56 protein-coding genes and 1 other RNA gene (2 of these 57 only partly in view) are annotated in these 56,899 nt (G+C 54.1%); 16 read left to right on the top strand and 41 right to left on the bottom strand.

Going from position 1 to position 56,899, the window contains the following annotated elements; genetic code table 11:
• Positions 1–1,125: the 5' portion of a phosphoenolpyruvate--protein phosphotransferase gene (gene ptsP / locus AC0T7J_RS13075; protein WP_473794731.1), read on the bottom strand. It extends 1,122 nt beyond the left edge of the window; 1,125 of the gene's 2,247 nt are visible here — the first part of the coding sequence; its start codon is at positions 1,123–1,125; its stop codon lies off the left edge, out of view.
• 12 nt (positions 1,126–1,137) lie between these two features.
• Entirely contained in the window at positions 1,138–1,665 is a 528-nt protein-coding gene (rppH, locus tag AC0T7J_RS13080) for an RNA pyrophosphohydrolase (RefSeq protein WP_031593707.1), read from the bottom strand.
• Positions 1,666–2,349: 684 nt separating this feature from the next.
• On the opposite strand from rppH, the gene mutH reads away from it, so the two are divergent.
• From mutH to AC0T7J_RS13100, 4 genes are all read left to right on the top strand, one after another.
• Complete coding sequence (gene mutH / locus AC0T7J_RS13085) at positions 2,350–3,027, top strand: DNA mismatch repair endonuclease MutH (RefSeq protein ID WP_473794733.1); 678 nt, start codon at positions 2,350–2,352, stop codon at positions 3,025–3,027.
• A 99-nt stretch (positions 3,028–3,126) separates the two neighbouring features.
• Positions 3,127–3,837, top strand: coding sequence for a TerC family protein (locus AC0T7J_RS13090; protein ID WP_473794735.1), 711 nt, complete (start codon positions 3,127–3,129; stop codon positions 3,835–3,837).
• A 118-nt stretch (positions 3,838–3,955) separates the two neighbouring features.
• Entirely contained in the window at positions 3,956–4,174 is a 219-nt protein-coding gene (locus AC0T7J_RS13095) for a YgdI/YgdR family lipoprotein (protein WP_003853956.1), read from the top strand.
• A 140-nt stretch (positions 4,175–4,314) separates the two neighbouring features.
• Entirely contained in the window at positions 4,315–5,355 is a 1,041-nt protein-coding gene (locus AC0T7J_RS13100) for an NADP(H)-dependent aldo-keto reductase (RefSeq protein WP_473794738.1), read from the top strand.
• A 40-nt stretch (positions 5,356–5,395) separates the two neighbouring features.
• Here AC0T7J_RS13100 and AC0T7J_RS13105 read toward each other — a convergent pair whose 3' ends face one another.
• The 5 genes from AC0T7J_RS13105 to AC0T7J_RS13125 all read right to left on the bottom strand — a co-directional run bounded on the left by AC0T7J_RS13105 (position 5,396) and on the right by AC0T7J_RS13125 (position 9,821).
• Positions 5,396–5,848 (bottom strand): GNAT family N-acetyltransferase, encoded by a 453-nt coding sequence (locus AC0T7J_RS13105; RefSeq protein WP_473794739.1) that lies wholly within the window; start codon positions 5,846–5,848, stop codon positions 5,396–5,398.
• The gene (locus tag AC0T7J_RS13110) at positions 5,845–6,618 is read right to left on the bottom strand and encodes an FCD domain-containing protein (protein WP_010248663.1); all 774 of its coding nucleotides are present in this window, start codon (positions 6,616–6,618) and stop codon (positions 5,845–5,847) included. Before AC0T7J_RS13110 ends, AC0T7J_RS13105 begins: the two co-directional genes overlap by 4 nt.
• Before the next feature lie 96 nt (positions 6,619–6,714).
• Positions 6,715–7,032 (bottom strand): PTS sugar transporter subunit IIB, encoded by a 318-nt coding sequence (locus AC0T7J_RS13115; RefSeq protein ID WP_473794741.1) that lies wholly within the window; start codon positions 7,030–7,032, stop codon positions 6,715–6,717.
• A gap of 15 nt (positions 7,033–7,047) precedes the next feature.
• Positions 7,048–8,475, bottom strand: a complete 1,428-nt coding sequence (locus tag AC0T7J_RS13120) for a glycoside hydrolase family 1 protein (protein ID WP_473794743.1) — start codon at positions 8,473–8,475, stop codon at positions 7,048–7,050.
• The gene (locus tag AC0T7J_RS13125; protein WP_473794745.1) at positions 8,472–9,821 is read right to left on the bottom strand and encodes a PTS sugar transporter subunit IIC; all 1,350 of its coding nucleotides are present in this window, start codon (positions 9,819–9,821) and stop codon (positions 8,472–8,474) included. Before AC0T7J_RS13125 ends, AC0T7J_RS13120 begins: the two co-directional genes overlap by 4 nt.
• Positions 9,822–9,999: 178 nt before the next feature.
• Here AC0T7J_RS13125 and AC0T7J_RS13130 point away from each other — a divergent pair, with 178 nt between their 5' ends.
• Positions 10,000–10,308 carry a PTS lactose/cellobiose transporter subunit IIA gene (locus AC0T7J_RS13130; protein WP_031592523.1) on the top strand — a complete coding sequence of 103 codons (309 nt, stop codon included), beginning with the start codon at positions 10,000–10,002 and terminating at the stop codon, positions 10,306–10,308.
• 32 nt (positions 10,309–10,340) lie between these two features.
• Here the strand turns inward: AC0T7J_RS13130 and lysA are convergent, their stop codons facing one another.
• A complete protein-coding gene (lysA, locus tag AC0T7J_RS13135) occupies positions 10,341–11,597 on the bottom strand; it encodes a diaminopimelate decarboxylase (protein WP_473794747.1) in 1,257 nt (418 codons plus the stop codon).
• A 102-nt stretch (positions 11,598–11,699) separates the two neighbouring features.
• On the opposite strand from lysA, the gene AC0T7J_RS13140 reads away from it, so the two are divergent.
• Positions 11,700–12,620: a LysR family transcriptional regulator gene (locus tag AC0T7J_RS13140; protein WP_473794749.1), complete on the top strand. Its 921-nt coding sequence runs from the start codon at positions 11,700–11,702 to the stop codon at positions 12,618–12,620.
• Here AC0T7J_RS13140 and AC0T7J_RS13145 read toward each other — a convergent pair.
• Positions 12,617–13,780 carry an MFS transporter gene (locus AC0T7J_RS13145; protein WP_473794751.1) on the bottom strand — a complete coding sequence of 388 codons (1,164 nt, stop codon included), beginning with the start codon at positions 13,778–13,780 and terminating at the stop codon, positions 12,617–12,619. The genes AC0T7J_RS13140 and AC0T7J_RS13145 overlap by 4 nt on opposite strands.
• 361 nt (positions 13,781–14,141) lie before the next feature.
• On the opposite strand from AC0T7J_RS13145, the gene AC0T7J_RS13150 reads away from it, so the two are divergent.
• Positions 14,142–14,768, top strand: a complete 627-nt coding sequence (locus AC0T7J_RS13150; protein ID WP_473794753.1) for a serine protease family protein — start codon at positions 14,142–14,144, stop codon at positions 14,766–14,768.
• A 51-nt stretch (positions 14,769–14,819) separates the two neighbouring features.
• On the opposite strand, the gene AC0T7J_RS13155 is transcribed toward AC0T7J_RS13150, so the two are convergent.
• From AC0T7J_RS13155 to xerD, 15 genes are all read right to left on the bottom strand, one after another.
• A complete protein-coding gene (locus tag AC0T7J_RS13155) occupies positions 14,820–15,767 on the bottom strand; it encodes a fimbrial protein (protein WP_473794755.1) in 948 nt (315 codons plus the stop codon).
• A 120-nt stretch (positions 15,768–15,887) separates the two neighbouring features.
• The gene (locus AC0T7J_RS13160) at positions 15,888–16,451 is read right to left on the bottom strand and encodes a fimbrial protein (protein WP_473794757.1); all 564 of its coding nucleotides are present in this window, start codon (positions 16,449–16,451) and stop codon (positions 15,888–15,890) included.
• Positions 16,448–16,960 (bottom strand): fimbrial protein, encoded by a 513-nt coding sequence (locus AC0T7J_RS13165; RefSeq protein ID WP_473794759.1) that lies wholly within the window; start codon positions 16,958–16,960, stop codon positions 16,448–16,450. The genes AC0T7J_RS13160 and AC0T7J_RS13165 overlap by 4 nt, the downstream gene beginning before the upstream one ends.
• Positions 16,961–16,972: 12 nt before the next feature.
• Entirely contained in the window at positions 16,973–17,512 is a 540-nt protein-coding gene (locus AC0T7J_RS13170) for a fimbrial protein (RefSeq protein ID WP_473794761.1), read from the bottom strand.
• Between the two features lie 10 nt (positions 17,513–17,522).
• Positions 17,523–18,161 (bottom strand): fimbrial protein, encoded by a 639-nt coding sequence (locus tag AC0T7J_RS13175; RefSeq protein ID WP_473794763.1) that lies wholly within the window; start codon positions 18,159–18,161, stop codon positions 17,523–17,525.
• 45 nt (positions 18,162–18,206) lie between these two features.
• Entirely contained in the window at positions 18,207–18,953 is a 747-nt protein-coding gene (locus AC0T7J_RS13180; protein ID WP_473794764.1) for a fimbria/pilus periplasmic chaperone, read from the bottom strand.
• A gap of 31 nt (positions 18,954–18,984) precedes the next feature.
• Positions 18,985–21,528, bottom strand: coding sequence for an outer membrane usher protein (locus AC0T7J_RS13185; protein ID WP_473794766.1), 2,544 nt, complete (start codon positions 21,526–21,528; stop codon positions 18,985–18,987).
• Positions 21,528–22,076 carry a fimbrial protein gene (locus AC0T7J_RS13190; RefSeq protein ID WP_473794768.1) on the bottom strand — a complete coding sequence of 183 codons (549 nt, stop codon included), beginning with the start codon at positions 22,074–22,076 and terminating at the stop codon, positions 21,528–21,530. The genes AC0T7J_RS13185 and AC0T7J_RS13190 overlap by 1 nt, the downstream gene beginning before the upstream one ends.
• An 83-nt stretch (positions 22,077–22,159) precedes the next feature.
• Positions 22,160–22,705, bottom strand: a complete 546-nt coding sequence (locus tag AC0T7J_RS13195) for a fimbrial protein (RefSeq protein ID WP_473794770.1) — start codon at positions 22,703–22,705, stop codon at positions 22,160–22,162.
• A gap of 1,271 nt (positions 22,706–23,976) precedes the next feature.
• Positions 23,977–24,522 (bottom strand): helix-turn-helix transcriptional regulator, encoded by a 546-nt coding sequence (locus tag AC0T7J_RS13200; RefSeq protein WP_473794771.1) that lies wholly within the window; start codon positions 24,520–24,522, stop codon positions 23,977–23,979.
• 774 nt (positions 24,523–25,296) lie between these two features.
• A complete protein-coding gene (gene lysS, locus AC0T7J_RS13205; protein WP_277972016.1) occupies positions 25,297–26,817 on the bottom strand; it encodes a lysine--tRNA ligase in 1,521 nt (506 codons plus the stop codon).
• Between the two features lie 9 nt (positions 26,818–26,826).
• Positions 26,827–27,925 (bottom strand): peptide chain release factor 2 gene (gene prfB / locus AC0T7J_RS13210; protein ID WP_099257461.1). Its coding sequence is split into 2 segments (ribosomal slippage): positions 26,827–27,849 and positions 27,851–27,925, totalling 1,098 coding nucleotides; the frame shifts between segments, so codons are not numbered across the junction.
• Positions 27,926–28,156: 231 nt separating this feature from the next.
• Positions 28,157–29,893 carry a single-stranded-DNA-specific exonuclease RecJ gene (gene recJ, locus AC0T7J_RS13215; RefSeq protein WP_473794773.1) on the bottom strand — a complete coding sequence of 579 codons (1,737 nt, stop codon included), beginning with the start codon at positions 29,891–29,893 and terminating at the stop codon, positions 28,157–28,159.
• 3 nt (positions 29,894–29,896) lie between these two features.
• Complete coding sequence (gene dsbC / locus AC0T7J_RS13220) at positions 29,897–30,610, bottom strand: bifunctional protein-disulfide isomerase/oxidoreductase DsbC (protein WP_010671049.1); 714 nt, start codon at positions 30,608–30,610, stop codon at positions 29,897–29,899.
• 21 nt (positions 30,611–30,631) lie between these two features.
• Complete coding sequence (gene xerD, locus AC0T7J_RS13225) at positions 30,632–31,525, bottom strand: site-specific tyrosine recombinase XerD (protein ID WP_473794776.1); 894 nt, start codon at positions 31,523–31,525, stop codon at positions 30,632–30,634.
• Positions 31,526–31,627: 102 nt separating this feature from the next.
• On the opposite strand from xerD, the gene fldB reads away from it, so the two are divergent.
• Positions 31,628–32,146: a flavodoxin FldB gene (gene fldB, locus AC0T7J_RS13230; RefSeq protein WP_010248777.1), complete on the top strand. Its 519-nt coding sequence runs from the start codon at positions 31,628–31,630 to the stop codon at positions 32,144–32,146.
• 127 nt (positions 32,147–32,273) lie between these two features.
• Here fldB and AC0T7J_RS13235 read toward each other — a convergent pair whose 3' ends face one another.
• Complete coding sequence (locus tag AC0T7J_RS13235; RefSeq protein WP_473794778.1) at positions 32,274–32,684, bottom strand: protein YgfX; 411 nt, start codon at positions 32,682–32,684, stop codon at positions 32,274–32,276.
• On the bottom strand, positions 32,659–32,925 hold the full coding sequence (gene sdhE, locus AC0T7J_RS13240; protein WP_143991089.1) for an FAD assembly factor SdhE: 267 nt from the start codon (positions 32,923–32,925) through the stop codon (positions 32,659–32,661). The genes AC0T7J_RS13235 and sdhE overlap by 26 nt, the downstream gene beginning before the upstream one ends.
• 226 nt (positions 32,926–33,151) lie before the next feature.
• On the opposite strand from sdhE, the gene ygfZ reads away from it, so the two are divergent.
• The gene (ygfZ, locus tag AC0T7J_RS13245) at positions 33,152–34,138 is read left to right on the top strand and encodes a tRNA-modifying protein YgfZ (protein WP_473794780.1); all 987 of its coding nucleotides are present in this window, start codon (positions 33,152–33,154) and stop codon (positions 34,136–34,138) included.
• Positions 34,139–34,182: 44 nt separating this feature from the next.
• On the opposite strand, the gene AC0T7J_RS13250 is transcribed toward ygfZ, so the two are convergent.
• From AC0T7J_RS13250 to AC0T7J_RS13275, 6 genes are all read right to left on the bottom strand, one after another.
• Positions 34,183–35,157: a sugar-binding transcriptional regulator gene (locus AC0T7J_RS13250; protein WP_473794782.1), complete on the bottom strand. Its 975-nt coding sequence runs from the start codon at positions 35,155–35,157 to the stop codon at positions 34,183–34,185.
• 122 nt (positions 35,158–35,279) lie between these two features.
• The gene (locus AC0T7J_RS13255; RefSeq protein WP_182687753.1) at positions 35,280–36,137 is read right to left on the bottom strand and encodes a phosphogluconate dehydrogenase C-terminal domain-containing protein; all 858 of its coding nucleotides are present in this window, start codon (positions 36,135–36,137) and stop codon (positions 35,280–35,282) included.
• Positions 36,137–36,946, bottom strand: coding sequence for a sugar phosphate isomerase/epimerase family protein (locus tag AC0T7J_RS13260; protein WP_182687712.1), 810 nt, complete (start codon positions 36,944–36,946; stop codon positions 36,137–36,139). The genes AC0T7J_RS13255 and AC0T7J_RS13260 overlap by 1 nt, the downstream gene beginning before the upstream one ends.
• Positions 36,943–37,722, bottom strand: coding sequence for a triose-phosphate isomerase family protein (locus tag AC0T7J_RS13265; RefSeq protein ID WP_182687710.1), 780 nt, complete (start codon positions 37,720–37,722; stop codon positions 36,943–36,945). Before AC0T7J_RS13265 ends, AC0T7J_RS13260 begins: the two co-directional genes overlap by 4 nt.
• Before the next feature lie 2 nt (positions 37,723–37,724).
• Positions 37,725–39,470 (bottom strand): dihydroxyacetone kinase family protein, encoded by a 1,746-nt coding sequence (locus tag AC0T7J_RS13270; RefSeq protein WP_473794784.1) that lies wholly within the window; start codon positions 39,468–39,470, stop codon positions 37,725–37,727.
• Positions 39,467–40,804, bottom strand: coding sequence for an MFS transporter (locus tag AC0T7J_RS13275; protein ID WP_473794786.1), 1,338 nt, complete (start codon positions 40,802–40,804; stop codon positions 39,467–39,469). Before AC0T7J_RS13275 ends, AC0T7J_RS13270 begins: the two co-directional genes overlap by 4 nt.
• 435 nt (positions 40,805–41,239) lie before the next feature.
• Between AC0T7J_RS13275 and rpiB the strand changes: the two genes are divergently transcribed.
• Both rpiB and tal read left to right on the top strand, forming a co-directional pair.
• A complete protein-coding gene (gene rpiB / locus AC0T7J_RS13280) occupies positions 41,240–41,698 on the top strand; it encodes a ribose 5-phosphate isomerase B (protein ID WP_064703550.1) in 459 nt (152 codons plus the stop codon).
• Between the two features lie 141 nt (positions 41,699–41,839).
• The gene (tal, locus tag AC0T7J_RS13285) at positions 41,840–42,790 is read left to right on the top strand and encodes a transaldolase (protein ID WP_473794788.1); all 951 of its coding nucleotides are present in this window, start codon (positions 41,840–41,842) and stop codon (positions 42,788–42,790) included.
• 31 nt (positions 42,791–42,821) lie between these two features.
• On the opposite strand, the gene trhA is transcribed toward tal, so the two are convergent.
• Positions 42,822–43,487: a PAQR family membrane homeostasis protein TrhA gene (gene trhA / locus AC0T7J_RS13290; protein ID WP_473794790.1), complete on the bottom strand. Its 666-nt coding sequence runs from the start codon at positions 43,485–43,487 to the stop codon at positions 42,822–42,824.
• A gap of 168 nt (positions 43,488–43,655) precedes the next feature.
• On the opposite strand from trhA, the gene AC0T7J_RS13295 reads away from it, so the two are divergent.
• Positions 43,656–44,375, top strand: coding sequence for a MurR/RpiR family transcriptional regulator (locus AC0T7J_RS13295; protein WP_473794792.1), 720 nt, complete (start codon positions 43,656–43,658; stop codon positions 44,373–44,375).
• A 115-nt stretch (positions 44,376–44,490) separates the two neighbouring features.
• Complete coding sequence (locus AC0T7J_RS13300; protein WP_473794794.1) at positions 44,491–45,930, top strand: 6-phospho-beta-glucosidase; 1,440 nt, start codon at positions 44,491–44,493, stop codon at positions 45,928–45,930.
• A gap of 30 nt (positions 45,931–45,960) precedes the next feature.
• Here the strand turns inward: AC0T7J_RS13300 and AC0T7J_RS13305 are convergent, their stop codons facing one another.
• The 8 genes from AC0T7J_RS13305 to AC0T7J_RS13340 form a co-directional block, all read right to left on the bottom strand.
• Positions 45,961–46,704, bottom strand: coding sequence for an SDR family oxidoreductase (locus AC0T7J_RS13305; RefSeq protein ID WP_473794796.1), 744 nt, complete (start codon positions 46,702–46,704; stop codon positions 45,961–45,963).
• A gap of 66 nt (positions 46,705–46,770) precedes the next feature.
• Complete coding sequence (gene gcvP, locus AC0T7J_RS13310; RefSeq protein WP_473794798.1) at positions 46,771–49,644, bottom strand: aminomethyl-transferring glycine dehydrogenase; 2,874 nt, start codon at positions 49,642–49,644, stop codon at positions 46,771–46,773.
• Positions 49,645–49,724: 80 nt separating this feature from the next.
• The gene (gene gcvH / locus AC0T7J_RS13315) at positions 49,725–50,111 is read right to left on the bottom strand and encodes a glycine cleavage system protein GcvH (protein WP_473794800.1); all 387 of its coding nucleotides are present in this window, start codon (positions 50,109–50,111) and stop codon (positions 49,725–49,727) included.
• A 23-nt stretch (positions 50,112–50,134) separates the two neighbouring features.
• On the bottom strand, positions 50,135–51,232 hold the full coding sequence (gene gcvT / locus AC0T7J_RS13320; protein ID WP_473794802.1) for a glycine cleavage system aminomethyltransferase GcvT: 1,098 nt from the start codon (positions 51,230–51,232) through the stop codon (positions 50,135–50,137).
• A gap of 432 nt (positions 51,233–51,664) precedes the next feature.
• Positions 51,665–52,867 carry an FAD-dependent 2-octaprenylphenol hydroxylase gene (ubiI, locus tag AC0T7J_RS13325; RefSeq protein ID WP_124890311.1) on the bottom strand — a complete coding sequence of 401 codons (1,203 nt, stop codon included), beginning with the start codon at positions 52,865–52,867 and terminating at the stop codon, positions 51,665–51,667.
• 13 nt (positions 52,868–52,880) lie between these two features.
• Positions 52,881–54,059 carry a 2-octaprenyl-6-methoxyphenyl hydroxylase gene (gene ubiH, locus AC0T7J_RS13330; protein WP_473794804.1) on the bottom strand — a complete coding sequence of 393 codons (1,179 nt, stop codon included), beginning with the start codon at positions 54,057–54,059 and terminating at the stop codon, positions 52,881–52,883.
• Positions 54,056–55,378, bottom strand: a complete 1,323-nt coding sequence (pepP, locus tag AC0T7J_RS13335; RefSeq protein WP_473794806.1) for a Xaa-Pro aminopeptidase — start codon at positions 55,376–55,378, stop codon at positions 54,056–54,058. Before pepP ends, ubiH begins: the two co-directional genes overlap by 4 nt.
• A gap of 46 nt (positions 55,379–55,424) precedes the next feature.
• Entirely contained in the window at positions 55,425–56,003 is a 579-nt protein-coding gene (locus AC0T7J_RS13340) for a YecA/YgfB family protein (RefSeq protein WP_473794808.1), read from the bottom strand.
• 170 nt (positions 56,004–56,173) lie between these two features.
• On the opposite strand from AC0T7J_RS13340, the gene zapA reads away from it, so the two are divergent.
• The 3 genes from zapA to AC0T7J_RS13355 form a co-directional block, all read left to right on the top strand.
• Positions 56,174–56,503, top strand: coding sequence for a cell division protein ZapA (gene zapA / locus AC0T7J_RS13345; protein WP_008925677.1), 330 nt, complete (start codon positions 56,174–56,176; stop codon positions 56,501–56,503).
• A 39-nt stretch (positions 56,504–56,542) separates the two neighbouring features.
• Positions 56,543–56,725, top strand: a non-coding RNA gene (gene ssrS / locus AC0T7J_RS13350) — 6S RNA.
• Between the two features lie 92 nt (positions 56,726–56,817).
• Positions 56,818–56,899, top strand: partial view of a 5-formyltetrahydrofolate cyclo-ligase gene (locus AC0T7J_RS13355; RefSeq protein ID WP_473794999.1) — the 5' portion only. The gene runs 512 nt beyond the window's last position; only the first 82 of its 594 coding nucleotides appear in the window; its start codon is at positions 56,818–56,820; its stop codon lies beyond the right edge, outside the window.

Consider the following 56,899-nt stretch of genomic DNA (forward strand, 5'->3'; position numbering starts at 1 on the left):
CTGGATATCCGCGCCCATGACCGTCGGGATCCCCATCGCGCGCGTCAGAATCGCCGCATGAGAGTTGGCTGCGCCGTCACGCACCACCACGCCCGCCAGCCGTTCCTGCGGCAGCTCAGCTAACGTGGTGGCGGTCAGCTCATCGGCCACCAGCACAAAGCGTTCCGGCCAGGCATTGGTGCCGACCAGCGTATCGTCAAGGTGAAACAGCAGGCGCTGACCCAGCACCCGCAGATCGCCTGCACGTTCGCGCAGGTAGGTGTCAGTCAGGCTGGCAAACTGTTCAGCAAACTTTTCGATCACCTGTTTTACTGCCCATTCGGCGACCGATCCGCGTTCGATCTCATCGAACAGATCTTTTTTCAGGCGGGCATCGGTTAACAGGTGAGAGTAAAGGTCGAAAATGGCCGCACTCTCTTTCTGAGCGCTGGCGCTGAAGCGTTTACTGAAGCGGCGAAACTCACTGGTGGCTTCGCTCATGGCGAGCGAGAGACGTTCACGTTCGCGCTGAACATCCAGCGTTGAGGCAGCCGAAACCTGATCGAGCAGTGGCTGCGTCTCATCAACCCAGCCCGGTGCCACCGCCACGCCAGGCGCAGCGGCAATCGCGCGCACCCGCGTCTGCCGGAACTGACCAAACAGCTGAGCCATCTGCGACTGCGACAGCAATGCCGCCATCTGGGTGGCAAGGGTGACCAGAAACGACTCTTCGCTTTCATCAAACTGACGGTGCTCGCGCTGCTGCACCACCAGCACGCCAAGTAACTGGCGACGGCTGATAATCGGCACGCCGAGGAAGGAGCGATAGCGCTCCTCTTTCACTGCGGGGATATATTTAAAGCTGGGATGACTCTGGGCGTCAGCAAGGTTGATTGGTTCGGCCAGACGGCCTACTAAACCGACGATCCCCTCGTCAAACGCCAGGGTCACGGTGCGGCCACGCGGTTTTTTAAGTCCGCGTGTCGCCATCAGGTAGTAGCAGTGACGATCGTGGTCGGCGAGGTAAACGGAACAGACTTCCGTATCCATCGCCAGACAGATCTCATTAACCAGGATGTCGAGTGCTTCATTGAGACGCGGCGCACTCGCCACTTTTTCTACAATTTCGCGCAACTGAGTGAGCATAAAGGGCGTGGCCTATCCTCTCTTACGTCGATGGGCAGGAGTATTTCGCTGCCCCGCACTCTCCTGCATAGACATCACCACGCCAGCGAATTCCTTCATCACCCGACGATAAACGTCGCGCTTAAAGGAGACAACCTGACGCACCGGATACCAGAAACTCACCCAGCGCCAGCCATCGAACTCCGGCGTGCTGCTGTGCTGCACATTGATATCCGCGTCATTACACATTAACTGCAGAAGAAACCACTTTTGTTTCTGGCCGATACATACCGGCTTTGTGTCCCAACGCACCAAACGTTTTGGCAACTTGTAACGCAACCAGTTACGGGTAGAGGCAAGTATTCGGACATCTTTCCGGTGTAATCCGACCTCTTCGAACAGTTCGCGATACATCGCCTGTTCTGCGGTTTCACCGGGATTGATGCCTCCCTGAGGAAATTGCCAGGAGTGCTGTCCAAAGCGCCTGGCCCATAACACTTGTCCCTGCCGGTTACAGATTACGATACCAACATTCGGGCGGTAGCCATCATCATCGATCACCGGACTACCTCAAAGCAAAATTTGAATGAGCTGATTGTTTCACACTCCTTACAGGCGGTAAACCACTGGATTCATGAGGGGTTAAGGCACCATCACCGGGATAACTCACAGAAAATGGCAAAGTTATGAACAATGATCGCGAAAAAGCTCGATCTTATTCACCTTTTCTGTGGATAGCTTTGTGCAGAACGCGGGAGTTAACTGAATAACATTTTTAGTGTGTGCTAAAGAGCCGGGAAGAGACGACAACACAGGGCTATGATTTTTAATAAAATTAAATCAATAATGTTATCTACAGGCTCTTTATAAACAGCGAATATCATCGCGGAAACTGACAATTGACTAAAATATAAGCATATGGCTTTTTATCCACAGATAATCGCTCAGACTCAGGTCAGAGCGGCGAAATAATGGTCAGATCGTGAAAAGTCAAGGCTGTAAATGGAACCAGTACCGCACTGATAAGGTGGTTATCCCATTTTTCTGTGGATAACCGGGCTGGAGATCCTGTTCATTGTTGCGGGTAACCGGGGATAACCCTGGCAGCCTGCTGACGGCATAAGGGAGGACCGCTAAAAAAAGCATGATCTATCATGTTATTATCGATCCCTGGCGCGGTATATTTTCGAGAGGGAATTTACTCACCCGTTATTGTACAAATTTTAATCATTGCGAGTGTTCACCATGAGTTACCAGCCAGGACCACCCGAGGATGAGGCCAGCCTGCTGGCACGCGCGCAGGATTTAGCCGGTTTGACCCTGGAAACCCTGGCTGCGCGCGCCGGTCTGCCCATGCCAGCGGATCTCAAACGTGACAAGGGCTGGGTCGGCATGCTACTGGAGTGGCATCTTGGTGCCAGCGCAGGCAGCAAGGCGGAACAGGATTTTGCCCATCTGGGTATCGAACTGAAAACCATCCCGATTGATGCGCAGGGTAAACCGCTGGAAACCACCTTCGTCTGCGTGGCACCTCTGACCGGCAACAGTGGCGTGACCTGGCTCACCAGCCATGTGCGCCACAAGCTGGCGCGGGTATTGTGGATCCCGGTTGAAGGCGGGCGTGAAATTCCGCTGCGGGAACGCCGTGTCGGCGCGCCGCTGTTATGGAGCCCGGATGCGGAAGAGGATGAGATGCTGCGCCAGGACTGGGAGGAACTGATGGATATGATTGTGCTGGGGCGCGTTGAGCAGATTACCGCACGACAGGGTGCCTGGCTGCAAATCCGGCCTAAAGCCGCCAATAGCAAAGCGCTGACAGAAGGAATCGGCGATCAGGGCCAGCCAATCATGACGCTGCCGCGCGGTTTCTACCTGAAGAAAAGCTTCACCGGGCCCCTGCTGGCGCGTCATTTTCTCCTCTGAATGTCGCTACTCACGCTGATGTCGCGCAATTTTGTGGGAGATCGGCGAATTGAATGCGTATAATCGCCGTTTACTTTTCGTTTAGGATTAAATGTCGGTATGTTTGAGTGGATTTCCGATCCCAACGCCTGGCTGGCGCTGGGCACCCTGACCATCCTTGAGGTGGTGCTGGGTATTGATAACATCATTTTCCTGTCACTGGTGGTCGCTAAACTGCCAAAACATCAGCAAGCCAGCGCACGTCGCATTGGTCTGATGGGCGCAATGCTGATGCGTCTTGGCCTGCTGGCCTCTATCGCGTGGGTGGCCCGTCTGACTAACCCGCTCTTTACGCTGATGGATCATGCGTTCTCGGCGCGCGATCTGATTCTGCTGTTCGGTGGACTGTTCCTGCTGTGGAAATCGAGCATGGAGATCCATGAGACGATCGAAGGCAGCGAAGGCGAACACAACACCCGCGTCCATTCCTTCCTGGGTGCGATTGTGCAGATCATGATGCTCGACATTATTTTCAGCCTCGACTCGGTGATCACGGCGATCGGCCTCTCCGATCATCTGTTCATTATGATGGCGGCAGTGGTTATTGCTGTGCTGATGATGATGTTCGCCGCGCGGGCTATCGGTGAGTTTGTTGACCGCCATCCTTCAGTGAAAATGCTGGCTCTCTCTTTCCTGATTCTGGTCGGTTTTACCCTGATCCTGGAGAGTTTTGCGGTCCACGTACCAAAAGGTTACATTTATTTCGCTATGTTCTTCTCAATGGCGGTTGAGTGTCTTAACCTGATGCGCGGTAAGAAAAAGCACGCCTGATAAAGTCAAGGGCGAGCCTGCTCGCCCGGTTATTTTCAGATTTCTACGATTAACCCCGCCGGCAAAACCATTTATTACTACACTGTTTGCACTTGACCATTTGTGAGGATTAGGCGTGATGAAAGGGTTGGCAGGAGTAGCACTGGTGATGGTAACCGCCGCATTCTTAAGTGGATGCAGTTCTGATTATGTCATGGCGACCAAAGATGGCCGGATGATCATGACCGAAGGCAAGCCGAGCATTGATAAAGAGACCGGCCTGGTGGAGTACACAGACCAGACGGGTCATATGGTGCAGATTAACAGCGATGAGGTTTCGACGATCATTGAACGTTAAGTACCCGATTTAATCACCTGCCACCGATTCCCGGCTGGCAGGTGATTTCCCCGACTTTTCCCCCTTCCTTCCCCGCCATTGCTCGCGCTATAGTCCCTGAGGACACAACATTCCATTCCATAAAGAAAAGGAAGCTGGCAATGCACTATCATCGTATTCCCCACAGCACGCTGGAAGTGAGTCAGCTGGGGTTGGGCACCATGACGTTTGGCGAACAGAACAGCGAAGCCGACGCCCATGCTCAACTGGATTTAGCTATCCGTTCCGGCATCAACTTTATTGATACTGCCGAGATGTATCCGGTGCCCCCGCGTCCGGAAACCCAGGGTCTGACCGAACAATATATTGGCAGCTGGCTTAAACAGCGCGGCAGCCGCGACAAAATCATTCTGGCCAGTAAAGTGGCCGGGCCGTCACGTGGCAATGATGCGTCGATTCGCCCGGATATGGCGCTGGACCGTAAAAACATCCGCGCAGCACTCGATGCCAGCCTGAAACGCCTGAATACTGACTACCTTGATCTCTACCAGCTGCACTGGCCACAGCGTCAGACCAACTATTTTGGCAAGCTCGGCTATCAGTACAGCGAAACGACCGCTCAGGTGACGCTGCTGGAGACGCTGGAAGCGCTGACCGAACAGGTGCGCGCCGGTAAGATCCGCTATATCGGGGTGTCGAACGAAACCGCGTGGGGCGTGATGCGCTATCTGCAACTGGCAGAAAAGCATGAACTGCCGCGCATTATCAGCATCCAGAATCCCTACAGCCTGCTGAACCGCAGCTTTGAAGTGGGTCTGGCCGAAATCAGCCAGCATGAAGGCGTAGAGCTGCTGGCGTATTCCAGCCTGGCGTTTGGTACGCTAAGCGGCAAATACCTGAATGGCGCGCAGCCTGCGGGCGCACGCAACACGTTGTTCAGCCGCTTTACCCGCTACAGCGGCGAGCAGTCACAAAAGGCGATTGCCGAATATGTGGCACTGGCTCAGCAGCATCAGATTGACCCGTCGCAGATGGCTCTGGCCTATGTGCGTCAGCAGCCGTTTGTGGCCAGCACACTGCTGGGCGCCACTACGCTTAAACAGTTGCAGATCAATATCGACAGCGTCAATCTGACCTTAAATGCAGAGATCCTGGAAGGCATTGAGGCGATCCACCGCCGTTATACCTATCCGGCACCCTAAGCGTTCTGTTGCCAGCGGCCGCGATGGCGGCTGGCATCTCTTACAGGTCGCGATAATAGAGTTTTACCGGCTTAGCGGGATACTCCAGCGCTTCGCCCTGTGGCAGCCAGCCATAACGTTCGTAGTAACCCCCAAACGTTGACCATAACCACAACCGTGGATAGCCCCTTGCCTGTGCATAAGTGATGACATGCTGCTGCAGCGCCTCACTGACACCTTTGCCACGCACCGACTCATCAACATAGAGCGCCGCCAGCCAGGGGAAAAGATCCTGACGGCTGATCAGGTCGCAGCGCCAGAATCCCACCGTGCCGACTGCCCTGTTCCCCTCCACGGCAACGAAAGTCACCGGAAAATCAGCACCGATAAGGCTGCTGTTCACCACACTGGCAAAGAACGCCCGGCTGGTGGCTTCACCAAATGCGCGCCACTGCCAGTCAATGATCTGATCGGCAAATTGGGGGGCATCGCTGAGCGATACAATCTCGATCACATCAGTTTCCCCTGAAAGATCGGAACTGAATCAAACAGGTAGCCATCAAAGTCAGGCGCATCGGCGTCGGAAAGCTCCAGCAGCGTATTCTTGACGTTCTCAAGGTGCTGCCAGGTCGATTGCCAGGCCCCCATCACATCACGCCGACGCAGAGCGGCCAGGATTGTCTGGTGATCGCCGAGCCACTTCAGGCGATAAGCGCGGGTTTCAAACTGCGGGCGCAGCTGCTGCCAGAGCGGGCTGCTGTCATGATGTCGCCAGATACTGGTGACGGTATCGAGCAGCATCTGATTCTGACTGGCACCCGCCAGCAGCAGATGAAACAACTTGTCGTTGTCCTGACTGCTGTCGTTGGCGGCGATAGCACGCTGCTCCTGTTCCAGCGTACGGCGCAGATTTTCGATGTCCGCTTTGGTCGCCATTTTTGCGGCAAAGGCTGCAATATTGCTCTCCAGCAACTGACGTGCCTGTAGCATTTCAAAGGGGCCAACGTCGCTGCGGAAGAAGGCCTCTTCTTCATCATCACTGGCGGAAGGAATACGCATCACATAGACGCCGGAGCTCTGGCGGATATCCACCGTCCCTTCCAGCTCCAGCATCAATAATGCCTCGCGCACGATGGTCCGGCTGACGCCCCAGGTTTCAGCCAGCTGACGTTCAGGCGGCAGGCGCGATCCCACCGGATAGTGCCCGTCACAGATCTGCTGACGCAGGTGCTGACCAATTTCCTGATACTGCTTTTTTTCTTGCGGCGCTTCGGCTTTGTCCACACTGTCACCCTTTGCAATCAATGCGCTAACGGCATTGCCGCGGTTCCCTGCGCGACAATGCCCGCGAACCGGGGAAGCTGGTTCGCAAACTGGGGCTCAGTGTATCAAAGCCAGCGCCTGATCGAGTACCTTTGCACCATTCAGCGTGCCGTAAGCAACCGTATCGATCACCGCGATGGGCAACTGATAGCTGTCGGTGAGCTTTCTGTTCTCCTCCAGTTTGAAGCGCACCTGTGGCCCGAGCAGCACGACCACCACCTCGTTGCCGTAGTTTTGCAACTCTTCACGCAGGTTTTGCTCCGGAATGGCGTAGATCTGCAATGCCAGTCCGCGAGCGGCAGCCTCTTTTTCCATCCGCGTCACCACCATTGAGGTCGACATGCCCGCAGCACAGGCCAGAACAATTCGTTTCATGCTCGTTTCCTCGTGTTATTTCGGCTCATCATCAAGCCACAGGGTAAATTGCTGCGTGTCGCGCAGCGTACGGAACCAGTGGGCAGATTTCTTCATACGGCGCTGACGCTGCTTATCTAAGTCGATTTCGATAAGACCATAGCGATTTTTAAAGGCATTCATTGGCGAGACATTGTCGGTAAACGCCCACAGCATGTAGCCCTGACAGTTAATGCCCGCCTGACTGGCGCGTATCGCCTGATGCAGGTGCTCGCTGATAAACGCGATGCGGTAATCATCCTGAATCTCTCCGTCGGCATTTTTGAACTGCGCTTCGTTCTCAATTCCCATACCGCTTTCAGCCACAAACCACGGGATATTGCCGTACTCATCGCGCATCCGCTGCGCCATATCCCAGATAATTTCAGGCTGTATTTCCCAGCCGCGCGAACGGTTCATCCGCCGTCCCGGCAATTCAAAGTGTTCGTAATACCAGGCGGGATGAAAGGGCGTCCCGGGATGCCAGGCGCGGGACGGTGCCTTCACGCGATGCGGATAGTAGAGATTAAGCCCGACCTCATCGACGGTATTGGCGGCAATAATCGCCAGCTCTTCCGGGGTGGTTTCCCACTCAATCTGATGCTTATCAAGCAGCGCCAGCAGCTCCGCCGGATACTCGCCTTTAATGGCGGGATCGAGAAATACCCGGTTATAGAACAGGTCATAAATATGCGCCGCCTTCTGGTCGTGCGGGGCTGATGATCGCGGATAGGTGACTTCCGGATTGAGTATGGTACCAATGCGACCAGCATAGCCTGCCGCGCGGAACAGCTGCACTACCCGGGCGGTCGCGAGATTCTTGTGGTGATTCCACTGCATCCATTTATGGGTGTTCTGCTCATAAGGCCAGCGCAGCGCGTCGAGATAGACGCGGGTCTGCACCACAATCGGCTCGTTAAACACAAACCAGCGCGTGACCCGACCGGCATAACGTTTAAACACCTGTTCGACATAACGGATAAAGAGTTCAACGACATGCTTTGACTGCCAGCCGCCATACTGCTCCAGCAGCGTGGCGGGCAGCTCGTAATGCTCCAGACAGAGCATCAGTTCAATGCCATGGCGCTGCATTTCATCAATCAGCCGGTCATAGTAAGCCGCGTATTCCTCATCGACCGTGGCGGTTTCGTAATCGATCAGGAAACGCGACCAGTTGATTGAAGTGCGGTAGTGGGTCAGCCCGCTGGCCTTCATTAGCGCCACATCCTCACTAAAGCGGTTGATAAAGTCGGTGGCAACCGCCGGGCCATAGCCGTTGTGCCAGACGTGACGATCCTGCTGATACCAGGCGTCAGGCCAGGAGTCCTGCCCCGCTTTTTTTCCGATCCAGCCTTCCGTCTGCCAGGCGGAGGCAGCAGCCCCCAGAATGAAATTCTCAGGTATGTGGACAGTCTGACGACTCATAACACCTCCGTCCGGTTGGGGTTCAGCTCAGGTTGCAGGCTCTTTGCTTCCGCTGCATCCGCGCGGCGGGCTGCGACTTTCACAAATGGCAGGTAGATAAGTACTGACACCAGAATGCAGACCATCTGCGTCACCACCGCACCCATCGATCCGGCCGTTGAAAGCCAGGCATTGATAATCGGAGGCGTGGTCCAGGGCACCATCACCACGGCTTTCCCGGCAAATCCCATCACCGTAGCGAAGTAGCCGATAGAACCTGTTACCAGCGGTGTGATAATGAAAGGGATAGCCAGGATCGGGTTAAGCATAATCGGCATACCAAATATCACCGGCTCGTTGATATTAAAAATGCCTGGCCCGAACGACAGTTTGGCGATTTCACGCATCTCTTTGCGCCGCGTCGCCAGCATCACGGCGGTGAGTAGCCCGATGGTCAGGCCGGAGCCGCCGATGCTCATATAAACATCCCAGAACGGCATGGTGATGATGTTCGGTGCCTCTTTCCCCTGCTCAAAAGCGGTCATGTTGACCATAATCGCGCCCAGCAACAGCGGCTCACGGATCGGCTTCACCATCTGGTTGCCGTGAATACCAATCACCCAGAACAGCTGGGCGACGAACATCAGAATCAGAATGCCCCACAGGCTCTGTACCACCGACTCCAGCGGCTGCTGCACCACCTGGTATACCGCGTCGTAAAGGTACATGCCGGTGACGCGATGGAAGATAAAGCCAAAGGTCGCTATCAGCGTCACGGTGATGATTGAGGGGATTAGCGCAGAGAAAGAGGCGGCCACGTTGGGCGGCACCGTGTCGGGCATTTTGATTTTCAGCCGCTCAACCTGTTCGAGGCGGCAGTAGATCTCTACCGACAGGATGGCGATAAACATGCCGAGAAACAGACTCTTGGTATCGGAGAATTGTTTAGCCAGCACGTCGGTGACCAGATGCATCTGCCCATCGACCATCATCTGTAAGGTGGTCGGTGTCACGGAGACAAAGCAGATGATCGCCAGCAGGCCGGGAAACAGCGTTTTTATACCGTTGATGCGCCCAAGCTCAATACCAATCAGGAACACCGCACCAATGTTGAGAAAGCTGAGCGTGGCGTAATTAATACTGCTGGTGATGGGCTTGAGGTCAGCTAAAAAAGCCAGGGCGGCAAAGCTGGCAAGGCCATTTTTGCTGTCCAGCACCATGTTAGAGATCAATACCGAGAAGGCGCCAACAATGATCACCGGCATCAGGGTAATGAACGAGGCTTTAATCGCCATGATGTAGCGATAGCTGTTAAAGCGGGTGGCAAAGCTGCCCAGGGAATCGATAAGGCGGTCCTGTAGAGACATGATCAACCCTCAGAGATGTAAGATCGGTATTCCTGTAATCGTCGCGGTCTTCCCTGTTAGTGGCATACCAAAATGACGAATCTCCTCGGTTTTTTCTGTGACCAACCTCCCGGAAACGCTTATTGGCATTCCAGTATGATTAAAACGGCCAATTTGGCATACCAATAGCGGAGGCGTTATGGATTACGAACAGACCATGATGGAATTGCTGATCAATGCAGGGGAAGCCCGTTCGTCGGCGATGATGGCGATTCAGTGTGCGCGCAAACGCGACTGGGCCGGGGCTGACGCGGCGCTGGCTGCTTCAGATACCGCGGCAAAAGCGGCACATAAAATTCAGACCGCGCTGATTGGTGCAGACGAAGGAAGCGGAAAATTGCCGGTCACGCTGATTCTGGTGCATGCGCAGGATCATCTGATGAATGCCATGCTGTGCCGCGAGCTGGCAGAGGAGCTGGTCATGCTGCGCAAAGAGATCTATGGCTGACAGGCGGCGCGCTGGCCGCCTGAGTGAGGTGGTTAGCTGATTTCCAGTGCCAGTAACGACTCAATAGTCTGCGCGCGCCGGATCTCGCGCGGCTGGCCCTGCTCAAACAGGATTTCCGGGATCAGCGGACGGCTGTTGTAGTTAGAGGACATGGATGCGCCGTAAGCACCGGTGTCGTGGAACACCAGGTAATCGCCAACCTTTGCCGCCGGAATCGCGCGTGGTTCGACCATGCCGCCCTCCAGCTGGGTAAAGACATCACCCGATTCGCACAGCGGGCCAGCGACCACCGTGTCGATAGTCTGCTGCTCATCAATCGGCCGCTCATCGCCCGCCATCAGCGAGATATGGTGATAGCTGCCATACATTGCGGGCCGCATCAGGTCACTGAAACCGGCATCGACCAGCACGAAGTGACGGCTGCCCATCGACTTAACCGCCCTTACCTGAGACACCAGCACACCCGCCTCGGCCACCAGGAAGCGGCCCGGTTCGATCTCCAGTTTTACCGCATGACCCAGATGCTGAGCGATACGCTGCCGTGCGGCATCCCACAGGCCGAAATAGTGATCGGTATCGATCGCCTCTTCGCCATAGCGATAAGGCACAGAGAGGCCGCCGCCCGCAGAGATCGCGGTCAGATCCTGACCCGACGCCATCACCAGTTCAACCATCGCATCACAGACCTGCTGCAGATGCGCATAATCGACGCCAGAACCGATATGCATATGAATGCCCACCAGCTTCAGGCCGTGCTGCTTAATCGCCGCCAGCGCCTCGGCTAAATCGGCGTGCCAGATACCGTGCTTACTGTTTTCGCCACCGGTATTGGTTTTCTGACTGTGGCCGTGTCCAAAACCAGGATTGACGCGCAGCCACACCGCATGTCCCGGTGAGACCGCGCCGAGCTGATGCAGCATATCGATCGATCCGGCATTCACCGGCACCTTTAACGCGGTCACTCGCTCCAGCGTCGGCTGATCGAACAGATCTGCGGTAAAGACGATCTCGTCACCGCCATGCTGGTAGCCCGCGGCCAGTGCACGTTCAATTTCACCCAGCGATACCGAGTCCACTTTCACACCCGCCGCGCGCATCAGGCGCAGGATATGCGTATTCGAGCAGGCTTTCTGCGCAAAGCGCACCACATCAAATGCCTGCAGCTGGGCAATACGCGCCTGAATAATCTGCGCATCATAAGCCCAGAATGGCCCGGCGTAGCGGCGTGCCAGCGGCAGCAGGTTAGCGGCGCTGAGTGCGGTTTCGGTACTCTGTAATGAACGTGGCATGGCAATTCTCCTGTGGCAATAACGGCATTAAGCCAGAATCGTGTCATAGCGAAAAATATCTGTTTTAATAGCATCTATTCAGAATGGATATAGGAAGGGTGCGTGGCGAACATTAACTGGCGGCATATCGAGATTTTTCATGCGGTGATGACCAGCGGCAATCTGACTCAGGCCGCGACACTGCTACACACGTCACAGCCGACAGTGAGCCGGGAGCTGGCACGCCTGGAGCAGCAACTGGGATTAGCGTTGTTCGGGCGGGTACGCGGTCGCCTGCAACCGACGGTGCAGGGATTGCGTCTGTTTGAAGAGGTACAGCGATCCTGGTACGGACTGGATCGCATCATGGAAGCGGCTGAAGGACTGCGCCAGTTCCGTCAGGGTGAGCTGTCGATCGCCTGCCTGCCCGTTTTTTCGCAGTCGCTGCTGCCTCCACTGTGTCAGCCCTTTTTACAGCGCTACCCGGATGTAAGCCTGAATGTGATTCCCCAGGAGTCGCCGCTGCTGGAGGAGTGGCTGTCCGCACAGCGCTATGATATCGGCTTAACTGAAACCCAGCACGCTCCGGCCGGTACTGACCGTCTCGCCCTGCTCACCTGCGATGAAGTGTGCGTATTGCCTCTGAATCATCCTCTGAGTCAGCGTACAGAGCTGACGCCGCACGATTTTGCGGGCGAACCGTATGTGAGCCTGTCGCGCAGCGACAGCTATCGTCAACTGCTGGATGCGCTGTTTCAGGAGCAGGGCGTCGAGCGGCGGCTGGTGATGGAGACGCACAGTGCCGCTTCGGTGTGCGCCATGGTCAGAGCGGGCGTGGGCATTTCGATTGTGAATCCGCTGACGGCGCTGGATTACGCCGACAGCGGTGTGGTGATGCGTAAGTTCAGCGTGGCGGTTCCGTTTACCGTCAGCCTGGTGAGGCCGCAGCACCGCCCTGCGTCGGCACTGGTCGATGCCTTTGTCAGCCATCTGCAACAGCAGGTGGCTGACTTTCCGGCACGCATCGCCGCCCGCCTGGCTTAAACGCTAACCCTGGCGGCTGCGCGGCCCGGTTTACGGAAAGTGATCAGACAGATCAGCAGGCCGATTGCCGCCAGCGCAGCGGCAGCAACCGGCACCGCCGTCAGGCCATATCCACGGCTAATGACCGCACCGCCGACCCAGGCACCCAGCGCATTGCCCACGTTAAACGCCGAAATGTTCAGGGTTGAGACCAGGTTCGGTGCCTCTTTGCCGTGACGAACCACATTGATTTGCAGGCCCGGCACCGTCGCAAAGGTCGCCATCGCCCACAGGAACAGGGTGATCTCCGCCAGCCACAGCGCATGGCTGGTCCAGCTGAACAGCAGCGAGAAGATAGCGATCAGTGAGAAGCTGAGGATCAGGCTAAAGGAGACTTTCCAGTCGGCCAGTTTGCCGCCAAGAATGTTACCGACCGTCAGGCCTGCGCCAATCAGGAACAGTGTCCAGCTGACGCCGCGATCGCTGATGCCCGTTACCTCTAACAGTAGCGGCGCAATGTAGCTGAACAGCGCAAACATCGCCGCGGCAAAAAACACCGTCATCAGCAGCGACAGCCACAGTTTCCCGTTGGCCAGTGCCCCGATTTCACTCGCCAGATGAACCGGCTTTTCCTGTTTATTGTTGGGCAGACTCACGATCAGGGCGATAAACGCCAGCACGCCAATCACTGCCACGCCCCAGAAGGTGGCTCGCCAGCCAAACATCTGTCCGAAACTGGTCCCCAGCGGAACGCCCAGCACATTGGCTAAGGTCAGTCCGGTGAACATCAGTGCGACAGCGGAAGCCTGACGACCGGCTGGCACCAGACTGGCGGCGACCACCGCGCCAATACCGAAGAAAGCACCGTGACAGAGCGCGGTGACAATGCGTGCCAGCATCAGCAGGTTATAATTGTAAGCCAGCGCACACAGCAGGTTGCCGACAATAAATATCACCATCAGCAGAATCAGCGTTTTTTTACGCGGCAGCCTGGCGGTGAGCAGCGCCATAATCGGCGCACCAATCGCCACGCCCAGCGCGTAGCCACTGATCAGCCAGCCCGCCGACGGAATCGACACCTGAAGGTCACGCGCCACCTCCGGCAGCAATCCCATAATGACAAACTCGGTGGTTCCGATGGCGAACGCACTCAACGCCAGCGCCATTAATGCTACAGGCATAACACTCTCCCAATATCATTTGCAGATGAACTGCGCAGACGCGCGGCCCCTCGACGCTTATTAAAGTTTGATTTGCGTCACGGTGAGCATTACAGCACAGCGCAGATGCGCGACATAGCGTGTTCGCAGCAAAGGATTATTGCCGGGGCCGCAATAATCCTGCCGCTTTGCCGGAACAAATGGCTTTGTCAGCCTGCTGGTCAAGCCCATTAAAGCGCACATGACCCAGGGTCAGGTTGTCATTTCCCGCGAACCCGTTACGCTTTTTAGTGCGTATTTAATTAATAAATCCTTAACGTTGCCGATATATCCCTAATCAATTGCCAGGTGATGTGATCAACTTCTGACGCAGGGAGAGAGAATGCAACGACTCATAGCCTTAATGGTGTTTGGCTTAACCGGCTGCTCGGTGGGTCATTATGAGTACAGTAAAGAAGCTGAAAAACGGGTGGATATGACCGTGACCGGCATTCCCACCGTGCTGGGTTTAGGCACGCTCGGTACCACCATCCCACTGACGCCGGAGTACAGCCTGACCGCCGCCCATGTGGCAAAGTTTTCGCTTTACCGGGTAAAAGCCTGGCATCCGCAATGCGATCTGGCCGTGGTCTACCACAAAAACAGCGAAATGAACCTGCCACCCAACTTTCGTAACAGCCACATCGGCGATCAGGTCAATCTCTACGGCTACAGTTTTATTTCGGCCATGCCGGTCAGTTCCAGCGGGCAGAACCTGATCAATACCACGCTGGCGAACAGCTGGAACAAACCGGACTGCATCGTGGTGGCGGCGAATGCGGGGGTGGTTAAAGGGATGTCGGGCGGCGCAGTCTATAACGCCTCTGATGATACGCTGGCGGGCGTGATTATCGGCTACAGCAATAACATCAACGACAATGTGAGCGGTAAGACACTCTATAAGAACGTTGCGCTCTATGTACCCTATGCACGATTTCAGACCTGGCTGGATCAGGCGATTAAATCCTGAGGAAGTAATCGCCCTGAGCAGAAAAGATTAAACAGGAACGCAGTACATCTGTTAAATTTCGGTGACGACAAGTGTGGCAGAAGCCGTGAAGTCACCGGTCGCGATCTTGCTGGTTAATATTGACGGATTTCTTAAGACACTGAAGACCAGGTTAGCGATATCTGATCCGCCCGCAGGTACATTCATAGTAAATGAAGCACCATTGCTGATAGTGACACTATCTTTGCTCATACTCACGCCTAGCGCAGTGTTACTGGTGGTCATTTGTGATGCTGACCAGGAGACAGGAACCATATTGAGTTTCAGCGTAAAATTGTGCGCACTGCTCCCTGTACAGCTTAGTGTAAAGCTTTTAGTTTCGTCATATTCCCCACCAGGCTGAATGGGAATTTTAGAACGTTCCAGCTCACCAAAAGCCACATCAATACTCGGAGTGGTAGCACTACAGGTGTCTGCAGCAATGCGATTAATGGGCGCGGAGCACATAACTTGTCCCACCGGATAAGTGTAATTTATTCCCCAGATTAACCAGCCGCTGGAGCTATTTACGCCAGTGATGCTAAAACAGAGATTTTTGTATGCATCAGGATTCCATACATCTCCCGACCCCGCGTTTATACCGGACGTTATGGTGCCGCTGAGGCTGTTACCGCTCGTAAGAAATTTTCCTCCCCATGTTCCCCAGTTCATCGCTTCCCATGCTGGATATGAAGTGACTCTCTCATAGAAAGGACCCACTAATTTTGTACAACTTGTGTCGGAAGTACAATTAGCAAGGTAAATTTGCAGATTGGTTGGCCTGTAAGGCATCGCCGTTCCATCATGAGCCGAACTGATTTTGGTCATCGTGAAGTTTATTCCGGGACCACATACTCCATTAGTTCCACTGCATGTAACCTCGAAATCGTAGGCGCTGGCATTAAAACTCAATAGCCAGAGAACAGCACCTGCCAGTAGTGTCTTGCATAAAAACAGGTAGATTATGTTTATAAACTTCATAAGCTTTTCTCTCGTATAGCTCATAACCTGTTTAGCAGGTGCAGCTATGATTTTGTCAAAAAGTAAGGAATAAAAAATATATTTATAAAGCGCCGTTTAACCTATGAGTCAGTAAACCGGTTATTCATAATTAAGTGTAAAAGTGGCCACCGCACTGAATTCGCCTCTGACTATTGAACGGTTTTGAATTGCAGTCGGTCTTGCCTGCACATAGCCCTTTAATACTAATTCAGTGGTTCCGGAAGTAAGTTCAAAAGCAGGTGTAGCTTTATTAAAGGGTAATACAGTACCACCCGTGGTTTCGAGGCCGATTGCAATACCACTTGCCGCACCCGATACAGCTAACATGTCGGTCAGTTCGCTGTCAGGCGTGCCGGTAAAAGTCATTGTTACTGTTGTACCGAGCGATAAATCGCACTCCAGTAAGCGCACGGTAAACGTCTGACTGTGGATCCGTTCATTGATATAAAGATATTTATCAACGATGGTACCAAAATCTAACTCAATGTTTTCTGTTGTTGGATCAAGGACACAGGGTTCAGCAACAAGGTTGCCGTTAAACAACAGATTATTGGTTACGGCACTGGCTTTATCATGAACCATCAGCAATGAAAATATGAACAGCATCGGCAATGTTGTTGATAACACTTGCTGAAAAAAAGTCCTTTTATTTTTTGACATCATTCATACTCCGCCAACAATGTCGCCGTAGCCGTAAACGCACCTTCTGTTAAAGTGGCACCTGATGCAACGGGAACAGCTTCAAGCTTAGGCGGGTTATTATAATCAATCACAAAAGATTGATTAATCACTACCGCCTTTCCACTTTGTAAGATCTCAATACCTAAGCCATTAATACTGGTATTAATCGCTCCGGTGTTATACGACGTCTGTGTTCCCTGTAACGTCATTTTGAGATTTGCGGTTTCATCAGGATCTTCACATTCAAGCGTATAGTCGATCGGTTGTATATAGTGCTGACCGTCAACTTTATTTATACCTACATTGCCAAAATTTATTTCAATAATGCCATCATTATTGATGAGGCAGGGCTTACGTTTTAATGTACCGTGAATCTTCACATCAACCGTATCACCCGTCTGAGCAGCGAATGAGAATGGAGTAATGAAAATCTGCAGTACTATAACAATGAGTAATCGCAGATTTGACCGCGTATGTAACCGGGCGTTCATCGTTACTAATCCTTATTGATAATCCACTTTCAGCGTTACCGATGCATTAAATTCCTGCCCATTACTGAAAGAGGCCCCCGTATTTTTAACGACAACGACTTCCAGCGCAGGTGGCGAGGAACCATCAATGGTGAAAGCGGTATTGGGGCTAACCTGAGTACTGTTCTGCAGCAATTTAATGCCCAATCCTGTGACATCCGTGTTCAGCAGCGTGCTGTCAAAAGAGGATGCAGTACCAACCCATTGCATCTGGATGGTTTTACCTTCCGCATCGCCTTCGCAGGTTAACGTGTAGGGCACGGGTTTTTTGTAATTGTCTCCGGTGATTTCATTGATATACACATCACCAAATTCAACTGCGATAGCCTCATCACTACCGAAAGTACAAGATGCACTCGCGATAACCGTTCCTGTGATATTAATGGGAACGGGGTTCATCGTAATGGCACCATTGGCGTAAAAAGGATGGGCCACCATACAGCCTAAAATAATCAAATTTTTCTTTAAAAAAGAACCTGCACCAAAGGGTCTTAAAGCGTGTTTTACAGACATAGCATCGCCCTCAGTCATAATTTAAACGAAAGCTGACAGTCGCTGTAAAAGCACCGGCAACCAACGGGGCTGAGGTTCTCTCAGGCACAACATACCAGGTAAGCACATCACGATGGGGCGAAACAAACACCGGCTCACTTCGACTTCCTAAACGGACATCACGCTGTAGGCTATCAAGCAGGCGTAAACCCAGTCCTTGCGAACCGTCGACCTTAACCAGCCCCGGTGAATTGTCATCCGCAGGTGCAACAAAGGAGACAGAGACGACAGGCTGCAGGTTATCCCAGACCGTTCCTCTTTTAACGGTATCCTGCAGACGCCCGCCGTTCATCAGACAGTCTCGCAGGATCAGCTGAAATGGCACAGGCGTACCGCGCTGACCTGCAGTAACAAAATCTCCGGTCGTCACAGTACCAAGTTCAATCTGTTGCCAGGCGCTTTGCATCTCCAGTCGACATGCTCCCTGCGTCAGGGCACCTGAAACATGGAGTACGCCAGATTCTCCATCAACATTGCTAAAATCTTTCGCCCATGTAAAAGATGAGGTTAATAATAAGCAGGCGATGATAAGACCTGCTGCAAGTCCCGGGAATGCTCTCACTCCAGAGAAGACATGATTTTTTTTAAAACAAGACGCTTCGATATCCATAGACTATTCCTGGTTTTTTATTATCAACGCTCATCTTGCGCAGCATTAACCTGCTTTATAATCACTCACGTTACATGCCGAACCGCTGCAGCGGAAAATTAACTTTGGTCGACCACCATAATCATTGATGAAGGTCAGCGCAGGCGCATTCCCCATGACTTCTGCACCCACTGGCAAAATAGCACTGCTCTGTGGTGCAATCATAACAGGTTGCACTGCGGCAATATCTTTATTAGCTACGCTTGCTGTTACCAGAGTAAAGAAATAAGGTGTTTTATTATTAACACGATACTTCCCACCTTCCAGCGTCATAGTGATATTATCTTTAAAGATATTAACCATTTCCGCTGGTTTTTTCATTAAAGTATGTGGGCGGTAAAACATCTTAATACGTGTCTGTAACGCTATCTGCAATGTATTGGGTTTATTACTTCTTGGTGGGATCTCCCGCAAATTAAAGTAATAAAGCGTTTCTTTGTCCTGAGCCAGTAAATTCGCTCCTGCTACAGACTGAATTTTTAGCTGACTTTTTGCTAAGGGTTCGATGCGCTGTAAAGGCGGCAGCAGAATAAAAGGTGATTCAATTTTATTCCCATTGGCATCTTCGATCCATCCCTGCGCCAGATACGGAAGTTCTTTATTTTTATTACTGATATTCACGCTCAATGATTTGTTACCACCATCAAACACGATGCGGGTACGATCCAGTGCGATGGCAGCATTCGCCTGCTGAGTCAATAGAGTTCCAGCCAAAAAGCTAACAAGAATGGACGGTAGAAATTTCAATTTCATTACAAACCTCAATCAATATTGCAGGAAAATCTTAATTTCCCGTTACTGTTTCGCAGGGTAAAAGCAATGCGCTGGTTAAAGGTGGTAATGGTTTTGGCAACGTTATGCTGCATTTATCTTTGCCATCCCACTTAACTTTCATTGTTTCACCAGCATTTATTCCGGTCAGCCAGATACTTCCATCATCATTAATGATACCGGTCTGATAACCACGATTATTTTCAACTACTGCACCAAACGGAGGTGATTTACCATCGATAAGCTTAATCACTGCCATCGCTTTTTCGCCAGAAACAACACCGAGTTTGCGATAGCCAATAGCGCCTTCAGTCAGCGACCCCTGAACAACAGAACGTGGTGCATCGACATTATCAGCCAGCTTGTCGAGATCAATACGCACACTGCTGCGATAGTAATTATTCAAATCACCAATAACGGCGCTGCCCATAAAATTACTGTGACTGACACCGCCAGTACCCACCAATGGTACGCCTGCGACCCCGTCAGTATCGACCATCATACGGGTTCCACCCACAGTGCTGACACGGTGTAATGCCACCCCTTTAGCCGTTGCAGTAAGCCCGCCCTGCAGTGACATGCCAAAAGCGGTGTACTGACTGTCGTTGTAGCTGGCGCTGGCCGTCATACTGGTTAAATCACCATCACGGGTGTAATAGCCATTCACATTCGAGTGACCACTAGCATCTACCCCTGCACCTAACTGATAGTTACTGTTATTATCGATGCGCTCGTTAAGACTAACAGAGTGTGAAGCGTCGCCACCCTGATACTGGCTATCATAACTAATAGATCCACTGTTACCCCAGGGAATGCTTAATGTCATATAGGCGCCATCATCATTCTCATTATTGTAAACTGAACGATAGGCAGTCAGGTTAAGACTTAGCCCCTTTAATCTCATAAAATCAAAATACTTAGCCAGTGAAAACGTATAGTTATCACTTTCTGGTCTGTCCCAGTATGTTTGGTGACTGTAATTTAAATAAGTGGTCAGACCCAATGTTTCGAATTGCTTATTAAAGGTTACTGTATAAAGCTCTTTACCCTGTCCGGCATTGGTTCCCGAATAGCGTAATTCAAGATACTGGGTCATGCTCAGATAATCGCGTTCGGAAAAGCGGTATCCGGCAAACGTCACCTGGCTATCAAGTTCCTCAAAACGTTTGGAGTAACTAAGTTTATAAGACTCACCTACTTTGCTGCTTTGATCAGGAAATCTGGCTCGCGCCTGAGTAACGTCCAGTGATAATGCGCCCAGAGCCAGTAAATCTCGTCCTATACCCGCTGACACCGCATTATAATCACCGCCAGCCAGCGCACCACCATATAATGACCAGCCGTTATTAATACCCCAGGAAAATTCGCTGCTGGCGAAACCAGGCCCACGGGTATTCCGTAAATAGTCTGACGGCTGGCCAATTGCCATTTTATAACGCACGATGCCTGGTCGGGTCAGATAAGGAATATTGGACGTATTGACCTGAAAAGTACGAATGCTGCCATCCTGCTCCTTAACCTGTACGTCCAGGGTACCTACCACCGCAGAACTTAGATCCTGTATGCGGAATGGTCCAGCGGGTACCTGAGTTTCATAGAGCACGCGTCCCTGCTGCATGACCGTCACTTTAGCATCAGTTTTTGCCACACCACTGACTTCCGGGGCATAGCCACGTAAATTTGGTGGCAGCATGCTGTCGTCCGATATCAGACTCGCGCCTATAAACCTAAAACTGTCGAAAATATCAGAGTAAAGATAGTTTTCGCCCAAAGTAAGTTTTGCACGCAATGCACCAATAGACCGGTACATATAGTAACGGCTCATCCGCAAAGAACGTTGCGAAGGTTCATTAACACCCGTTACATGATTATAATTTCCCTGCCAGTCACCACGTAAACGCCACGGCCCCGCATTCAAGCCCACTACACCATTACCACTAAGATCCTGTTCATTCTTATTATCTTCAGATCGGGTAGTGTTATGTGCATTGAGATTATAGTCGAGTATGACTCCAGGTATTCCCTGGTCCCAGCGCGAAGGCGGATCCCAGTTATCGGCAATATATTCGATATATTCCTGCGGGATGGAAACGTCCAGGGTGTTTTCGGCAAGATTACCTGAGACATGAGCGCCTGGTAACGAGGACATATCAATACAGGTCCCATCTTTTTGCCAGACCAGCTTATTTTTGTATTTATTTTTCAGGCCGATTTGTTCTGCCATCTCTGCTGTGATGCAGGCCTCGCTGCCCTTAGGATCATCCGAAGGTGCCTTAAACATGACATCGATTTCATTAAACTGATGATGGTTTACGCGCAGTACCATGTGGTACTTTCCCGGCATAACATATCCTGCCCGTGCAAAATGGCTCAGATCAATGTGCTGGCGATCTTTTACATCCAGAACGTCGGTATTAAATTCAATTTCTTTGCCATTGAAATCATCTGCAGCTTTAGCATAAAAACTTCCGCTTAAAGCAAAAAGGATACTGATAAACAAAGGCTGCAACTTACTTCTTAAGTTCAGCAGTTCGGTTTTTTTTCTTTTTCCATTCATCAGTAATAATCCATTTTAAAGCGAATAGTACTTTGGAAATTTCCCGGTCGTACTATTTTTTGATTTGCCATTAAGCGCAAATTGAAGTTCAGGTTCATGCTATCTGGTTCAAGAGCGTATTGGGGCATTGCTTTTCCTGGCGTTGCCACATTCCCTGCTTCATCACTAATCTGAATCCCAACACCACTCGCATCGCCATCAGCCCTGAAAAGAGCCATGTCAGTTACATTGCCATCGAATGTAATAGAAAATTTCGTCCAGTTATTGCTGGAATTGATATTGCTCATCGAGCGCTGCATCGGTAAGGAGCAATTTAATAAATTAATTGTGAATGACTTTGACGGACCCACACCATCGTTAACAATTGTACTGACAGGAAGGGTTGATAAATCTACACTCTGATAATGGCTTCCTGCACCGATAGCGCAAGGCGTATCAATAATTGAGCCTTCCAGACTAACACTACCGTGTCCCTGATTGACTGCACCGGCAGACGAAACCAGGCAATACGCGGCCAGGGGAATTAAATAGACGAGAAAAAATCTCATATTAATTATTACCCGGTATAAAAATTATTATTATTTTTAAAAATAAACAGGCGTTTTACCGCCTGTTTATTAATTTAACGCTATTACTGGTAAGCTAAGGTGTAGTTAGCTACGCTGGTGAATTCACCAGCTACAATTGGAGTGGCAGTGTTGTCGGCAGCACCCTGCAGATATGCAGAGTAACGCAGTTCAGCTTCAGTTGAATCGTTGGTAAAAGTATAAGCGGTAGACGCAGTGCCCAGCTTGATTACGCTGCTGTTATCATCTGTGATTGCGATACCAGCGCCTGCAGCTGAACCCGCTAATGCCAGCAGTGAAGAGCTGGTGTCAAAGCTTGCGCCTTTACCAGTAAAGGTAGCAGTAACGGTTTTATTGGTCAGGGCAGTAACATCACAATCTTCCAGTTTGATGCTAAAAGCTTTAGGTGAGGATTTACCGCCGGCTTTCAGCGCTGCACTTGAAACCTGGCCCAGGTCAACAGTCTGCTCAACGGTATCAGCAGTGATTGAGCAAGGTGCTTCAATGATTTCGCCCTTGAAGTTTACAGTACCGTGACCCTGATCAGCTGCAAATACGCTGCCGCTTGCCATTACCATACCCAGAACCATTGCCAGTTGAAGCTTTTTCATTTAGATCATCCTTAAAATTAAATTTACCAATTGGTAAGCTACGCGTTGTTACATAAAAAACTGATCCATGAAACAGGAGATCACCTTTTTTATATTCAGTATTCAGGTAAGAAGTCTATATACACATCTTTAGATTTCTTTACCGGCTTTCGACGGACATATTTATACATTTACGCGCAGCAAAATAAAAACGGTATTTTAGTAGGAATTATCCAAATGAAATCCACTTAAAATCACCACATGAGTGTCAAAATGGAATGAGGTAACGCAGCCACGCCATAATTCGCCATGACACATTGTTAAACAGATATTAAATACTCAAGATTTAATTTAAGATCTTTCGCGCTGGATTTGGAGTTTTTTTCAGTACAAAGCAAAACTCAACGAGATGGTTAGTTCAGAGAGATTTTCCAATTAACATCTTATTAATATATGATGTAATTTGGAGATGACACTGGACGATTTTGCCTGAGCAATACCCTGTCTAAGCACCGGGTAATAGAACGCTGTTATGTATTCAAGTAAAAGACCCCCGCACTCCTGCAGTAATCTTACGGCAAGATAAAAATGCTGAATTACGTTAACCGGCGTTTATCATGGCGCATTACCCTGCCAGAGTTACCTTGCCCAACTGTTATTATCCTAAACTCCGATATTGGATCGGACCTTTAATACCATAACAATATAGTTAAAATAGAAACATCATTTTTCTTTATATGACAAACCATGCAGATCAAACTAATAATTAGCATAATCCACCCCTGTTTTTGATTCAGATAGCAGAAATAAGCCCGGTCAGCATCGGGTAATCCAGCTGCTGACAAACTTTCAGGCAGCATTGAAGCTGGAGAAAATGGTGTCGAGAAGAAATGAGCAGGTTATGATCTCACTATCATATGTTCCCCCCTCATGGTGCTGTTAAAACCCATGAACGCAGACTGAAAACTTCAGACAGCGCTAATCCAGGTTTAGAACAAAAATCAGAATGGTGTTATATCGTGCTTTTGAACGTAAATTGAGAAGTGTGATGTGTTCTTAGTCAGTACCATGCCATTCAGCTGGTATAAAGCTCGATGACCGGAAAGATGAGATTTTTTAAGAGGATACAATTAGACCGGGGATACGGCTTCTTATTGCCAGGATTCTGGAAAAAGCCCCATCAGAGACCGACAACACAATTGAGCACCGCCTGGCTAAACTCAGGGTGATAATCCTATCTGTTCAGGCTGGGCGGTATTCAATTACGTATCGGCTATTGATGCGGTTTCGGACTAACTAAGCAGACTGTCGTTACCACCGTAAAAATAATTGATGATCTTGTAAAAATCCAGACTGTTTTTACATCGCCACTTCGACATAATTTTCCTCTTCAGATAGCTGATATTCTTTTCAGTACATTGAAAATAGCGGGCGATTTTTTTATTGGATATGCCACTGAATACCAGATAGCAGTATCGTCTTTCTTTCGCCGTCAGGTAAAGGCTACTGCTAACTCCAGTCCAATCGGAAGGAGTACCTGACGTTGCCACCTCGCTGAGCAAGGCAGAGATTGTCACCAGACTTACGTTGCCGGGAACCATTTTTATGTGTTCCATACCCGCAAAGATGTTCAGTGTTTCATACCTATGGCCAGGTACAATAGCAATGCTATATCTCTTTTTTGCCTTATAATTAAGATCGATATTCATCAATTCAATCAGGGTGACCTGTTTAATTATTATGCGTTTTTTATTATCCGAAAAAATTTTTTTTATGATTTCTTTGATTCCATTAATCAAATAAAAATCATCATCCAGAATAAATATTTCATTACTCATCGCTACTGACCCTGTAGATTATTTATTATTATTTAGAGTTTTAAAAACCAAACCCTGCCTCTATTAAATTGGTCAGCCATCTTATAATCAACATTATTAATTTCTGAGCTAAAAATGCCATCCTCCAATCAACACTCGCTACAAAATCGGAATGATTATTATTAAAAAATGATAGATGCATCATATTTAACGCCTGAAATAAAGTACAAAAATTATCTCAGATCAAAGAGTTAGTATGTATAAGCATAAAGTCTGGCTTTAACTTAAACGGAACAATTTCTACAACCTACATGATCAAATTGCCATGTAATTTTAAGTCTGCATGAGAAGGTAAACATTGATAATACCTATCTGAGGATAGACTCACGCTCACAGAAATGAATTAAACATTATTAAATGAAAATATTTTCAGACTAAATAGTTTTGAGGTTTAAGCTTTTATAGCTAAGCCTTATATCAGGATTGTGGTCCTGGGATGTCTGGAGAAAAATAAATATCATTGATGCACGAAAAAAGATGATTTTCTATCTGCTGATTAGCCCCTTAAAAACCTTTAATGAAACTGCGAGGTTAACCTGATTCATTGATTTCACTATTATGCAGTCTGTGTCATCAGAGGGTGTTTGGATAGTAACGTTTTGAAGGAAAAATGCGGCTCCGCTTGAGAAGCGATTTTGTCGATGATGGGTGTTGGTAAGATAAAAAAAAGCTGCACCTTAATCAGCCTGTATCAGACTTTTGGGGTGCAGCTTTATCCTGTTTTTCAGGATTAAATTACTTGCTGCCTGGACGCAGTGCCGGGAACAGAATTACATCGCGGATAGTGTGGCTGTTGGTAAACAACATCACCATACGGTCAATACCGATACCCAGACCGGCGGTTGGCGGCAGACCGTGCTCCAGTGCGGTGACATAGTCTTCGTCGTAGAACATCGCTTCGTCGTCGCCGGCATCTTTGGCATTCACCTGCTGCAGGAAACGCTCAGCCTGATCTTCCGCATCGTTCAGCTCAGAGAAGCCGTTACCGATTTCACGACCGCCAATGAAGAACTCAAAGCGATCGGTAATTTCCGGGTTCTCGTCGTTACGACGGGCCAGCGGAGAGACTTCAGCCGGATATTCAGTGATGAAGGTCGGCTGAATCAGATGCGCTTCTGCGGTCTCTTCAAAGATTTCGGTTACGACGCGGCCCAGACCCCAGCTTTTCTCAACCTTGATGTGCAGCGATTGAGCAATCGCCACCGCTTTATCAAAGTCTTCCAGATCGGCCAGATCCGTTTCCGGACGGTATTTCTTGATCGCTTCACGCATGGTCAGTTTTTCAAACGGTTTACCGAAATCAAACTCCTGCTCGCCGTAAGGCACTACGGTGCTGCCCAGCACATCCTGCGCCAGCGTACGGAACAGGCTTTCGGTCAGCTCGATCAGATCTTTGTAATCCGCATAGGCCATATAGAGTTCCATCATGGTGAACTCTGGGTTATGACGTGGCGAAATACCTTCGTTACGGAAGTTACGGTTGATCTCGAACACGCGATCGAATCCGCCCACCACCAGACGCTTCAGATAAAGCTCTGGGGCGATACGCAGATACATGTCGATATCCAGCGCATTGTGATGGGTGATGAACGGACGCGCAGACGCGCCGCCAGGGATCACCTGCATCATCGGGGTTTCCACTTCCATAAAGTCGCGGCCCACCATGAACTGGCGAATACCAGCCATGATCTGCGAACGAATTCTGAAGGTGTTACGCGATTCCTCGTTGGCGATGAGATCAAGGTAACGCTGACGGTAGCGCGTTTCCTGATCGGCCAGGCCGTGGAACTTGTCCGGCAGCGGACGCAGTGCTTTGGTCAGCAGGCGCAGTTCAGAACAGTGGATCGACAGTTCGCCGGTTTTGGTTTTGAACAGTTTGCCGCGCGCGCCCAGGATATCGCCGAGATCCCACTTTTTGAACTGCTCGTTGTAGATGCCTTCAGCCAGATCGTCACGCGAGACGTAAAGCTGAATCCGGCCACCCACATCCTGCAGGGTCACGAAAGAGGCTTTACCCATGATACGACGGGTCATCATACGTCCGGCGACGCTGACTTCGATGCCGAGATCTTCAAGCTCTTCGTTGCTCTTCTCGTCATAGCTCTCATGTAGCTGGTTTGAGAGGCTGTCACGACGGAAATCGTTAGGAAACGCCACGCCATTTGCACGCAGCACGCTCAGCTTTTCGCGACGCGCTTTCAGTTCGTTATTTAACTCAACGGCGGCATCAGCGCTCTGCGGTTGTTGTTCAGACATGTCGGTTCCTTATAACCCTGCTTTTAAACTAGCTTCAATGAATCGATCCAGGTCGCCGTCCAGCACCGCCTGGGTGTTACGCGTCTCTACGCCGGTGCGCAGATCTTTGATGCGTGCATCATCGAGAACGTAAGAACGGATCTGACTTCCCCAGCCGATGTCGGACTTGTTGTCCTCCAGCGCCTGTTTCTCAGCGTTTTTCTTCTGCATCTCAAGCTCGTACAGCTTCGCTTTCATCTGCTTCATCGCCTGATCTTTGTTCTTGTGCTGAGAACGGTCATTCTGACACTGGGTGACGGTACCGGTTGGAATATGGGTAATACGTACCGCAGATTCCGTCCGGTTAACGTGCTGGCCGCCCGCCCCTGACGCACGATAGACGTCAATGCGCAGATCGGCTGGGTTGATGTCGATATCAATATCGTCATCGACTTCCGGGTAGATAAAGGCGGAGCTGAATGAGGTGTGACGACGACCGCCGGAGTCAAACGGGCTCTTACGCACCAGTCGATGCACGCCCGTTTCAGTGCGCAACCAGCCAAAGGCGTAGTCGCCTGACACGCGAATAGTCACAGATTTAATGCCTGCAACTTCACCTTCAGACTCTTCGATAATTTCGGTTTTGAAGCCTTTGGCTTCAGCCCAACGCAGATACATACGCATCAGCATGCTGGCCCAGTCCTGCGCTTCGGTGCCGCCGGAACCCGCCTGCAAATCGATGTAGCAGTCGGCGCTGTCATACTCGCCAGAGAACATGCGGCGGAATTCCAGTTCGCCCAGCTTGCCCTCAAGGACATCCAGCTCGGCAACCGCTTCGTCGAAAGTCTCTTCGTCTTCCGCTTCTACCGCCAGTTCAAGCAGACCCTGCACATCTTCCAGGCCCTGCGACATCTGATCCAGCGTCTGCACGATTGCTTCCAGCGAGGAGCGCTCTTTGCCCAGCGCCTGAGCACGCTCAGGTTCGTTCCAGACATCGGGCTGTTCCAGCTCGGCGTTTACTTCTTCGAGGCGTTCTTTCTTGGCATCGTAGTCAAAGATACCCCCGAAGAACGTCGCTGCGCTCACTGAGGTCCTGAATACGGTTTTTGACCGGGTTGATTTCAAACATGGCTTTAGCGTCTTTCTTATGTTCGATGGGACAGGAAATTTAACGCACAAGTTTACCCGAAACTGGCGGCAGATTGTAGCGCTGAGACAGCGGGCTGATGCCGGTGCGGCGTGACGCGTTGAATTTGCTTATCGGGCCGCGACAACGACCGCTCGCACAGCAGATTAACGCAGGGAGAAATCAGGCTGACGCGCCTCTGCCATGGCCGGAGACGCGCGCGCCTTATAAAAATCAGTTAAGCGGCCAGATATGGTCGATGATTAGCTGTACTGAGCGGTTACCGCGATACTCATTGATATCCAGCTTATAGGCCAGTTCGACCTGACGAATGCTGCTGTCGGGCCACAGGGTGGTATCGACATTAAAGGCAATCCCGTCGATCAGCGGACCGCCGTCCAGCGGTTCGACCATCACTTTCAGATGTCGCTCGCCCACCAGCCGCTGTTGCAGCAGCTTAAATTTGCCGTCAAAAGCGGGTTCCGGGAACGCCTGGCCCCAGGGCCCCGCTTCGCGCAGCATCTCAGCGGTCTGCAGCGAAAACTCCTGCGGCTGCAACGCACCATCTGACCAGATGATGCCCTGCAGAGATTCGCCATCCAGCCACTCACCGACCAGATCGGCAAAGCGCTGACGAAACTCCTCGTAGCGTGCGGTTTCCAGTGATAAGCCTGCCGCCATGGCATGCCCGCCGAACTTCAGCATCAGGCCGGGATTCAGCGTATCCAGACGCTCCAGCGCGTCGCGCAGATGCAGACCGGCAATTGAGCGGCCTGAGCCTTTCAGCGTACCATCGCCCGCCGGCGCAAAGGCAATCACCGGACGATGGAAACGCTCTTTCAGACGAGAGGCGAGGATACCCACCACCCCCTGATGCCATTCGGGATGATAAAAGGCCAGCCCCAGCGGCAGATCGCTCTGCTCACGCTCCAGCGCCTGACACAGCGCCAGCGCTTCGCTCTGCATGCCCTGCTCTATCTCTTTGCGCGTCTGGTTCAGCGCGTCCAGCTCACTGGCTAACATCCGTGCCTGACTGAGATCCTCCGTCATTAACAGCGCCACGCCCACCGACATATCGTCGAGCCGGCCTGCGGCATTGAGCCGTGGCCCCAGCGCAAAGCCGAGATCGCTGGCCGCCATCTGACGTGCATCGCGATTAGCAATCTCCAGCAGCGCCCGGATGCCTGGGCGGCATTTTCCCGCCCGGATGCGGCTGAGTCCCTGCCACACCAGAATGCGGTTGTTGACGTCGAGCGGCACCACGTCGGCAACCGTGCCGAGCGCCACCAGATCCAGCATCTCCGCCAGATTCGGTTCGGTGCGGGTGGCACCAAACCAGCCCTGGGTGCGCAGATGGGCGCGCAGCGCCAGCATCAGATAGAACGCAACGCCCACGCCCGCCAGTGCACGTGAGGGAAAGTTGCAGTCCGGCAGATTGGGATTCACGATCGCCTCAGCGGCCGGTAACGTTTCGCCCGGCAGGTGGTGGTCGGTAATCAGCACCGGAATGCCGTGCTGATGGGCGAAATCAACACCGGCGTGGGAGGAGATGCCGTTGTCGACGGTCAGGATCATCGCCGCGCCGCGCGCGCGCGCCTGTTCAACCACTTCAGGGCTGAGGCCATAACCATCTTCAAAGCGATTAGGCACCAGATACTGCACGTTGCCGCCGCCCATGCTGCGCAGCGCCATGACCGTCAGCGCGGTACTGGTCGCGCCATCGGCGTCAAAGTCGCCCACCACCATAATGCGACGCCCATCCAGCAGCGCCTGATGCAGCAGTTCCACTGCGCTCTCAATCCCGCTTAAGGACTGGTACGGCAGCAGGTTTTTCGCCCCGCGCTCCAGCTCTGCCGCGTCGCGCACGCCGCGTTGCAGATAGAGTCGTTTCAGCAGCGGCGGCAGCGTCGCCGGAAGCGCATCATCAACCGTCACCTCACGGCGACGGAGTTCCACATCCTGTTTTACCACCGATTAACCACCACGCTTCTGATTGTCCAGCACCTGCTTCAGCTCCTGCGGCGACTGATATCCTGGGATCATCATGCCGCTGTCAGTCAGCATCGCGGGCGTGCCCTGAATGCCGAACAGCACGCCAAGTTTATAGTGCTGGGCGATATCGATTTTGCAGCTGTCTGGTGCGGCCATCTTCGGCGCATTGCCTTTCATCGCCTCATCAAACGCTTTATTACGGTCAGCGCTGCACCAGATTGCTTTCATCGCTGGTTCAATCTGACCATTCAGCCCTTCACGCGGAAACGCCAGGTAGCGCACGGTGATGCCCAGCGCATTGTAGTCCGCCATCTGCTCGTGCAGCTTGTGACAGTAGCCACAGGTGATGTCGGTGAAGACCGTGATCACGTGCTGCTCTTTAGGCGCTTTGTAGACGATCATCTCCGGCACCAGCGCCTCGACTTTTTTGTCCAGCAGCTGGTTAGTGACGTTGACCGGCTGTTTGCCGCTGACGTCATAGAGTGGCCCCTGGATCATATGTTTGCCGTCGTCGGTCACGTAGAGCACGCCGCTTTCTGACAGCACGGTTTTAAAACCCGGCAGCGGTGACGGGCTGATCTCCGTCTGGTTCAGACCGAGCTTTTTAAGTGATTGCTGAATGGCGCTGTCATCGGCCTGTGCGAGACCGGAAAAGGCGCTGGCTAAAAGAGCCAGCATGGCAAAATGCTTGTTCATTTTTGTCCTTATCACCGCGGTTCAGGCCCGCGGATGGTGTTGTTGATGCAACAGACGCAGGCGCTCAGTGGCGACGTGCGTATAAATTTGGGTGGTGGAGAGATCGCTGTGTCCCAGCAGCATCTGTACGACACGCAGATCGGCACCGTGGTTCAGCAGATGGGTCGCAAAGGCATGGCGCATGACATGCGGTGATAACTTTTCGCTGTCGATGCCCGCCAGCGTGGCGTAATGCTTGATGCGATGCCAGAAGGTCTGGCGCGTCATCTGCTGCGCCCGATTACTGGGAAACATCACGTCCAGCGTCTGACCGTTAAGCAGCCACGGACGACCATGTTCCATATATTGCTCCAGCCAGTAAACCGCTTCTTCACCTAAAGGCACCAGCCGCTCTTTATCCCCTTTACCGATAACCCGGACAACGCCCTGGCGCAGGCTGATGTCGCTGAGCGTCAGGCCAATCAGTTCAGAGACGCGCAGGCCCGTGGCGTAGAGCAGCTCCAGCATCGCTTTGTCCCGCAGCTCCAGCGGGATATCGATATTTGGCGCCTGCAACAGCCGCTCGACCTGCGCCTCACTGAGATCTTTCGGTAAACGCTGCGGCAGTTTTGGTGCTGACAGCAGCGCGCTGGGATCGTCCGGGCGCAGCTTTTCGCGATAAAGATACTGGAACAGGCGACGCATGGCGCTGAGCAGCCGCGCTGAGCTGGTCGCCTTGTAGCCTCCCTCCAGTCGTTCAGCCAGAAACTGCTGCAGATCCAGCGGCGCAACGCTAAGCAGCGTCAGCTGGTGATGCGCCAGCCAGCCGGTCAGCGTCTGGAGGTCCTGGCGATAAGAGGAGAGAGTATTCTGCGCCAGATTGCGTTCAATCCAGAGCGCATCAAGAAACTGTTCTGTCAGATCGCTGTCCTGCACGTTATCTCCGCCGTCTGGTGTAAAATCATGCTCATTATGCCTGATTCAGCAGCGCTTCTGGTACAATTGCGCCAAAGTCAGTATTTACAGAGTGTTATCTGCATGAAAATCGGTCTTTTTTACGGTTCCAGTACCTGTTACACCGAAATCGTAGCGGAGAAAATTCGCGATTTTATTGGCGAAGAGTTAGTGACGCTGCATAACGTGAAAGATGACGACCCGCGCCTGATGGAGCAGTACGACTTGCTGATCATGGGCATCCCGACCTGGGATTTCGGTGAGTTGCAGGAGGACTGGGAGGCGATCTGGCCGCAGTTGCCCGCGCTGAATCTGCAAAACAAGATTGTCGCACTGTATGGCATGGGCGATCAGATTGGCTATGGCGAGTGGTTTTTAGATGCGCTCGGCATGCTGCACGATTTGCTGCAGCCGATGGGGGTACGTTTTGTCGGCTACTGGCCGCTTGAAGGCTATGAGTTCACCAGCCCGAAACCGCTGAGTGCCGATGGCTCGCAGTTTGTGGGTCTGGCGCTGGATGATGTGAATCAGTTCGAGGTCACCGATGAGCGCGTTGAGCAGTGGTGCGAGCAGGTGTTAACCGAAACCGCCGGACTGCTCTGACGGCCCTTCTGCCGGTGTCGAACCGTAGCATGAACAGGTGAGCGGCTTTAACCACCCTTGCCTGTCATTATTGAACCGCAGTGCAGGCAGATAAACGGCTTAAGACGCTTTGCCTGCCCTGCTGGCGTTAATGCCGTGCCTTGCTGAAGCAGCAGGCGCGTAACGCTCGCCATTCGCCCGGCTGCATATTGTCCTGCATCAGCCACCAGCGCAGCGTGGCACCCTGTTCGCTCTTCGCCACCAGCAGCACGCCAACGGGTAACCAGCGTAAAGGCTGAGTTGGCCGCCAGCGTTTTCCCTGCCAGATCCAGCAATGGACGCTTTCCCGCTGTAACGTGCCCTGCCGTTGAATCAATCGCCGAACGCTGCGCCAGCCCTCAGCCAGCAACAGCAGAATAATCGGTGCTTTAACCAGCCCGTTGCCTGCAGGCAGCGTCATCAGCACCACGCCAGTTACTACTGTCACCAGCCAGGCGCACACTAACCCGCACGCCAGGCGAGAGGGCTGCAGCTTACATTGCCACCGGGCCGCGATCATGGTTACGCTGCTGGATCAGGTTCACCATCCGCTTAAGCTCCGGATCCTTTGGCTCACCGTGATTCATCAGCCAGTTAAACAGATCGGGATCGTCACTCTTTAGCAAATCCACAAAGACCTGCTTATCGGTGTCGCTCAGCGTCTCATACTCAAATTTGAAGAACGGCATAATCGCCACATCCAGTTCCAGCATGCCGCGACGGCAGGCCCACTGAATGCGTGATTTATCATTAATATCCATGCATCAATTTCCACAATTCACAACGTGGCGCCTAGTGTAACCTGGTTTAATGCCGCTCGCAGGCGCAGCGTCGCATGCTGTGCAACCTGCCACATTTCAGGCTGAATGTTTTCAGGGTTATCACGCCTTTTGTGCGCCGTTTTCCGTAAACAGGTTGCATTGCCAGTCGGCTCTTTTAACATTGAAGATATTATTCCGGATGAACCTTCTTATACAGGATATCTCCATGCCCACATTTACTTTACCGCCGCGCCAGCCTGCCGCGTCGTCTCGTCTGCCGTTAACCCTGATGTCACTGGATAGCTGGGCGCTGGTTTCCATTACCGGCGCCGACAGCACCTCTTACCTGCAGGGTCAGTTAACGCTGGATGTCGCCGCGCTGGATGCCGACCACCATTCGCTCGCCGCACACTGCGATGCTAAAGGCAAAATGTGGAGCAATATGCGCCTGTTCCATCGCGGTGAAGGCTATGCCTATCTGATCCGTCGTGAACTGCGCGACACCCAGCTGCCCGAGTTAAAGAAATACGCCGTGTTTTCGAAAGTGTCGATGGTGGCTGATGATGAGTCAGTATTACTGGGTGTGGCCGGTTTTCAGGCGCGCGCCGCGCTGGCAAATCTGTTTGATAGCCTGCCCGACAGTGAAAAACCGGTGGTGCAGCAGGGAGAAACCACGCTGCTGTGGTTTGCCCATCCGGCCGAACGTTTTCTGATTGTCACTTCGCTGGCCCAGGCAGAAGCGCTGAAGCAGAAGCTCAATGACGATGCACAGTTCAATGACAGTCAGCAGTGGCTGGCGCTGGAGATTGAAGCCGGCATTCCGGTGATTGATCCCGCCACCAGCGTGCAGTTTATTCCGCAGGCCACCAACCTGCAGGCGCTGGATGCTATCAGCTTTAAAAAAGGGTGCTATGCCGGTCAGGAGATGGTGGCCCGGGCGAAATATCGCGGCGCCAATAAACGCGCGCTCTACTGGCTGGCGGGTCAGGCAAGTCATCTGCCCGAAGCTAATGCCCCGCTGGAGTTGCAGATGGGTGAACGCTGGCGTCGAACCGGCAGCGTGCTGGCTGCGGTGCAGTTAGATGACGGGATTAGCTGGATTCAGGTCGTGATGAATAACGATCTGGAGCCGGACAGCGTGCTGCGGGTGGAAGGCGATGAAGGCGAACATCTGACCATTCAGCCACTGCCCTACTCGCTGCAGGAAGAGTAACGTCTGAGGCACGTCGCCGCAGAGGCTGCATGCCTGCGCGGCGACTACTCCGCTTTCTGCGTCATGTTCAGCAGGGTGCGGATGTTCTGCGCCGTGGTGGCGATGATGTCGATAGCGCCGGTGCGTAACGCGCCCAGAATCGCCATCGCTTTGGTGTTCTCCGAGGCGATGGCAATCACACACGGGATCTTGCGCAGTTCATCAATGCTCAGACCAATCACCCGATCGTTCATCACGGTATCAACATGCTGCCCCTGCGAATTAAAAAAGTCGTAACCCGCGATATCGCCGATGACGCCCTGATTCAGGCTGGCGTCGATAATTTCGTGCGGCGTAAACCAGCCTAACTTCACCATGTAGCTGTTTTCATTCATGTCGCCGATGCCGACCAGCGCGAAGTCAGCTTTGCGAGCCCGATCCAGCGTCTCTTTAATGGTGCCGTTCTGCATGAATGCCGCTTTCAGCGAGCGATCTTCAACATATGCCGGAGCGTAGAGCGTTTCGCTGATGCCACCAAACTTCTTCGCCAGTCGACGGCTGATGTGGTCAGCGTTGATCGCATCACCGGGACGGTGAGTGCCGCCGATACCGCTGATGAAGTGGCAGTTACGCGTCGGCACCTGGCCCGGATGATCGGCCACCGCCGCCACGTTGCGCCCTTGCCCGACGGCCACCACCGAGTTTTCTTTAAGCGATTGCTCCAGCCAGGAGGAGACCAGCGCCGCCAACTGACGCCGCTGCTCATCATTATCCTGCAGATCGAGCGCGATCAGCGCACGCTGTAAGCGGGGAAAGCGGTCAAGCAGCTGCTGCTCAAGCCGGGTACTGAATACCGGATGGTAACGCACGTTAATCTCAACAATGCCCTCTTCCCTGGCACGCTTCAGCAGCCGTCCGACTTTGATGCGTGAAATGCCAAACTTACGCGCAATCTCTTCCTGGGTAATTTCATCCTGATAATAGGCGACTGCGATTTCGGTCAGCAGTTCGGCGTCCTGAGAAGGCGTGTGTTTTTCCATGCGTTATCTGTCTCGCAGTGAGTTACCTGACTAAGCACAGGCGTTTAAGGAGGGAATTTATACCATTGAACCGGCTCACCTCGCCAGGCATTGAGGCGGCGAGCCGGTAGCGGTGTCACAGATTAGCGACGAATGGCGTCGATTTTCAGCATCCGGGCAATCACGATATCCAGCTCTTTCTGATCGAAAATCTGCTTCCAGTCAGGCTTCACAATCTTTTCGCGTCCATATTCCATGGCGATCATGCAGGCATCAGAGAACGGATTAGTGGCGCGGAACGCTACCGCCAGCGCAATCTGAATATGCCCGTAGAGCATCGCTTTTGCGGCCTCTTCCGGAACGCCACTGTGCTTCACCGTTTCATCGAGCGCTTCTTTCATAAAGGCACCGACCATGCAGGCGACGGTCTCAACCAGCGTCGGCTCAAGATAGGCCAGTTGGGTCACCGTCACCCAGTGCACCTGCTCCACCGGGCCATACATCACGCTGATCACCTTGCTGAGTTCGGCGCGCTGCGCCTCGCTGCCCGTTTCATAAGCCGCGGCAACGTGCTGAATCGCAGCAATGCCGCCAAAGGCGTCGGCGTGCTCCTCTTTAGTGTAACGCTCAAGGAACACCGATGGATGACAGGGATGCGCCACTGCATACTGAATATCGTCACGCTGGAAGATCAGATTGGCATAGGCGGCGGCTGGATCGAGCGTTAACAGCACCGCACCGGCCTTCATCTGCGGCACTACCGCTTCAGAGACCTTACCCAGCACGATATCCGGCACCGCCAGGATCACCACGTCGCTTAACGGCACCACCGAGGCGGCATCCGACAGTTCACGGCCCTGTTGAGTGACCTGCTGCTGCGCCGCGGGCGAATTTTCACAGTAAAAGACCTGGTAATCACTTTTCTGGAAGTTGGCTGAAATGCGCATGCCCATCTTGCCGCCAGCGCCAATCACAGTAAGGGTTTTCAGTTGATTCATTATTACTCCCGATTTTGTTTACTACGTAAAAATTCCACGCTGCGTGCTGTCCACTCAGCTTCACGCTGACAGGTGGTGGCAGCGTCTTCCTGCCACGGCAGCCAGTGTTCAATAATCTGGTTAATGCCGCGTTCGGCCGGACGCACGCTGGCGATCATCTGGTCATAATCGAGCAAGCCTTCACCCATCGGGCAGCCGGCATAGGTAAAGCCGACCCAGCCATCACGCCGGGTAAAGGCGAAATCTTTGATATGCAGATTGCCGACCCGCGTCGCGGTCTGCGCAATGACCTGCTCAGGTAACTCCAGCCCGGCGACGCAGTTGGCCGGATCGAGACAGACACCCAGCCACGGCGACGGAAAGCGGTTAATCACGGACATCAGATCCGCCGTTTTGACCTGCTCATAAGTCTCAAGACAGAGCCGGACCTGCTGCTCTGCATAGTCCGGCAGCACGTCGGCGATCAGCTGCGCCGCCTGCTCCAGTGAGGGGCGATGGCTGGCGGTGTAAAACATCGAGCGCACGACATGCGCATCGAGCTGTTGCGCCATCTGCAGATAGCGTTGCAGATGGGCCGTCTCCAGCCCACGAGTGCCGAGTTCCAGCGTAATGCCCAGCGCATCCGCCTGCTGCCGCAATCGTTGCAGGCCGGCATCCGACCAGCTCTCAATCGCCGGATAATCGCAAATCTGGAACAGCGACAGATCGAGTGCGGCGGTCTGCTCCAGCATCTGTTCCAGCGTCAGCGGCTGCGGGACCCGCTCTGACATGCGCCAGAAAAAGGCGTAGGTGCTGAGTCCGATCTGGCTCATGAGTGACACTCCTCTGCCAGCGCGCTGGCCTCGTCAATAATCTGCTCCAGCGCGGCAGGATCGTGGGCAAAGCGGCCGAGGAACAGACCATCCACCGTTCCGCCAAGCCGCTGAATCAATCCCGGACCGGCGCTGCCGCCGTAGATCACCTGCAGAGTAATGCCTGCTGGTGTCGGCAGCTGACGCACACCTTCACACACCGCGCGGATATAGCTTTCGGGTGCCGGTTGCGGTGCGCCAATCGCCCACTGCGGTTCCCAGGCAAAAAATAGCGTGCCGGTCAGGCCCTGCTGTTGTGCCAGCGACAGCGCCTCGCCCAGCTGCTGCTGGCACAGGGCAATCGCCTGCGACGGCTCCCCCTGCTGCGCTTCCCCGATGCATAACACCGGCGTCAGGCCATGGCTAAGCGACATCGCCACCTTGGCGGCAATCTGCGCGGAATCTTCATTGAAATGGCGGCGGCGTTCGGCGTGACCGATCTCCGCCAGCGAACAGCCCAGCTCCTGCAGCATGCTGGCGCTGACTTCACCGGTCCAGGCACCGTTTTCAGCCTGGCAGACATCCTGACCCCCAACGCGTACCGGCGTATCGGCAAAAATAGCGGCAGCCGCCGGTATCGCCGGATAGGCGGGCAACACAAACAGCCCGATATCGCCGCGCTGAATCGCCGGATGACGCCGCGCCAGTGCGGCAACATCGTGGCACCAGTCGAGGGTTTGCTGGTAGCCAAAATACATTTTCAGGCTGACACCCAGCCACAGAACAGGTTGTGACATGCTCAGGCTCCCTGATCCGCGGTGGCGTGATCTTTCAGCAAATCGGCCACGGTATTGACGATCATCGCCAGCGAAATCGCGCCTGCATCGGGCGTGCCGAGGCTTTTTTCAGCCAGCGGCCGGGCGCGCCCCATTTTCGGCAGCAGTTGCGCCGTGGCCTGCGCGGCGTCATCAGCCACCCGTGCCGCTTCGCACCAGGCCTCGGTCAGTGAGGTACCGCGCGCAACGGCGGCGTTCAGGCTGTCGCTGAACGGGACCAGCACATCCACCATAGTCTTATCGCCGACCCGCGCTTTGCCGAAATGCTGAATCCCTTCCTGCGCCTGCCGCACGCCACGGGCAATGCGCGCGGCGTCTGGCGTCTGGCTGTCACCGATGGCGGTTCCGATGGCAGTCAGCGCCACGCCCCACAATGCGCCGGAGGTGCCTCCCGCTTTATCCGCCCAGGCATCAGCCGCACGGCATAACAGTGTGCCGGCTCCTGCTCCTCGCGCCGCCACCTCACGCGCCTTTTCAACCGCGCCCAATACGCCGCGTTCCATCCCGATGCCGTGATCGCCATCGCCTGCCACCGCATCAATATCACCCAGTTTCTCGGCGTTGCGTTTCAGCATGGTGGCTACTGCCTCCAGCAGTTGCAGCAACTGTTTTGCGCTCTGCTGTGAGTCAGCGCTGGCGACAGGCAGGCTTTCTTCCGCCTGCTCCAGTATCGCATCCGGACCCAGCGCTTCGGCAACGATGACACTGCCTTTGCGGTAGGCTGGTGCATTGGCCGGGGCGCGCCAGAAGGTTTCCAGCTCATCATCCAGCCACATCAACGTCAGTGAAGCGCCAGCCATATTGAAGCTGGTAACAAACTCGCCGACGTCCGGCTCAATGACCTGCAACTGCGCCACCTCAAGCAGCTGCGCCACGCGGCGATAGACCACGAACAGCTCTTCATATTTCACCGTGCCGAGGCCATTAAGGATCACCGCAACCCGCTCTCCCGCCGTCTGGCTGATGCCCGGCGGCAGCTCGCTGAGCAGCCGGTTAACGAAAATTTCGGCCAGCTCATCGGCGGTCGGCACGGCCGATTCGTTGATACCAGGTTCGCCATGAATGCCCAGCCCCAGCGCCATGCGCCCTTTTTCCACGTCGAACAGCGGGTGCGACGCGCCCGGTAAGGTACAGCCAGAAAACGCCACGCCAAACGAACGGGTGCGATTATTGGCATGCTGCGCCAGCTGGAGTACCTGCTTCAGTGGATGGCCCGCTTCGGCAGCGGCGCAGGCAACTTTGAACACCGTCAGATCACCGGCGACGCCTCGCCGTTTCTCAATCTCGTCGATGCCGGCGCTGGAAATATCGTCGGTGACCGCCAGAATCTCGCACGGGACTCCATCGCCGCGCAGACGCTCACAGGCCTGACCGAAATGCAGCACGTCACCGGCATAGTTGCCGAACATCAGTAACACGCCACCGCCATTACTGGCAGCGCGCGCCACATTATAAATTTGCTGCGCCGACGGCGAGGCAAACAGGTTGCCCATCGCCGCGCCGTGCGCCAGACCTTGTCCAACCAACCCGGCGAACGCCGGATAATGACCTGAGCCACCACCCACCACGACCGCCACGCTGCCCGGCTGGCTGCGGGTGTTGCGCACCACCCCGCCCGGCACCTGACGTACTTTATCGGCATTAGCGGCCACGAAGCCTTCGATCAGTTCAGCCGCGAAAGCGGAAGGCTGGTTAAACAGGTAAGTCATGGTAATTGCTCCTGTGCGAGAGAGGTCGGTTCCAGCTGGCGGCTACGGTTCAGCAACAGCATCAGCACTGCTGACAACAACATGAAGCCGCCAACCACAAACATCGGTACGGTGTAGCTGCTGGTGGCATCGTGCAGTGCGCCGGTGATATAGCCCGCCGAGAAGCCCGCCACATTGCCCAGCGTGTTAATCAGGGCGATGGCGGCCGCGGCCGAAGCGCCGGTCAGAAACTGCGTCGGCAAGGTCCAGAAATTGGGTAAGGCGGCAAAGATAGAGCTGGCGGTAATCGCAATCACCATGATGGTGGTGAAAGGCGAGTCCATGAACAGCGCCAGCGGCACGCTGATGCCACCGGTCACCGCCGGAATCGCGATGTGCCAGGTTTTGCAGCCACGACGAGAGGCGTCACGGGACCAGAAGAACATCACCACCGCGGCAATCAGGTAAGGCACGCCGGTAATCAATCCTTTTTGCATCACATTGAAGGTGGTGCCGAACTGCTGCTGGAAGCCGCCGATGATGGTTGGCAGGAAAAAGGCCAGCGCGTAGAGACCGTAGATAAAACCGAAGTAGATCAGACACAGCATCCAGACGCGGCGATTGCCGAGAATGCTGCGCACGCCCTGGTGTCCGGTCTGGGTTTTCGTCTTATGTTCTGCATCCAGCTCGCGGGTCAGCCAGTTTTTCTCGTCTGCCGTCAGCCATTTCGCCTGACGCGGTGTATCCACCAGCCAGAACAGCGCCACGATGCCGATCAGAATGGCCGGGATGGAGACGCCGAGGAACATCACGCGCCAGCCCGCCAGGCCAAACAGGCCATGCTGTTCAATAAAGGATGCTGCCAGCGGTGCGCCGAACACCACAGTCAGTGGCTGCGCCAGATAAAACAGCGACAGGATTTTGCTGCGGTGGCGTGCGGGCACCCACATGCTGAGATAGAGGATCGCGCCGGGAAAAAAGCCCGCTTCCGCAATGCCCAGCAGCAGGCGCAAGGTATAGAGCCCGTTAATGCTGCTGACCCAGGTAAAAAGCAGCGACACGATGCCCCAGCTGATCATGATGCGCGCCAGCCATTTACGGGCGCCAAAACGATGCAGCGCCAGATTGCTCGGCACTTCCAGCAGGATATAACCGATGAAAAAGATGCCGGAGGCGAGACCGAACTGCACGGCGGTCAGGCCGAGATCCTCCGTCATGCCATTGGGTCCGGCGAATGAAATCGCCGTACGGTCGAGGAAGTTGATAAAAAACATCAGGGCGACAAACGGCACCAGTCGCCAGGAGATCTTACGAATCGCGGATTGCTCCACGTCAGTCATTGTGGTCTGGATCATGACGCACCTCCGGTCTGGGCGCGATAAAAAGTGGGGTCAGGTGTTGGCAACGCACGCGGTGCATTGTCGAAGTAGGTGCAAAAAGCAGGGCTTGGGTAATCCATGTGCGAGTCCTCAATGGGTCTTCTTGTACATTGGTATCACTATTCGAACAAATGAACAGTACACGTATAATTGAGCAGCTCTCAACAGTAACGATGAGATCTGTGATCCTCTTCAAATGAATTAAATTCAGCGCAATTTTCAGATAACCTGCTGGCATGCCGCGCCCGACGGGGAAGAATCACGCTTACAGCGCAGCCAGTTGCCGCGATACCGCGCAAAACAAATGAAATACTATTGAACATATGAACAAAAATATGTCAGGCTAAAGCTGAACATTTTTACGCCTGTCATTGCGTGGCGGGCTGAGCGGGTAACTGGCTGGAGAAGACGATGAAAACGATCGCGATTGGCGCCGATGATGCGGCGATTGAACTTAAAAATTTGATTAAACGTCATCTGGAAGAGAAGCAGTACGAGGTGGTGGATTACAGCAATGACGCCCGCAATGACCGCCCAATGTATCCGGACGTGGCCTTTGCGCTGGCGACGGCAATCCAGCAGGGAAAATATCAGCGCGGCATTCTGCTGTGCGGTACCGGCATTGGTGTAGCGATCGTGGCCAATAAAGTCCCCGGCGTCCGGGCGGCCCAGTGCCATGACACCTTCTCGGCCGAGCGCGCCCGTAAAAGTAATAATGCGCAGGTGATGACGATGGGCGCACGCGTGGTGGGACCGGAACTGGCGAAAAGCATCGTCAACGCCTGGCTGGCGTCGGAGTTTGAGGCCGGTGGGTCGAGCGCAAAAGTCGATAAAATTGATTATTACGAGCAGGCGAGCCTGAATAAGTAAGCCGCGCTTTTTCATCAGGCGAAGCCACCTGTTACCGGACTCCGCCTGACTTTCCTTTACCACACCACCAGAGAGGCGACGCGGCTTTCGCAGGGAAAAATGTGCCTGGCGTGGCGCTGCGGGTCTGACTATGGAGCAGAAATGAACCCTTTAGAGGCGTTGAAACAGTTCACCACCGTGGTGGCCGACAGCGGCGATATCGAGGCGATACGTCGCTATCACCCGCAGGATGCCACCACAAATCCGTCACTGGTCCTGAAAGCGGCGACGCTGCCCCGTTACCAGCCGCTGATTGAGCAGGCGATTGATGACGCCCGCACGCAGGGCGGCAGCAAACAGACGCAGATCATCAATGCCAGCGATCGGGTCGCGGTTAACCTTGGGGTGGAGATCCTGAAAAACGTGCCGGGCCGGGTTTCGACCGAGGTGGATGCGCGTCTCTCCTTTGACCGCGGCATGTGTGTCACCAAAGGCGAAAAGCTGGTACGGATGTATGAAGAGCAAGGGATTGATCGCTCACGCATTCTGATCAAGCTGGCGGCCACCTGGGAAGGGATCCGCGCGGCTGAAACCCTGGAGCGCAACGGCATCCAGTGCAACCTGACGCTGCTGTTTTCCTTTGCTCAGGCGCAGGCCTGTGCCGAAGCGGGAGTGTTTCTGATTTCGCCATTTGTCGGGCGTATCTATGACTGGCATCAGAGCCGCAATCCAGAGACGGAGTACGATGCGCAGCACGATCACGGCGTGATGTCAGTACGCAACATTTATCACTACTACAAATCTCACCGCTATCAGACGGTGATTATGGGCGCCAGCTTTCGTAAAACCGAACAGGTGCTGGCGCTGGCGGGCTGCGATCGACTGACAATCTCCCCCGATCTGCTGCAGAGCCTGGAAAGCAGCACGCTGCTGGTGACGCGCCAGTTAACACCTTCAACGGCGGTGTCGAATCCGCCTTCTCCGCTGACAGAAGCGCAATTCCGCTGGCTGCATAATCAGGATCCAATGGCGGTCGATAAACTGGCGGAAGGCATCCGCCAGTTCGCCGTGGATCAGCAAAAGCTGGAAGATATGCTCGCTTCACGACTCTGATCGTCGCCAGGCGGAAGCCCGTTCCGCCTGGCTACCTGACATAAAAATAGATAGCGCAGAAGTGGCAGAGACTGCCGCCCAGCACGAACAAATGCCAGATGGCGTGGTTAAACGGAATGCGGCGCGCCACATAAAAAATCACACCCAGCGAATAGATAATCCCGCCTGCGGCCAGCAGCCAGATGCAGCCCGGCGGCAGGATCATCGCCAGCTGATAAACCACAATCAGCGACAACCATCCCATACAGAGATAGGTCACCAGCGACAGCGCTTTAAAGCGATGCGCAATCGTGAGCTTGAACAGGATACCGGCCAGCGCCAGCCCCCAGATCACCGCCATCAGTCCATATGCCAGCGGCGTCCTCAGCGCGACCAGCAGAAACGGCGTATAGGTGCCGGCAATCAGCAGATAGATGGCGCAGTGATCGAACTTTTTCAGCCAGGGTCTGGCCGGGCCAGCCGGAATAGCGTGATAGAGCGTCGAGGCCAGAAACAGCAGGATCATGCTGCCACCATAGAGTCTGTAGCTGATAAAAGTGATGGTGTCGGCCTGCCTCTCGATGGCCTGATTGAGCATCAGTATCAGACCGACGATGCCGAACAGGCAGCCAAGACCATGACTGATACTGTTGGCAATTTCCTCGGCGAACGAATAGCCCGCGGCGTGTTGATGTTTGTGAGAGAGTGTGGGGGTCATAACAGGTTCCTGAGCAACTCCATAGCGGTGATATCGTTATCCAGCGTAGCCAACAATTTTTCAGTGTACACTTGTACGCTAAAATTATCCTGGTGAAATTCACTATCCCTTAAACCGGTTGATGAATCTGGTAAACTGGCCGCCGGTCAACTGTTCAATGAGTCATCCATGTTTTCGCATCGCGATCTCGCCCGCCTTAACGATCTGGAAATGCAGGTCTATCAGTTCATCATTAAGCACCGCGAAGGCGTCAGCTACATGACGATCCGCGAGCTGGCTGAGCAGGCTGGTGTCTCCACCACCACCGTGCTGCGTTTCTGTCGCAAGATGGGCTGTGAAGGCTGGTCGGAATTCCGCATCCGCCTGCGCTTAAACGAACAGCAGAGTGCGCCAATGCTCAACAAGGCGGGCGTCAGTGAAATGCTGAGCTTTTTTAAGAGCATCAATAATCCTGAGTTTGAACAACTCATCGCTGAGGCCGCGCAGAAGATTAATCAGGCTGAGCGGGTGTTTTTTATTGGCGTCGGCACCTCCGGCAGCCTGGCAAAATATGGCGCACGCTTTTTCTCTAACCTCGGTAAATTCAGCCACGCGATTGACGATCCCTATTATCCGGTCAGTCCCGATCTCTATGAAAATGCCATTGCCCTTATTTTATCGGTCTCCGGTGAAACGGAAGAGATCCTGCGCATTGCCAGCCAGTTCAGCCTGAATAAGTGCAAAATCATTGCGATAACCAACACGGAGAGCTGCTCGCTGGCGAAGATCGGTGATTTCAACCTCTGCTACCATGTGCCCATCATCCGTATGGCGGACAATTCCGACATTACGACTCAGGTGCCGGTGACCTATATTATTGAAGCAATCGGCCGCCAGCTGGGGAAATAAAACAGCCTGTTTTTTGGATGTAACAAACGCCATTATTGCCGCGCTGTTATATCGTGACTTTCATTATTGCCTTGCTACACTCAGCTCAATTTCAATATCCGTAATGGGGTGAAGCATGAGTGCAGAATTGCAGTTACCAAAAGGCTTTCTTTGGGGCGGAGCGGTGGCAGCGCATCAGGTTGAAGGCGGCTGGGATCAGGGCGGCAAAGGCATCAGCATTGCTGACGTGATGACCGGCGGTTCACATGGCGTTGACCGGGTGATCACCGACGGCGTGCAGCCGGGTCATTTCTACCCGAACCACAAGGGTGTGGAGTTTTACTCCCACTACAAACAGGATGTCGCGCTGTTCGCCGAGATGGGCTTCAAATGTTTCCGTACCTCGATTGCCTGGACCCGCATCTTCCCTAACGGTGACGAGCAGCAGCCCAACGAAGCGGGCCTGCAATTCTATGACGACCTGTTTGATGAACTGCTGAAGTATGGCATTGAACCGGTCATCACCCTTTCGCACTTCGAAATGCCTTATCACCTGGTCAAAGAGTATGGCGGCTGGCACAACCGCAAAGTGGTCGACTTCTTTGTGCGCTTCAGCGAAGTGGTGCTGAACCGCTATAAAAGCAAAGTGAAATACTGGATGACCTTCAATGAGATTAACAACCAGCGTAACTGGCAGTATCCGCTGTTTGGTTACTGCTGTTCAGGCGTGATCTTTACCGAACATGAGAAGCCTGAACAGGCGATGTATCAGGTAATGCACCACCAGTTTGTTGCCAGCGCAAAAGTGGTGAAACTCGGCCACGACATCAATCCTGACTTCCGGATTGGCTGCATGATCGCCATGGTGCCGGTCTATCCCTTCTCCTGCCACCCGGACGATGTGGTGCTGGCGCAGGAATCGATGCATCAGCGCTATGTCTTCAGTGACGTGCAGATGCGCGGCTACTATCCGGCCTACACCCTGAAAGAGTGGGCGCGCAAGGGTTACGACATTCAGATGGAAGCGGATGATGCCGAGACCCTGCGCCAGGGCTGTGCAGACTATGTGGGTTTCAGCTACTACATGAGCAATGCGGTGAAAACCGATGCCAGCGGCGTTGACGATCCGATCACCGGCTTTGAAGGTGTGGTGAAAAACCCACATGTGAAAGCATCAGACTGGGGCTGGCAGATCGATCCGGTTGGCCTGCGCTATGCCATGAACGAGCTGTATGAGCGTTACCAGAAGCCGCTGTTTATTGTTGAAAACGGCTTTGGTGCTATCGATAAGCCAAACGCCAATGGCGTGATTGAAGATGATTACCGCATCGACTATCTGCGTGCGCATATCGAAGAGATGAAGAAAGCTGTGGCGTACGATGGTGTGGATTTAATGGGCTATACGCCGTGGGGCTGCCTCGATTGCGTCTCGTTTACCACCGGCCAGTACGACAAACGTTACGGCTTTATTCATGTGAATAAAAACGATGATGGCAGCGGCGATTTTTCTCGTGGGAAGAAAAAGAGTTTCAGCTGGTATCAGCAGGTTATCGCCAGTAACGGCGAAAACCTGTAAGTCATCACGCCGCATCAGCGGCAAAGTGAGTTAACGCCCACCGGCAGCGTCAATGATGCTGCCGGTGACATAAGAGGCCGCGTCGCTGGCCAGCCAGACGATCGCTTCCGCCACCTCTTCTGCTTCACCGCCGCGTCCCATCGGGATCACGCTGGCAAGCCTGTCCACTCTGCCCGGCTCTCCGCCATCGGCATGCATCTCTGTATAGATGAATCCTGGACGTACGCCGTTGACCCTAATTCCCTGCTGCGCTACTTCCAGAGACAATCCTCTGGTCAGCGTGTCCATCGCCCCTTTTGAGGCGGCGTAATCGACATATTCGCCAGGCGCACCGGTACGCGACGCGGCCGATGAGACGTTGACAATGGCGCCACCCTGGCCGCCGTGATGCGTGCCCATCCGCTTAACCGCCTCACGACAGCAGAGAAAAGACCCAATCACGTTGGTGGCAAAGACCGTATGCAGGCGCGCCGCATCCAGCTGCTCGGTGCGACACTGCTGAAACAAAATTCCGGCGTTGTTCACCAGCAACGCCAGCGGTTCGGACTGCTGGTCGAGCTGCGCAAACATCGCCATCACCTGGGCTTCATCACTGATATCTGCCTGAACTGCAAAGGCTTTGCCACCCTGCTGCTGGATCTGTGCCACCACCTGTTGAGCTTCTGGTTCGCGCTGACGGTAGTTCACCGCAACCCGATAACCCCGCGCTGCCAGTAACAGCGCCGTGGCCCGCCCGATACTGCGACCGCCCCCCGTAACCAGTGCCAGTTTCATGCTGATTCTCCAGAACAAAGGGCCGACGAATCGGCCCTTCATGGTTAACGTTTGCCTGCAGAGAGATTACTGATAGTCGCTCATCGGCACGCAGGAGCAGAACAGATTCCGGTCGCCAAACACATCATCCAGACGTTTTACCGTCGGCCAGTATTTGTTGTGGCTGCCCGCAGGGAAGACTGCCAGTTCGCGGCTGTAAGGATGTGACCACTCACTGACGATTTCCAGCTGGGTATGCGGCGCATTAACCAGCGGGTTGTCATCCAGCGGCCATTCACCCGACGTCACCCGATCAATCTCCATGCGGATCGCCAGCATCGCGTCGATAAAGCGATCCAGTTCGATTTTGCTCTCCGATTCGGTCGGCTCCACCATCAGCGTACCTGCCACCGGGAAGGACATCGTTGGTGCGTGGAATCCGTAATCGATCAGGCGCTTGGCAATATCCAGCTCACTGATGCCGGTCTGCTCTTTCAGCGGACGGATGTCAAGAATACATTCGTGCGCCACGCGACCGTCACGGCCGGTGTAGAGCACCGGATAGGCCGACTGCAGCCGGCGGGCAATGTAGTTGGCATTCAGAATCGCGACCGAACTGGCCTGTTTCAGCCCTTCCGCGCCCATCATGCGAATGTACATCCAGCTGATTGGCAGAATGGATGCACTGCCAAACGGCGCTGCGGATACGGCGCCCTGCTGCGTCAGTACACCGTCGATCTGTACCACGCTGTGCCCCGGCACAAACGGGGCCAGGTGCGCTTTGACGCCAATCGGTCCCATACCCGGGCCGCCGCCGCCGTGCGGAATGCAGAAGGTTTTATGCAGATTCAGGTGCGAGACATCTGCGCCGATGTAGCCTGGCGTGGTGATGCCGACCTGCGCATTCATGTTCGCGCCATCCAGATAAACCTGACCGCCGTATTGATGCACGATCTGGCACACTTCACGGATGGTTTCTTCATAGACGCCGTGGGTGGAAGGATAAGTCACCATGATGCAGGAGAGCTTATCGCCCGCCTGAGCCGCTTTTTCACGCAGGTCGCCAAGGTCGATGTTGCCCTGTTTATCGCAGGCCACGACCACCACATCCATGCCCGCCATCTGGGCTGAGGCCGGGTTAGTGCCGTGCGCCGAGCTCGGGATCAGGCAGAGATGACGATCGCCCTCGCCACGGCTTTCGTGATAGCGACGGATTGCCAGCAGGCCGGCATATTCACCCTGCGCGCCGGAGTTTGGCTGCATACAGAGCGCATCATAGCCGGTGAGCTGCACCAGCCACTGCGAAAGCTGGCCGATCATCTGCAGATAGCCGGTAGCCTGTTCAGCCGGGCAGAATGGATGCAGCTCCGCAAATTCCGGCCAGGTGATCGGGATCATCTCTGCCGCGGCATTGAGCTTCATGGTGCAGGAGCCCAGCGGGATCATCGCCTGATTCAGTGCCAGATCCTTTTTCTCCAGGCTGTGCATGTAGCGCATCATCTCGGTTTCGCTGTGATGACGGTTAAACACCGAATGGGTCAGGATCTCGCTTTGGCGTTGCAGGCCAGCAGGAATCGCGTGGCTTTCGCTGGCCACTTCGCTGTCGAGCTTTTCCAGGTCCTGACCGTGTTCATCACCCAGCAGGATAGCGAACAGAGCCAGAATATCTTCGCGGCAGGTGGTTTCATCAAGCGTGATACCGACGGCGTTATGGATGTCGCTACGCAGGTTAACGCCAAAGCTCAGGGCGCGGTTCAGCACGGCGGCTTTATCTGCCACTTCCACCGTCAGCGTATCGAACCAGTGCTGATGGCGCAGCTTCAGACCGCCCTGTTGCAGTCCCGCCGCCAGAATGTTGGTGAAGCGATGAATGCGTGAGGCAATGCGTTTCAGACCCGCCGGGCCGTGGAATACCGCATAGAGACCGGCGATGTTTGCCAGCAGCACCTGCGACGTACAGATGTTGGAGTTGGCCTTTTCACGGCGGATATGTTGTTCACGGGTCTGCATCGCCATACGCAGCGCCGTGTTGCCCGCCGCATCACGTGAAACACCAATAATACGGCCTGGCATCGAACGTTTGTGCTCGTCGCGGCTGGCGAAGAAGGCCGCGTGAGGGCCGCCGTAGCCCATTGGCACGCCGAAGCGCTGAGCTGAACCAAAGACAATGTCTGCGCCCTGCTTGCCTGGCGCTTCCAGTAACACCAGCGACATAAAGTCCGCCGCCACGCTGACCACCACTTTGCGGGCTTTCAGTCCGGCAATCAGTGCGCTGTAATCGTGCGCTTCGCCGGTGGTGCCTACCTGTTGCAGCAGCACGCCAAACAGGTCGTCATGATCGGGCGCTTTGTCCGCGCTATCAATAATCAGTTCGAAACCGAACGTCTCCGCACGCGTACGGACCACATCCAGCGTCTGCGGATGGATATCATCGGCAATGAAGAATTTATTGGCGTTTTTGAGCTTACTGACGCGTTTTGCCATCGCCATCGCTTCGGCGGCAGCGGTCGCTTCGTCCAGCAGTGAGGCGGACGCGATATCCATGCCGGTGAGATCCAGCGTCAGCTGCTGGAAGTTCAGCAGCGCTTCCAGACGGCCCTGGGAGACCTCGGGTTGATACGGGGTATAGGCGGTGTACCAGCCCGGATTCTCCAGCATATTACGCAGGATAACCGGCGGGGTGATCACCGCGCTATACCCCATACCGATCCAGGATTTGTAACGCAGATTCTGGCTGGCAATCGCTTTCAGTTCGGCCAGAGCCTGCTGTTCAGTGGCGGCTTCACCAACTGCTGGCGGGCCAGGCAGCTGAATGTCTGCCGGCACAATCGTGCTGATTAACGCTTCCAGCGAACGGGCACCAATAGCGTCAAGCATCTGCGCCTGCTGCTCAGGTGAAGGACCGATATGGCGCTCAATGAATGCACCGTTGTGTTCAAGCTGGCTGAGAGTCTGAGTCATTAGCAGTAAATCCTGAATCGGGCTGGGGGAACCGGAGAGCAAACATAAATCTGCGGCCTCTTTACGAGGCCGTCTGACGACTACTCGTCGATGGAGGCTTTGTAAGCATCCGCATCCAGCAGCGTGTCGATTTCAGACGCGTCGCTGGCCTGGATTCTGAATAACCAGCCGCCTTCATAAGGCTCGCTGTTGACCTGCTCCGGTGAGTCAGTCAGTGCTTCGTTGACCGCCACAATCTCACCGCTGATCGGCGCATAGATATCTGAAGCCGCTTTAACGGATTCCGCGACCGCACACTCTTCACCGGCGGCAAACGTTGCGCCCACTTCCGGCAAATCGACAAACACCATGTCGCCCAGTAACTCCTGTGCATGTTCAGTGATACCGACGGTGTAGCTGCCATCTTCTTCTTTGCGCACCCACTCGTGGCTGTCGCGGTACTTCAACGTATTCGGCACATTGCTCATTGGCCATTTCTCCTGAATAAAATTTACTGGGCGACCGGTTTACCGGCGCGGACAAAAACGGGACGGGTAACCTGGACCGGCATCTGGCGGTTACGGATCTCAACGATGGCGGTGCTGCCGACACTGGCCGGTACACGTGCCAGGGCAATGCTGCAACCCAGCGTCGGGGAGAAAGAGCCACTGGTGATGATGCCTTCCTGCAGCTCCCCCTGGTCATTGGTGAAACGCACCGGCAAGCCGTTTCGCAGCACCCCTTTTTCCGTGAGGATGAGTCCCACCAGCTTTTCGGTACCGCGTTCACGCTGCAGTTCCAGCGCTTCCCGGCCGATGAAATCGCGGTCAGTGGGTTCCCAGCAGACCGTCCAGCCCATGTTGGCAGCCAGCGGTGAAACGCCTTCATCCATCTCCTGACCATACAGATTCATACCCGCTTCCAGACGCAGCGTGTCGCGTGCGCCCAGTCCGGCAGGTTTAACGCCAGCAGCCAGCAGACGCTGCCAGAAATCGGCCGCCTCCTCTGCAGGCATAGCAATCTCATATCCCGCTTCGCCGGTATAGCCGGTAGTGGCGATAAACAGGTCGCCCGCCTGCACACCGAAAAATGGCTTCATGCCAGCAACAGCCTGACGCTGCTCCTCGCTGAACAGCGTCTGTGCCTTCTGCTGCGCCTGCGGACCCTGCACGGCAATCAGCGCCAGGTCGTCGCGTTCCGTCAGCGTAATGCCATAGCCCTGCGCGTGTTGCGTGATCCAGGCGAGATCGTTTTCACGGGTGGCAGAGTTCACCACCAGCCGGAAGAACTCTTCGCTCATAAAGTAAACAATTAAATCGTCAATGACGCCACCCGAGGCATTCAGCATCCCGGTGTAGAGCGCTTTGCCTGGCTGGGTCAGTTTTGCCACATCATTTGCCAGCAGGTAGCGCAGGAATTCACGGGTACGCGGGCCTGTCAGGTCGACGATGGTCATGTGAGAGACATCAAACATACCGGCGTCGGTGCGCACTACATGATGTTCATCCATCTGGGAGCCATAGTGCAGCGGCATCATCCAGCCATGAAAATCCACCATGCGGGCACCGCAGGCCTGATGCTGTTCAAACAGAGGTGTTTGCTGAGTCATAACCATCCTGTGCAGAAGCGAGTGAGTGCAAAAGTGCGCCGGAATTCAGTGCCGACGCAAACGTTCTCTTATGGCTGACGTTACCACCGAATCTGACGATTAACCATAAGCAAACCGGGGTCGAAAGCAGAGGCACAGCCTAACCAGGAACGGCTGCCAACAGGATATAAAACTGCAATTTTGTGATTAATCGCGCAATAAATGCAGGGATTTTAAATATACGCAGCAAATTTATGCGGGATGGCGTTCAGGATGTAAAAAAAATCCCGCACCAGCGGACAGAAGGATGAGGAAAAGTAATGCGAATTCGCCTGCAAAATTAGAATAAATCAAACGAAGACCTCTGCTGGTGCAGCGTTGCCTTTTTGTAGTGCAGAGCGTTTTCAGGCATAAAAAAAGCCAGCAGAAGCTGGCTCATCAGAAGGGGTAGATTTAGCGTAGCCAGGCAGGCAAATCATTCAGGCCCATCGCCTGCTTCAGCATCATAGGTTTGACACCCGGCAGGCGGTCAGCCAGTTTCAGACCCACGTCGCGCAGCAATTTTTTTGCCGGATTATTGCCGGCAAACATTTCACGGAAGCCCTGCATTCCTGCCAGCATCATCGCGGCGCTGTGCTTACGGCTGCGCTCATAGCGACGCAGATAGAGGTGCTGACCAATATCTTTGCCCTGCTGATGCAGGCGGCGAATCTCACCGATCAGCTCGGCGGCATCCATAAACCCAAGGTTAACGCCCTGACCCGCCAGCGGATGAATGGTGTGAGCCGCATCGCCCACCAGCGCCAGACGGTGCGCCGCGAAGTTGCGGGCATAGCGCGCCACCAGCGGAAACGATTTGCGCTCGCTTTCCAGCTGGCACAGGCCTAGCCGCATATCAAACGCCACTGAGAGCTGCTGATTGAACAGCGCTTCCGGCATGGTTTCCAGACGGCTCGCTTCCTGCGGCGAGAGCGACCAGACGATGGAACTGAGATGGGGATCCTGCATCGGCAGGAAAGCCAGAATGCCGTCGCCGTGAAACACCTGGCGCGCTACTGCGTCGTGCGGCTTCTCAGTGCGGACATTTGCCACTAACGCATGGTGATCGTAATCCCAGAAGGTCAGCGGGATATCGGCTTTGTTGCGCAGCCAGGAGTTAGCGCCGTCAGCGGCAATCATTAATCGCGCACTTAACATGCTGCCATCCTGCAGGGTAACAAAGGCTTCGTTGTCACCAAACGCGACCTGCTGTAACTGCGAGGGTGCCATTATCGTCACGTCGCTGCAGGCGCTGGCACGTTGCCAGAGTGCATTATGGATAACCGGGTTTTCGATAATATGGCCCAGATGCGACAGGCCCTGCTGCTGATCATCAAAGGCGATAGAGCCGAAACTGTCCTTATCCCACACTTCCATGCCGTGATAAGCGCTGGCGCGCAGCGAGAGAATGGTCGACCAGACATCCAGCTTCTGCAACAGCCGTTCGCTGGCGGCATTGATTGCCGACACGCGAACTGACGGTGACGCACTCAGCGCCAGCGGTGGCTCCGGCGATTTTTCCAGTACGGCGATGCGCAAACCGCTGCCCTGCAAGCCGCAGGCCACCGCCAGTCCCACCATACCGCCACCGGCAATCACCACATCAAAAGTTTGCATCTGAGCCTCTTTATTAACGCTTAACCCAGCCAAGCGTGCGCTCAGCCAGTTGATTTCTTAACCACGGCAGATGATCCATCGCCAGCAGGCCCAGGTTACGTCCTGCCACCAGCGGGCCATAGCGATTCGCAAAGACGCGGACCAGTCCGTCGGTGATACCGATGGTGGCGGCGCGGTCAGGCTGACGGCGCTGCTGGTAATGATGCAGCACCGCATAGCTGCCGGGGTCCTGCTGTTGCCGATGGGCGGCTGCCAGCGTTTCAGCCAGCGACATCACATCGCGCAGGCCCAGGTTAAAGCCCTGCCCGGCAATCGGATGCAGCGTCTGCGCCGCATTGCCCACCACCGCCACGCGATGCGTGACCGGCGACATCGCCCGGTGCAGCGCCAGCGGATAATACTCACGCTGACCGGTGTGGGTGAATTTACCCAGCCGCCAGCCAAAGGCACGCTGCAGCTGGCTGAGGAATTCGGCCTCACTCCACTGCTCAATGCGCTCGCGCTGCGAAACCGGATGACACCAGACCAGCGACAGGCGATTGCCGGACATCGGCAACAGCGCCAGCGGGCCATGTTCGGTAAAACGTTCAAATGCCCGGCCCTGATGAGGCAGCGCGGTAGAAACATTGGCAATCACGGCAAGCTGTTGATAGTCGTCTCTTTGCCACTGAATGCCGCATGAAGCCGCCAGCGCAGAGCGCGTTCCATCCGCCGCCACCAGCAGTTTGCCGCTGAGTTGTTCGCCACTGTCCAGCGTCACCTCAACCTGCTGCTGATGGCGGTTAGCCTGGGTAACACGAGCCGGACAGCGCAGCGTTACGCCGGGTGCTTTTTTCAGTTCAGCAAACAGGCGCTGACCGACGTCAAACAGCTCGACAACCTGTCCCAGCGCCGGAATAGCGTAGTCAGCCGCCGCCAGCGACACAAAACCGGCGTGACCGCGATCGGAGACATGAATGTCGGTAATCGGCGTGGCACAACGGGCGATCTGCTGCCACAGATTGATATCCGCAAGCTGCTGGCAGGTTCCGGCAGAGAGCGCAATAGCGCGGCCATCGAAACCAGGATGCGCCCGGCTACCGGGCTCGCTGCTTTCTATCAGCGTTACCGGCAGTGTGCCCTGGGTCAGATGGGAGATCGCCAGCGCCAGCGTCGCCCCGGTCATGCCGCCACCGGCAATCAGAATCGTCATGCCTGTTTTGCCGCCGCCATCAGTGCTTCAATCTCATCCGCCTCTTTCACGACGCTGTCGGTGAGATTTTCAATGCCATCTTCAGTGATCACAATGTCATCTTCGATTCGGATACCAATGCCGCGATACTGCGCGGGCACGTCGGCATCCGGTGCGATATAAAGACCCGGCTCGACAGTTAACACCATGCCCGGTTCCAGTACGCGGTCGCGGCTCGGGGTGCCGTAGTGGCCGACATCGTGAACATCCAGCCCCAGCCAGTGACCCAGGCCATGCATGTAGAACTGACGATGGACCTCCTCGGCGATCAGCGTATCGACGTCGCCCTCCAGAATGCCCAGCTCCACCAGACCGGTGACCATGATGCGCACCACTTCATCATTCACTTCACGAATGCTGATGCCTGGCCGGAACAGTTCAAGCGAGCGGTTGAGACAAGCCAGCACGATGTCATAAATCGCGCGCTGCGCCGGGCTGAATTTGCCGTTAACCGGGAAGGTGCGGGTGATATCGCCTGCATAGCCGTGGAACTCACAGCCTGCATCGATCAGCACCAGATCGCCGTCGCGCATTTCGCTTTCGTTTTCGGTGTAGTGCAGAATGCAGCCGTTATCTCCGGCACCCACAATGGTGTTATAGGAGGGAAACCGCGCGCCGTGACGGTTAAATTCGTGCTGAATTTCCCCTTCAAGCTGATACTCGAACAGGCCTGGCCGGCAGGTTTGCATGGCGCGGGTATGCGCCAGTGCACTGATTTTCCCGGCGCGACGTAACAGTTCAATCTCATCTGCATCTTTAAACAGGCGCATCTCATGCACCCAGGGACGCCAGTCAGTGAGGGTATCGGGCGCACTGAGATGCTGGCGGAAGCCGCGACGCAGCTTATCCAGCGCGCTGAACACCTGCGTGTCCGCGTGGGCATATTCGCCCTGCGCATGGTAAACCACATCCAGGCCATTCAGCAGCAGGTGCAGCTGGTCACCAATATCATTCCAGGGTAAAGCGCGATCGACGCCCAGTTTGTCGGGTGCGGCCTCCTGGCCCAGGCGACGGCCAGACCAGGTTTCCGCCGCAGGATCGCGCACGCGGTTAAACAACACGCTGTGGTTATGATTCTCATCGCTTTTGATCAGCACCAGCAACGCCTGCGGCTCGTTAAAACCGGTGAAATACCAGAAGTCGCTGCTCTGACGGAACGGATATTCGGTGTCATTACTGCGTATCACTTCTGGCGCAGCAAAGATTAACGCTGCGCTGCCAGACACCATCTTCGCCAGCAGCGCCTGACGACGCTGCAGGAATCGTTCCAGTGAAATCATCTCTGCACTCCCTGTAAACTGACCGGTTAAACTCGTTGACCTGAAATTAGTGTAGCGTCGGTTTTTGTACTTCTGGCGCGGTTGGCTGCGGGCGGGTGAACGTATCGTGGCACAGCAGCGCGGCGACACGCACATACTCAATCACCTCCTCCAGCGACTGCTCCAGTTCCTCCTGGTCTTCATCTTCTTCGTAACCGAGCTGTGCGATAGTGCGCAGATCATCAATTGCTTCGCCGGTTTCGCCGGTGACTTTATCCAGTTTAGGCTGTGTTACGCCCAGGCCGAGCAGAAAATGGTTAACCCAGCCCGCCAGCGCGTCGGCACGGTCAAAGACGGTGATGTCGTCATCAGCAGGCAGCAGCAACTGAAACAGGAAGCCTTCATCTTCCAGCGTGGTCGACGTATGCTCGTGCAGTTCCGCCAGCGGCACGGCAAGAGTGTGTGAAAACGCCATGCCTTCGTTAGCCAGATCGTGTACCAGCGTCTTCCAGCTGGTGTCCTGGTTACCACCGCAGAGGATCCCGCTCAGCAGGCCATGCATTTCCGCGGGCGTCATTCCAACGCCCTGCTGTGAGAGCACCGCCGCGAGCGCGTTGTAATCGGGGGTTGCGTTCTGTAAGGACATAAGTTTTCATCGTCGTTGGCAGAATAAGTTCGTGTTATGCTACCACTAGCTGCCTCAAGGTTTCCAGAAAAGGGGTTGTATCTTATTTCGTGGGTCTATATAGTTGCCCGCCTCCCAAGCCTTTGACTGCTAAGGGAGTTGCGAGCGAAGTAATCAGTCAGGAAGGTGGCATGTCTGCACAACCGGTAGATTTACAAATTTTTGGTCGTTCGTTGAGAGTAAATTGTCCGCCAGAGCAGCAAGATGCGCTCAATAGCGCGGCTGAAGATCTCAATCAACGGTTGCAAGATCTAAAAGTTCGCACTAGAGTCACCAATACAGAACAACTGGTGTTCATCGCCGCGTTAAACGTCTGCCACGAGCTGGCGCAAGAGAAAGTGAAAACGCGCGATTATGCTGCTAATATGGAACAGCGTATCCGTATGTTGCAGCAGACGATTGAACAGGCATTAGTTGAGCAGGGTCGCATCTCTGAGCGTGAGGGTGCGAAGTTCGAATAAAACTTCATGGTTGCTATACTTAAGTAACGGTGAGGTAAATTTTCTCTGAGATGTTTGCATGTGGGCCAGTCCCCTGAGCCGATATTTCGAAAAAACAGAATGTGACGCTCGTAACCTGTGTGCATGCTCGGTTCGTCCGAGAAGCCTGATGGTTATGACGGCATGTTCACCTTGAACCAAGGGTTCAAGGGTTACAGCCTACGGCGGCATCTCGGAGATCTCTCTTCCTTTAGTCCTGCTTTTTTCCCCTGACTGACATGTTATAGTCGCTGTTCAGCGACTTATCCGGCGGGGAAATCATGTCTGAACCTTCCATGTCTGAACCTTCAATGACCCAGCGTCAGGCGATTCGCCAGCATGTGCGACATCTGCGACGGGCACTTACTGATGAGCAGC

This window comes from Pantoea sp. E956-1 (assembly GCF_982223955.1).

Excerpts from the sequence above, each read along its gene's own strand:
- AC0T7J_RS13250 (WP_473794782.1), bottom strand. The coding sequence starts at position 35,157 with ATGGAAAAACACACGCCTTCTCAGGACGCCGAACTGCTGACCGAAATC.
- AC0T7J_RS13095 (WP_003853956.1), top strand. The coding sequence starts at position 3,956 with ATGAAAGGGTTGGCAGGAGTAGCACTGGTGATGGTAACCGCCGCATTC.
- gcvP (WP_473794798.1), bottom strand. The coding sequence starts at position 49,644 with ATGACTCAGACTCTCAGCCAGCTTGAACACAACGGTGCATTCATTGAG.
- AC0T7J_RS13125 (WP_473794745.1), bottom strand. The coding sequence starts at position 9,821 with ATGTCTCTACAGGACCGCCTTATCGATTCCCTGGGCAGCTTTGCCACC.
- trhA (WP_473794790.1), bottom strand. The coding sequence starts at position 43,487 with ATGACCCCCACACTCTCTCACAAACATCAACACGCCGCGGGCTATTCG.
- AC0T7J_RS13175 (WP_473794763.1), bottom strand. The coding sequence starts at position 18,161 with ATGGATATCGAAGCGTCTTGTTTTAAAAAAAATCATGTCTTCTCTGGA.
- AC0T7J_RS13180 (WP_473794764.1), bottom strand. The coding sequence starts at position 18,953 with ATGAAATTGAAATTTCTACCGTCCATTCTTGTTAGCTTTTTGGCTGGA.
- AC0T7J_RS13200 (WP_473794771.1), bottom strand. The coding sequence starts at position 24,522 with ATGAGTAATGAAATATTTATTCTGGATGATGATTTTTATTTGATTAAT.
- AC0T7J_RS13150 (WP_473794753.1), top strand. The coding sequence starts at position 14,142 with ATGCAACGACTCATAGCCTTAATGGTGTTTGGCTTAACCGGCTGCTCG.
- ubiH (WP_473794804.1), bottom strand. The coding sequence starts at position 54,059 with ATGACGATTCTGATTGCCGGTGGCGGCATGACCGGGGCGACGCTGGCG.
- fldB (WP_010248777.1), top strand. The coding sequence starts at position 31,628 with ATGAAAATCGGTCTTTTTTACGGTTCCAGTACCTGTTACACCGAAATC.
- pepP (WP_473794806.1), bottom strand. The coding sequence starts at position 55,378 with ATGATTTCACTGGAACGATTCCTGCAGCGTCGTCAGGCGCTGCTGGCG.
- mutH (WP_473794733.1), top strand. The coding sequence starts at position 2,350 with ATGAGTTACCAGCCAGGACCACCCGAGGATGAGGCCAGCCTGCTGGCA.
- rpiB (WP_064703550.1), top strand. The coding sequence starts at position 41,240 with ATGAAAACGATCGCGATTGGCGCCGATGATGCGGCGATTGAACTTAAA.
- AC0T7J_RS13160 (WP_473794757.1), bottom strand. The coding sequence starts at position 16,451 with ATGATGTCAAAAAATAAAAGGACTTTTTTTCAGCAAGTGTTATCAACA.
- lysA (WP_473794747.1), bottom strand. The coding sequence starts at position 11,597 with ATGCCACGTTCATTACAGAGTACCGAAACCGCACTCAGCGCCGCTAAC.
- AC0T7J_RS13190 (WP_473794768.1), bottom strand. The coding sequence starts at position 22,076 with ATGAGATTTTTTCTCGTCTATTTAATTCCCCTGGCCGCGTATTGCCTG.
- AC0T7J_RS13090 (WP_473794735.1), top strand. The coding sequence starts at position 3,127 with ATGTTTGAGTGGATTTCCGATCCCAACGCCTGGCTGGCGCTGGGCACC.
- AC0T7J_RS13295 (WP_473794792.1), top strand. The coding sequence starts at position 43,656 with ATGTTTTCGCATCGCGATCTCGCCCGCCTTAACGATCTGGAAATGCAG.
- lysS (WP_277972016.1), bottom strand. The coding sequence starts at position 26,817 with ATGTCTGAACAACAACCGCAGAGCGCTGATGCCGCCGTTGAGTTAAAT.
- dsbC (WP_010671049.1), bottom strand. The coding sequence starts at position 30,610 with ATGAACAAGCATTTTGCCATGCTGGCTCTTTTAGCCAGCGCCTTTTCC.
- AC0T7J_RS13170 (WP_473794761.1), bottom strand. The coding sequence starts at position 17,512 with ATGTCTGTAAAACACGCTTTAAGACCCTTTGGTGCAGGTTCTTTTTTA.
- zapA (WP_008925677.1), top strand. The coding sequence starts at position 56,174 with ATGTCTGCACAACCGGTAGATTTACAAATTTTTGGTCGTTCGTTGAGA.
- ygfZ (WP_473794780.1), top strand. The coding sequence starts at position 33,152 with ATGCCCACATTTACTTTACCGCCGCGCCAGCCTGCCGCGTCGTCTCGT.
- AC0T7J_RS13145 (WP_473794751.1), bottom strand. The coding sequence starts at position 13,780 with ATGCCTGTAGCATTAATGGCGCTGGCGTTGAGTGCGTTCGCCATCGGA.
- gcvH (WP_473794800.1), bottom strand. The coding sequence starts at position 50,111 with ATGAGCAATGTGCCGAATACGTTGAAGTACCGCGACAGCCACGAGTGG.
- AC0T7J_RS13305 (WP_473794796.1), bottom strand. The coding sequence starts at position 46,704 with ATGAAACTGGCACTGGTTACGGGGGGCGGTCGCAGTATCGGGCGGGCC.
- AC0T7J_RS13195 (WP_473794770.1), bottom strand. The coding sequence starts at position 22,705 with ATGAAAAAGCTTCAACTGGCAATGGTTCTGGGTATGGTAATGGCAAGC.
- AC0T7J_RS13120 (WP_473794743.1), bottom strand. The coding sequence starts at position 8,475 with ATGAGTCGTCAGACTGTCCACATACCTGAGAATTTCATTCTGGGGGCT.
- AC0T7J_RS13260 (WP_182687712.1), bottom strand. The coding sequence starts at position 36,946 with ATGAGCCAGATCGGACTCAGCACCTACGCCTTTTTCTGGCGCATGTCA.
- AC0T7J_RS13235 (WP_473794778.1), bottom strand. The coding sequence starts at position 32,684 with ATGATCGCGGCCCGGTGGCAATGTAAGCTGCAGCCCTCTCGCCTGGCG.
- AC0T7J_RS13300 (WP_473794794.1), top strand. The coding sequence starts at position 44,491 with ATGAGTGCAGAATTGCAGTTACCAAAAGGCTTTCTTTGGGGCGGAGCG.
- AC0T7J_RS13100 (WP_473794738.1), top strand. The coding sequence starts at position 4,315 with ATGCACTATCATCGTATTCCCCACAGCACGCTGGAAGTGAGTCAGCTG.
- AC0T7J_RS13270 (WP_473794784.1), bottom strand. The coding sequence starts at position 39,470 with ATGACTTACCTGTTTAACCAGCCTTCCGCTTTCGCGGCTGAACTGATC.
- AC0T7J_RS13165 (WP_473794759.1), bottom strand. The coding sequence starts at position 16,960 with ATGAACGCCCGGTTACATACGCGGTCAAATCTGCGATTACTCATTGTT.
- tal (WP_473794788.1), top strand. The coding sequence starts at position 41,840 with ATGAACCCTTTAGAGGCGTTGAAACAGTTCACCACCGTGGTGGCCGAC.
- AC0T7J_RS13185 (WP_473794766.1), bottom strand. The coding sequence starts at position 21,528 with ATGAATGGAAAAAGAAAAAAAACCGAACTGCTGAACTTAAGAAGTAAG.
- AC0T7J_RS13265 (WP_182687710.1), bottom strand. The coding sequence starts at position 37,722 with ATGTCACAACCTGTTCTGTGGCTGGGTGTCAGCCTGAAAATGTATTTT.
- gcvT (WP_473794802.1), bottom strand. The coding sequence starts at position 51,232 with ATGACTCAGCAAACACCTCTGTTTGAACAGCATCAGGCCTGCGGTGCC.
- AC0T7J_RS13155 (WP_473794755.1), bottom strand. The coding sequence starts at position 15,767 with ATGAAGTTTATAAACATAATCTACCTGTTTTTATGCAAGACACTACTG.
- AC0T7J_RS13340 (WP_473794808.1), bottom strand. The coding sequence starts at position 56,003 with ATGTCCTTACAGAACGCAACCCCCGATTACAACGCGCTCGCGGCGGTG.
- AC0T7J_RS13115 (WP_473794741.1), bottom strand. The coding sequence starts at position 7,032 with ATGAAACGAATTGTTCTGGCCTGTGCTGCGGGCATGTCGACCTCAATG.
- sdhE (WP_143991089.1), bottom strand. The coding sequence starts at position 32,925 with ATGGATATTAATGATAAATCACGCATTCAGTGGGCCTGCCGTCGCGGC.
- AC0T7J_RS13130 (WP_031592523.1), top strand. The coding sequence starts at position 10,000 with ATGGATTACGAACAGACCATGATGGAATTGCTGATCAATGCAGGGGAA.
- AC0T7J_RS13275 (WP_473794786.1), bottom strand. The coding sequence starts at position 40,804 with ATGATCCAGACCACAATGACTGACGTGGAGCAATCCGCGATTCGTAAG.
- ubiI (WP_124890311.1), bottom strand. The coding sequence starts at position 52,867 with ATGCAAACTTTTGATGTGGTGATTGCCGGTGGCGGTATGGTGGGACTG.